The organism is Arthrobacter sp. CC3, assembly GCF_039907775.1.
Lineage (GTDB): Bacteria > Actinomycetota > Actinomycetes > Actinomycetales > Micrococcaceae > Arthrobacter.
Map to the genome: position 1 here is coordinate 115,344 of NZ_JARCCY010000007.1, position 57,671 is coordinate 173,014.

46 protein-coding genes and 5 pseudogenes (1 of these 51 only partly in view) are annotated in these 57,671 nt (G+C 61.8%); 34 read left to right on the plus strand and 17 right to left on the minus strand.

What is annotated here, in order from left to right; genetic code table 11:
- Nucleotides 1–12: 12 nt before the first annotated feature.
- Together PV761_RS05995 and tcmP are read left to right on the plus strand one after the other, a co-directional pair.
- A pseudogene (locus PV761_RS05995) lies at nt 13–1,300 on the plus strand (IS3 family transposase).
- Between the two features lie 61 nt (nt 1,301–1,361).
- On the plus strand, nt 1,362–2,639 hold the full coding sequence (gene tcmP, locus PV761_RS06000; protein ID WP_347895134.1) for a three-Cys-motif partner protein TcmP: 1,278 nt from the start codon (nt 1,362–1,364) through the stop codon (nt 2,637–2,639).
- Here tcmP and PV761_RS06005 read toward each other — a convergent pair.
- Together PV761_RS06005 and PV761_RS06010 are read right to left on the minus strand one after the other, a co-directional pair.
- Nucleotides 2,627–3,379 carry a phage Gp37/Gp68 family protein gene (locus PV761_RS06005; protein WP_347895136.1) on the minus strand — a complete coding sequence of 251 codons (753 nt, stop codon included), beginning with the start codon at nt 3,377–3,379 and terminating at the stop codon, nt 2,627–2,629. The genes tcmP and PV761_RS06005 overlap by 13 nt on opposite strands.
- Before the next feature lie 438 nt (nt 3,380–3,817).
- Nucleotides 3,818–4,102 carry a hypothetical protein gene (locus PV761_RS06010; RefSeq protein ID WP_347895138.1) on the minus strand — a complete coding sequence of 95 codons (285 nt, stop codon included), beginning with the start codon at nt 4,100–4,102 and terminating at the stop codon, nt 3,818–3,820.
- A 266-nt stretch (nt 4,103–4,368) separates the two neighbouring features.
- On the opposite strand from PV761_RS06010, the gene PV761_RS06015 reads away from it, so the two are divergent.
- The 9 genes from PV761_RS06015 to PV761_RS06055 all read left to right on the plus strand — a co-directional run bounded on the left by PV761_RS06015 (nt 4,369) and on the right by PV761_RS06055 (nt 14,313).
- Nucleotides 4,369–4,656, plus strand: a complete 288-nt coding sequence (locus PV761_RS06015; protein WP_043480665.1) for a hypothetical protein — start codon at nt 4,369–4,371, stop codon at nt 4,654–4,656.
- A gap of 12 nt (nt 4,657–4,668) precedes the next feature.
- Nucleotides 4,669–6,063: a type IV secretion system protein gene (locus PV761_RS06020; RefSeq protein WP_347895141.1), complete on the plus strand. Its 1,395-nt coding sequence runs from the start codon at nt 4,669–4,671 to the stop codon at nt 6,061–6,063.
- A complete protein-coding gene (locus PV761_RS06025; protein WP_347895143.1) occupies nt 6,056–7,540 on the plus strand; it encodes an SCO6880 family protein in 1,485 nt (494 codons plus the stop codon). The genes PV761_RS06020 and PV761_RS06025 overlap by 8 nt, the downstream gene beginning before the upstream one ends.
- Before the next feature lie 128 nt (nt 7,541–7,668).
- Nucleotides 7,669–8,997 (plus strand): ATP-binding protein, encoded by a 1,329-nt coding sequence (locus tag PV761_RS06030; protein ID WP_347895145.1) that lies wholly within the window; start codon nt 7,669–7,671, stop codon nt 8,995–8,997.
- 9 nt (nt 8,998–9,006) lie between these two features.
- The gene (locus PV761_RS06035; protein ID WP_347895147.1) at nt 9,007–10,818 is read left to right on the plus strand and encodes a TraM recognition domain-containing protein; all 1,812 of its coding nucleotides are present in this window, start codon (nt 9,007–9,009) and stop codon (nt 10,816–10,818) included.
- Nucleotides 10,805–11,314: a hypothetical protein gene (locus tag PV761_RS06040; protein ID WP_347895149.1), complete on the plus strand. Its 510-nt coding sequence runs from the start codon at nt 10,805–10,807 to the stop codon at nt 11,312–11,314. The genes PV761_RS06035 and PV761_RS06040 overlap by 14 nt, the downstream gene beginning before the upstream one ends.
- A gap of 169 nt (nt 11,315–11,483) precedes the next feature.
- Nucleotides 11,484–12,566, plus strand: coding sequence for an ImmA/IrrE family metallo-endopeptidase (locus PV761_RS06045; protein ID WP_347895151.1), 1,083 nt, complete (start codon nt 11,484–11,486; stop codon nt 12,564–12,566).
- 63 nt (nt 12,567–12,629) lie between these two features.
- Nucleotides 12,630–13,142 (plus strand): single-stranded DNA-binding protein, encoded by a 513-nt coding sequence (locus tag PV761_RS06050; RefSeq protein ID WP_347895153.1) that lies wholly within the window; start codon nt 12,630–12,632, stop codon nt 13,140–13,142.
- A gap of 475 nt (nt 13,143–13,617) precedes the next feature.
- Nucleotides 13,618–14,313, plus strand: coding sequence for a hypothetical protein (locus tag PV761_RS06055; protein ID WP_347895155.1), 696 nt, complete (start codon nt 13,618–13,620; stop codon nt 14,311–14,313).
- Between the two features lie 17 nt (nt 14,314–14,330).
- Here the strand turns inward: PV761_RS06055 and PV761_RS06060 are convergent, their stop codons facing one another.
- Nucleotides 14,331–14,498 (minus strand): hypothetical protein, encoded by a 168-nt coding sequence (locus tag PV761_RS06060; RefSeq protein WP_347895157.1) that lies wholly within the window; start codon nt 14,496–14,498, stop codon nt 14,331–14,333.
- Between the two features lie 581 nt (nt 14,499–15,079).
- On the opposite strand from PV761_RS06060, the gene PV761_RS06065 reads away from it, so the two are divergent.
- From PV761_RS06065 to PV761_RS06085, 5 genes and pseudogenes are all read left to right on the plus strand, one after another.
- Complete coding sequence (locus PV761_RS06065; protein ID WP_347895159.1) at nt 15,080–16,231, plus strand: DUF4365 domain-containing protein; 1,152 nt, start codon at nt 15,080–15,082, stop codon at nt 16,229–16,231.
- 201 nt (nt 16,232–16,432) lie between these two features.
- Nucleotides 16,433–17,875, plus strand: a complete 1,443-nt coding sequence (locus tag PV761_RS06070) for a hypothetical protein (protein WP_347895161.1) — start codon at nt 16,433–16,435, stop codon at nt 17,873–17,875.
- Between the two features lie 213 nt (nt 17,876–18,088).
- Nucleotides 18,089–18,205, plus strand: a pseudogene (locus PV761_RS06075) (CpaF family protein); the annotation flags it as partial.
- Between the two features lie 29 nt (nt 18,206–18,234).
- Nucleotides 18,235–18,348, plus strand: a pseudogene (locus PV761_RS06080) (type II secretion system protein F); the annotation flags it as partial.
- Between the two features lie 313 nt (nt 18,349–18,661).
- Nucleotides 18,662–18,790, plus strand: coding sequence for a hypothetical protein (locus PV761_RS06085; RefSeq protein ID WP_347895163.1), 129 nt, complete (start codon nt 18,662–18,664; stop codon nt 18,788–18,790).
- A 75-nt stretch (nt 18,791–18,865) separates the two neighbouring features.
- Here the strand turns inward: PV761_RS06085 and PV761_RS06090 are convergent, their stop codons facing one another.
- Nucleotides 18,866–19,630: a hypothetical protein gene (locus PV761_RS06090; protein ID WP_347895165.1), complete on the minus strand. Its 765-nt coding sequence runs from the start codon at nt 19,628–19,630 to the stop codon at nt 18,866–18,868.
- Between the two features lie 242 nt (nt 19,631–19,872).
- Between PV761_RS06090 and PV761_RS06095 the strand changes: the two genes are divergently transcribed.
- A complete protein-coding gene (locus PV761_RS06095; RefSeq protein ID WP_347895167.1) occupies nt 19,873–20,520 on the plus strand; it encodes an HIRAN domain-containing protein in 648 nt (215 codons plus the stop codon).
- A gap of 904 nt (nt 20,521–21,424) precedes the next feature.
- Here the strand turns inward: PV761_RS06095 and PV761_RS06100 are convergent.
- The 4 genes from PV761_RS06100 to PV761_RS06115 form a co-directional block, all read right to left on the minus strand.
- Nucleotides 21,425–21,946, minus strand: a complete 522-nt coding sequence (locus PV761_RS06100; RefSeq protein ID WP_347895173.1) for a hypothetical protein — start codon at nt 21,944–21,946, stop codon at nt 21,425–21,427.
- Nucleotides 21,947–21,966: 20 nt separating this feature from the next.
- A complete protein-coding gene (gene mobF, locus PV761_RS06105; RefSeq protein WP_347895175.1) occupies nt 21,967–25,539 on the minus strand; it encodes a MobF family relaxase in 3,573 nt (1,190 codons plus the stop codon).
- Between the two features lie 875 nt (nt 25,540–26,414).
- A complete protein-coding gene (locus tag PV761_RS06110) occupies nt 26,415–26,732 on the minus strand; it encodes a hypothetical protein (RefSeq protein ID WP_347895177.1) in 318 nt (105 codons plus the stop codon).
- A 37-nt stretch (nt 26,733–26,769) separates the two neighbouring features.
- On the minus strand, nt 26,770–26,913 hold the full coding sequence (locus PV761_RS06115) for a recombinase family protein (protein ID WP_347895179.1): 144 nt from the start codon (nt 26,911–26,913) through the stop codon (nt 26,770–26,772).
- A gap of 204 nt (nt 26,914–27,117) precedes the next feature.
- On the opposite strand from PV761_RS06115, the gene PV761_RS06120 reads away from it, so the two are divergent.
- Nucleotides 27,118–28,059, plus strand: coding sequence for a hypothetical protein (locus tag PV761_RS06120; protein WP_347895181.1), 942 nt, complete (start codon nt 27,118–27,120; stop codon nt 28,057–28,059).
- 391 nt (nt 28,060–28,450) lie between these two features.
- Here PV761_RS06120 and PV761_RS06125 read toward each other — a convergent pair whose 3' ends face one another.
- Nucleotides 28,451–30,586 carry a hypothetical protein gene (locus PV761_RS06125; RefSeq protein WP_347895183.1) on the minus strand — a complete coding sequence of 712 codons (2,136 nt, stop codon included), beginning with the start codon at nt 30,584–30,586 and terminating at the stop codon, nt 28,451–28,453.
- A gap of 888 nt (nt 30,587–31,474) precedes the next feature.
- On the opposite strand from PV761_RS06125, the gene PV761_RS06130 reads away from it, so the two are divergent.
- From PV761_RS06130 to PV761_RS06145, 4 genes are read left to right on the plus strand one after another with little or no spacing between them, the layout of a single operon-like run.
- Nucleotides 31,475–31,963: a hypothetical protein gene (locus PV761_RS06130; RefSeq protein WP_347895185.1), complete on the plus strand. Its 489-nt coding sequence runs from the start codon at nt 31,475–31,477 to the stop codon at nt 31,961–31,963.
- A complete protein-coding gene (locus PV761_RS06135) occupies nt 31,960–32,988 on the plus strand; it encodes a hypothetical protein (protein ID WP_347895187.1) in 1,029 nt (342 codons plus the stop codon). The genes PV761_RS06130 and PV761_RS06135 overlap by 4 nt, the downstream gene beginning before the upstream one ends.
- Complete coding sequence (locus PV761_RS06140) at nt 32,985–33,434, plus strand: hypothetical protein (protein ID WP_347895189.1); 450 nt, start codon at nt 32,985–32,987, stop codon at nt 33,432–33,434. Before PV761_RS06135 ends, PV761_RS06140 begins: the two co-directional genes overlap by 4 nt.
- The gene (locus tag PV761_RS06145; protein ID WP_347895191.1) at nt 33,427–34,611 is read left to right on the plus strand and encodes an alpha/beta fold hydrolase; all 1,185 of its coding nucleotides are present in this window, start codon (nt 33,427–33,429) and stop codon (nt 34,609–34,611) included. The genes PV761_RS06140 and PV761_RS06145 overlap by 8 nt, the downstream gene beginning before the upstream one ends.
- Nucleotides 34,612–34,619: 8 nt before the next feature.
- Here the strand turns inward: PV761_RS06145 and PV761_RS06150 are convergent, their stop codons facing one another.
- Complete coding sequence (locus tag PV761_RS06150) at nt 34,620–35,651, minus strand: DUF4192 domain-containing protein (protein WP_347895193.1); 1,032 nt, start codon at nt 35,649–35,651, stop codon at nt 34,620–34,622.
- Nucleotides 35,652–36,138: 487 nt separating this feature from the next.
- On the opposite strand from PV761_RS06150, the pseudogene PV761_RS06155 reads away from it, so the two are divergent.
- Nucleotides 36,139–36,285: pseudogene (locus PV761_RS06155) on the plus strand (histidine phosphatase family protein); the annotation flags it as partial.
- 592 nt (nt 36,286–36,877) lie between these two features.
- On the opposite strand, the pseudogene PV761_RS06160 reads toward PV761_RS06155, so the two are convergent.
- The 4 genes and pseudogenes from PV761_RS06160 to PV761_RS06175 all read right to left on the minus strand — a co-directional run.
- Nucleotides 36,878–37,462, minus strand: a pseudogene (locus tag PV761_RS06160) (transposase); the annotation flags it as partial.
- A gap of 268 nt (nt 37,463–37,730) precedes the next feature.
- A complete protein-coding gene (locus PV761_RS06165; RefSeq protein ID WP_347895195.1) occupies nt 37,731–38,255 on the minus strand; it encodes a gluconokinase in 525 nt (174 codons plus the stop codon).
- The gene (locus PV761_RS06170) at nt 38,255–38,566 is read right to left on the minus strand and encodes an antibiotic biosynthesis monooxygenase (RefSeq protein WP_347895197.1); all 312 of its coding nucleotides are present in this window, start codon (nt 38,564–38,566) and stop codon (nt 38,255–38,257) included. The genes PV761_RS06165 and PV761_RS06170 overlap by 1 nt, the downstream gene beginning before the upstream one ends.
- A gap of 261 nt (nt 38,567–38,827) precedes the next feature.
- A complete protein-coding gene (locus PV761_RS06175) occupies nt 38,828–39,817 on the minus strand; it encodes a sugar-binding transcriptional regulator (protein WP_347895198.1) in 990 nt (329 codons plus the stop codon).
- Between the two features lie 316 nt (nt 39,818–40,133).
- On the opposite strand from PV761_RS06175, the gene PV761_RS06180 reads away from it, so the two are divergent.
- The 11 genes from PV761_RS06180 to PV761_RS06230 all read left to right on the plus strand — a co-directional run bounded on the left by PV761_RS06180 (nt 40,134) and on the right by PV761_RS06230 (nt 54,349).
- Nucleotides 40,134–41,096 (plus strand): sugar phosphate isomerase/epimerase family protein, encoded by a 963-nt coding sequence (locus PV761_RS06180; RefSeq protein WP_347895199.1) that lies wholly within the window; start codon nt 40,134–40,136, stop codon nt 41,094–41,096.
- Complete coding sequence (locus PV761_RS06185) at nt 41,097–42,065, plus strand: PfkB family carbohydrate kinase (protein ID WP_347895200.1); 969 nt, start codon at nt 41,097–41,099, stop codon at nt 42,063–42,065.
- Nucleotides 42,066–42,381: 316 nt separating this feature from the next.
- Entirely contained in the window at nt 42,382–43,440 is a 1,059-nt protein-coding gene (locus PV761_RS06190; RefSeq protein WP_347895202.1) for a substrate-binding domain-containing protein, read from the plus strand.
- A 14-nt stretch (nt 43,441–43,454) separates the two neighbouring features.
- Nucleotides 43,455–44,960 (plus strand): sugar ABC transporter ATP-binding protein, encoded by a 1,506-nt coding sequence (locus tag PV761_RS06195; RefSeq protein ID WP_347895204.1) that lies wholly within the window; start codon nt 43,455–43,457, stop codon nt 44,958–44,960.
- A complete protein-coding gene (locus PV761_RS06200) occupies nt 44,957–46,027 on the plus strand; it encodes an ABC transporter permease (RefSeq protein ID WP_347895206.1) in 1,071 nt (356 codons plus the stop codon). Before PV761_RS06195 ends, PV761_RS06200 begins: the two co-directional genes overlap by 4 nt.
- 199 nt (nt 46,028–46,226) lie before the next feature.
- Nucleotides 46,227–47,159, plus strand: coding sequence for an amidohydrolase family protein (locus tag PV761_RS06205; RefSeq protein WP_347895208.1), 933 nt, complete (start codon nt 46,227–46,229; stop codon nt 47,157–47,159).
- Between the two features lie 257 nt (nt 47,160–47,416).
- Nucleotides 47,417–48,442, plus strand: coding sequence for a substrate-binding domain-containing protein (locus PV761_RS06210; protein WP_347895210.1), 1,026 nt, complete (start codon nt 47,417–47,419; stop codon nt 48,440–48,442).
- 488 nt (nt 48,443–48,930) lie between these two features.
- Entirely contained in the window at nt 48,931–50,283 is a 1,353-nt protein-coding gene (locus PV761_RS06215; protein ID WP_347895212.1) for a Gfo/Idh/MocA family oxidoreductase, read from the plus strand.
- Nucleotides 50,284–50,378: 95 nt separating this feature from the next.
- On the plus strand, nt 50,379–51,416 hold the full coding sequence (locus PV761_RS06220; RefSeq protein WP_347895214.1) for a DctP family TRAP transporter solute-binding subunit: 1,038 nt from the start codon (nt 50,379–50,381) through the stop codon (nt 51,414–51,416).
- Nucleotides 51,417–51,520: 104 nt separating this feature from the next.
- On the plus strand, nt 51,521–53,440 hold the full coding sequence (locus tag PV761_RS06225) for a TRAP transporter large permease subunit (RefSeq protein WP_347895216.1): 1,920 nt from the start codon (nt 51,521–51,523) through the stop codon (nt 53,438–53,440).
- A gap of 18 nt (nt 53,441–53,458) precedes the next feature.
- Nucleotides 53,459–54,349, plus strand: a complete 891-nt coding sequence (locus PV761_RS06230; protein WP_347895218.1) for an NAD(P)-dependent oxidoreductase — start codon at nt 53,459–53,461, stop codon at nt 54,347–54,349.
- Nucleotides 54,350–54,489: 140 nt separating this feature from the next.
- Here the strand turns inward: PV761_RS06230 and PV761_RS06235 are convergent, their stop codons facing one another.
- The 3 genes from PV761_RS06235 to PV761_RS06245 form a co-directional block, all read right to left on the minus strand.
- Entirely contained in the window at nt 54,490–55,350 is an 861-nt protein-coding gene (locus tag PV761_RS06235; RefSeq protein WP_347895220.1) for a helix-turn-helix transcriptional regulator, read from the minus strand.
- 82 nt (nt 55,351–55,432) lie between these two features.
- Nucleotides 55,433–56,800, minus strand: coding sequence for an MFS transporter (locus PV761_RS06240; protein ID WP_347895222.1), 1,368 nt, complete (start codon nt 56,798–56,800; stop codon nt 55,433–55,435).
- A gap of 43 nt (nt 56,801–56,843) precedes the next feature.
- A protein-coding gene (locus PV761_RS06245; protein ID WP_347895224.1) for an aldo/keto reductase crosses the window boundary here: on the minus strand, nt 56,844–57,671 show its 3' portion. 144 nt of this gene lie beyond the right edge of the window; only the last 828 of its 972 coding nucleotides appear in the window; its start codon lies beyond the right edge, outside the window; the stop codon is at nt 56,844–56,846.

A 57,671-nucleotide genomic window follows, 5' to 3' on the forward strand; every position in this document is an offset into this window, starting at 1 on the left:
AAGATAGTGATTATGCCCAAGCAGTTCCCGCCCGAAGTCCGTGACCGTGCAGTGCGCATGACCTTGGATCGGTTGTCCGAATACCCGTCGGTCTATGCTGCCTGCAAGGCACTGGCGCCAAAGTTCGGCGTCGGCCCTGAATCACTGCGGCGCTGGGTTGTCCAGGCCCAGGTCGATGCCGGTGAGAAGACCGGTCCGAGCAGTGACGAGCTGGAGGAGATCAAGCGGCTCCGGGCTGAGGTGCGGGACTTGAAAGAGTCCAACGAGATCCTGAAGCAGGCTTCGATTTTCTTCGCGAGGGAGCTCGACCCTCGCCGCCGCTGATCTGCCGGTTCATCGATGAAATGCGCGCTGTGGGTTATGCGGTCGAGTCGATCTGTGCCGTCCTGCGGGAGCAGGGCGTGCAGGTCGCCGCACGAACCTACCGGGCGTGGAAGAAGCGCCTGCCGGCCCTGCGCACCATCGAAGACGCGCGCATCACCGACGCACTCCGCAGTCTGAAGGTCCCGGATGCGAAGGGACGGCCCCGGCCGGAGATCATGTACGGGCGGCGGAAAATGACGCAGTGGCTGCGGCGTAACGGCTTCCCGGAAGCTTCCAAACACACCGTGGACCGGCTCATGCGCCAAGAGCGCATGAACGGGCTCATCCGGGGCCGCCGGACCCGCACCACCATCCCGGCCAAGGACGGCCGCCGTGCCGGTGACCTGCTGAACCGGGACTTCACGGCCGAGGCTCCGAACCGGATCTGGGTCACTGACTTCACCTACGTCCCGGTCTACTCCGGATTCGTCTACGTCGCCCTGGTTATCGACCTGTACTCCCGGGCGATCGTCGGCTGGGAGACCTCCACGATCAAGGACACCGCGTTCGTCGAACATTGCCTGCGGATGGCCTTGTGGCGGCGCGAACACACCGGCCGCCCGGCGCCGGCGGGACTGATTCATCACAGTGACGCCGGAAGCCAGTACACCTCGATCCGGTACACCGACACACTGGCCTTGGAGGGCCTGCAGCCCTCCATCGGCAGCGTCGGCGACGCCTATGACAATGCAGCCGCCGAGACCGTGATGGGGCTGTTCAAGAACGAGGCCGTCGCGAAGGATTCACCGTTCCGCGCAGGGCGTTGAAAACCGAAACCGACGTGATGGAAATCGTCTTCGAGTGGGTCCACTGGTACAACAACGAACGCCTGCATTCCGCCCTGGACCACCAGACACCAGAGGAATATGAGCAGACATACTACGATCTACTAACCGGCTCGTTGCCCGACGCCGCCGCCAACAAACAGGCGGCATGATTCCCGGGACGGTTCAAACACGTTCTTCCGGTGACAAAGACCGTCGGCAGGTCTGGCAAGATTGTTTGTAAGTCAATGTCCGTCGTTACAAAAGGCGGCTGCAAAGGATGACGACGCCATCGGCTCAGAGTTGATCGTGGCACCAACGGACGGGGCAGTAATGGGGAACAGCCGAGAGTTTTTTAGGGAGAAAAAACCCGCTGCGATTTTCAAGCACAAATTGCTTGAGGATTACCTCACTCCTTGGGCTGCGAAACTCGGTTCATTCAACCCACAGGGCGTCGCCTTTGTCGATGGATATGCCGGTAGTGGCCGCTACGACGGGAGCGAAGAAGGTTCGCCCGTTATTGCCATGCATGCGGCCCTGAAAGTACCAACGTCCAACCTCCGTTGCGTTTTCGTTGAAAAACTGGCTGCGAATGCAAGCCGTCTCTCTGAAGTAATTTCCACGGAAGGTGGCGGTGTAGACATTGTAGGACCCCTACACGGCACACTCGAAGAACGGATGGATACGGTGCTGAACGCCATTGACGGGCGACCGGCATTGATTTTTTTGGACCCTTTTGGGACCGCGCTGTCTGCGGACCTCTTGGTTGATAAGATCCTGTGTCGCCCCGGGAGAGCTTCCACGGAAGTCCTGCTCAATTTCAATATTGAGGCCGTGTGGCGCTTCGGAGGCTTTCTCAACTCTTCCAGGGCGATGAATGGCGTCAACGGTAAGCCCACCCTAGAAACAGCCGACCGCTTCCTTGGCGGCGACTGGTGGCACGAAAGCTTTCGGACGGCACGAAAAGCAATGGACGACCAAGGCGAATACCGATCGGCTGCAGAAGCAGCAATGGAAGTTGCAGCGCGATATGCACAAATGATTTCGTCAAGAGCAGGAGTGAATGCTTTATCGGTGCCTGTGCGTCGCGAACGTACCACTCAGCCGTTCTTTTCCCTGATGCTATTTCACACGCATGATGCCGCGAAGCTCCCATTCATTGACGCAGCTGCAAGGGCCCATAGGAACTGGAGGCACGCGCATTGGGAGCGATATGCCGACAAGCACAGCGACCCCATGGCTTTGTTTGACCTCGACGTGCTGCCAGACCGTGAGTCAGAGGACAATCGGTTGTCCTCTGAAGCCGTGCCAACGATCGAAACGAACCTGCGATCGCTGTTGTCAGATCGCTCTAGTATCTCGTTGGGGGAGCATATGGAAGCGGCGTTCGGCCGCACGCTTGGCACCGCGGGCGCACGGGAATTACGGAAGGCTGTGGCAAATCTCCACAGCGGAGGCTTGATCCGAAAGCCTCCAACGCGCTTGGATAGAGCTTGGCTTCACAAGGCCTGAGAGATGGTAGAGGGCATGGCGTCCCATGTGCGTCCCGCTAGAGTCCTCCCATTCTTCTTAGGTGTTCTTCCCCCCCATTGCTTGAAGAAGAACGGCACCTCTGCGTCGAGGCACTGGTCCCGGATACTCTCCACCCAGCGGGGGTCCATTGGGCGGTGATTTGGCCCCGATTCGCCGCCCGCGATGACCCAGTGAATTTCATCGAGGTTCAGTCCTTCAATCGGTCCGATGAGAGGTTCGCAGGAAAGAAAGCGAACAGAGGCCGGTACTTGCCTCAGATGGTCAATCCGATCTACCACGTCTTGATTTTCAACCGAAACACCCATCCAGAGGTTTTGCGGCCAATCTAATCGGCTAGCTACCCGAGCCATCCTGTGTGACCGCTTTGTCAGCACTTGGTATGTGTGCTGGGGAGTGGCAGCAATGACATCAAAAATGTCCTGCACAAAGGAGACTGGAACCTTGGCGTGGAACAAGTCGCTCATCGAGTTCACAAACACGACCTTCGGCGCCTTCCAGGAGTAGGGCTGTCGGAGAGCTTGCGGATGAATAGTGACACCAAAGCCGGGACCGCTGGTAATGGGGGACCCGTCGTTCTGGTACTTCTCAGCGCCCATTGCCTTTAGCCGCTTCGACAGTGCGAGCGCATAGCAGTTATCGCAGCCTGCCGCTACGCGGTCGCAGCCCGTGACCGGATTCCATGTTGCCTCCGTCCACTCAATTTGGGACTTTGCGCTCATTACCGTTCCTTCGGTTCTGCGGCCGATTTTTGCCAACATCCAACAATACAGTTCGAATGTATCTTCGATTGAGCAGTTGTGATCGGATACCCAGGGGTGTGTTTGAATCCACGGGATGAAAAATTGCGTGACAGCAGTCTTCCGAATTCACTTTCAACCTGCAGGCACACAAGAGAGAATGCCACCTTGAGCCACTTGCGGTTGCTTTGAGGAAGTGGGCGCGAGCCAATAGGAAGGGCGATCCAGCGTCAGAAAGCGGATCGATTCCACTGCGTCTGGACAAGTTCGATCAGGTCTGTGCAGACTGGCGACGCCCCTTCCCCCTTGGGCGGAGCCGAAGGGTTGAGTCCTTCTTGTACCGACTCTCGGACGATTTCGACAATTGTCGGGCGAAGCCCGTCAGTGACCTGGTTCTCCCCAGGGGCTCAGGTGGTACTACTACAGTCCGCTTGCGCCCTTCCACTCTTCCCGTGTCACCCGCGTGATGCTCGACGAGTGCGCCCAGCCCAGATGGTACTTTCCTGAAGAGTCCAACCATTCAATCAGGCCGTAGGTGTGCGTCCACGCCACGGCCTTCCCGTAGATTCCGCTCACGTAGACCAGGGGCCGGCCATACTTCGGGAAGTCTCGGATGGGAGCTGGGTCATCAATTGGTCGGTTCTCTTCGGCGTGAATCCGGGCAAACATGCGCTCGGAGTCGTCGGGAGTACCACGTTTGATCACGACAAAACTATAGAACATATATTCGAATGCTTCCCCTCCCATGGCCTGTCACCGCCTTACAGGGATCTCGAAGGGTCAGAGCCGCTCGGCCGCAAATCGCATCCTTTTCGGAGGGGTTGTAGCTACGTCACGCAGCGAATCCGTGCGCATGTTGCGCGGGTACCTCAGGAAAGCATGCACAAGGTCATGTAGCCCCGCCCCACCACCTCCATGAAGTCGTGAGCCCAAACCCCTCATTCCCTCGATTTCAACAGATGGAGCGCGCGATGTTTTTGGCAGCTGTGGATCCTGGTATCACCCCAAACACGAACTTCCCCTTTCTCGAATCGCTCAAGCAGATCGGCGGAGGCATCCTGGTCGGGGCCTTTATCGTGATCGCGATTGTGGCGATCGTAGGGGCTGCCATGCTCCTCGCCGGCAAGCTGAGTCAGTCATCGAGGCTCGCTTCGGGCGGCGGCATGATCCTGCTTTGGACTGGGCCCGTGGCCGCGATATTAGGCGGGATCAATGGCTACATCCTCTGGTCTCAGTCGGCTTTCAATCTCGGGTTCTAGGTCCAGCCCGTCATGCCGGTTCAGTGCGACCTGGGCGGATGGTGGCCGCCCGGTTGCGGTCTTGTCTCGCAAGCGAACGACGGCGTTCAAGGTTCCATCACGTCATTCTTCGCCAACATTCTCCAGAGCACCGCGTCGTGGATCTGGTCCTTCATCACAGGCGCATTTAGTGTCTCGGACGTCGATGACTCTCAATGGATGGCCGTCGAAGGACTGACGAACTGGTGGGTTGTCATCATGATGACGCCGCTCGTCGTGGCCATGATCCTCCAACTACTGTCCGGTCTGATCAGCCAACAGCCCCGGAGTTTAGTGCGCGCTCTGGTGGGCGGTGCGGCCGCCATTCCTCTGGTGGCCGGTGCCGTGTACCTTGTCCGCCAGCTCACCAAGGTGGGCGATTCCGCAGCTACGGCACTGCTCGACTCCATGGGGACGGATCCCTATCTGGTGTTCATGCGGCTCTTCGGCTTCGAGCGCGCCCCGGAAGATTCCGGCAGGGAGTGGAACGTCGTGTCGCTGGCCCCCGGAACCGCCGGCGGCGCAGGCGGGGCGGTCGTCGTCACCGTGATGGCAGTTATCGTCGTCTGGATCCTGGCCTTCATCCTGATGTGTTCCATGATCTTTCGTTCCTTTGCGCTCATCGTCCTCGCCGCCGTTGCTCCGGTGGCTCTCATGCTGATGCCGTGGGAGAAAACGAAAACCTGGGCCAGACGGTGGTGCGAGATCGTGGTTGCCTTGCTGCTCGCCAAACCGCTTGCCGCGACTGTGCTGGCCGTGGCCATCAAGCTCTTTGCCGACTCGAAGTCATTCGCCGGGCTGGCCGCTGGTGGTGTGGGCATGGCGCTGGCCTGCGGTGCGCCTCTTATGGCATTGCGGCTCGTGAGTTTCGCCGGAGGCGAGCTGGCGGCGGCCGCGCAAACTGCCGGTGGTGGACACGTCCTCACTCGAACCTCCAGCTTCACCGCCCGGCAGATCAGCCGCCAGATCGGTGGCCGTTTCACTCTGGCAGCGATGGCTGGCCGTTCGTCGATGACCCGCCCAATCCAGTCGGGTCGTCATCAATTTCCCACCCGCACGCTGCCGGCCGGCGCCCCTTTTCCGGGAAGGCCCACGGGTATGACGCCGTCGTCGGCACCAGGTGGGAATGCCAGTGCGTTGATGCTCGACGCCGGCGCCTCGGCCGGCAGCCCAGCCTCGCCTCAGGGAAGCGGCGCACAGCCGCGCCCGGCCCCGGGCTTGTCGGCACCGGGAGGAAGAATTGGGGGAACGGCCCCCAGTCAGCCACCAAAGCCGTCGTCGTCGTCGAAGCTACCGAACGGCGAGCCGCCGATCGCCCCGACGGCCCAGCCACCCATCCATCGGCCAGGAGTAATCCAGCCCCCAACCGACGGTGATTTCCATGTCTGAAACTTCACGCACCCTCGAGGCAGTCAAATTTCCCCGCTACGAGCGCCGCGGCCTGTTCATGGGACTGAAGTGGTATCAATTGCTGCTTCTCGCGGCCGGCGTTGTCGTGGCAAGCCTGGCATCGGCGTCTCAAGGACCGATCGGCTTGTTCGCGTCGGGACCGTTGTGGCTGGGGCTGATTCTCCTCGGCCTGCTGCAGTATTCACAGATTCCCTACCCGGTGTGGGCTAGCCATGCCGTCCTGTTCTTCTACCGATCCATGGCCAGACAAACACGGTTCCTCGCCAGGCCCGAACGAGCAGTCCTGGCCGGACGGCTGGCACTTCCGGGAGGACTGGGGAACCCGGAATTGCGTCGGACTTCGCGAGGGGAGTGTTTCATTGTGGACGCCCGTGGCCGAGAGGCGATAGCCGTCCTTCGCTGCAGCACCCGGTCATTCGCACTGTTGGACAGCGACGACAAAGCGTGGGCCGTTCAGGCATGGTCCCGCGTACAGGCGGGCATGGCCCAGCGGACAAGTCTCGCGAGAATCGCCGTGCAGGACTTTACGGTTCCGTATCCGTCCACCGCCCTGCGGGACTTCTACGAAATGGCGTCCCCGCAGCCGGCGGGCGACACCAGCGAGCGCACTTGGGGTCAGCGCGCGTACGAGGATCTGATTTCGGCGGCGGGATCCACGATGAGCCACGATCTCCTGATCGCACTTGTGGTTGATACGGCCAAGGCCCGACGCCGGATCAGAGAATCAGGCGGGGGACTGGTCGGCGTCGAACGGGTGCTTCGTCTGGAGGTCGAGGCCATGACCACCGCGCTGGGGACGCACAGCGTCAAGGTGGAGGAATGGCTGCCGGAGGGCGGGATCCTCGAGGTCGTTCGGGGCGCCTTCGATCCTGCCGCCGTCGCGAGCGGGGCAGGGAAACAGAAGGAGTCACAACCTCGAGATTCCATGCCGCCCCACGTGCATGCGGGGCCCATGGCCGTGGAAGAGCACTGGACATACCTACGAACCGATTCAGGCTTTCATCAAACGTTCTGGATCGCTGAGTGGCCTCGGCAGAAGGTATTTCCGGGTTTCCTCCATCCGCTGATTTATGTGGGCGACTTCCGGCACACGGTGACGGAGGTGATTCGGGCCGTGCCCACAACCGAGGCGCTGCGGGACATCCGCTCCGCCCAGGAGGCCCATGAAACCAGGCGCCGTATCAATACCCGCTTCGACAGGCCGCTGACCCGCGAGCAACGGGCTGAGGAAGAAGAGGTCGCCCAGCGCGAGGAGGAGATCGTTGCAGGACACGGAGACGTCAGGCCCGCTGCCTACGTGACCATTACGGCAGGGACCCTAGAGGACCTGGCCCGTCACCGGCAGGAACTGGAGTCGGCGGCCGCGGGAGCCTTCGTCGAATTGCGCCTACTGGCCGGGCAGCAATGGGCTGCATTCGTCGCCGGTGCGCTCCCGTTCGGGCGGGGGCTGCGATGACACGGACAAACCAGGCGGTTGAATACGTTCCGTCAGGCGCGAACAGCAAAGAGCGGAGGGAACGACGGCGGCGGGCGGCCGCCGCTGACAGCCGTCCGTGGGCGGCCGCTCTGGACTGGACTGGCGAGATGGTCGACACTCGGTTGGACAGTGCCGAGCACGGCGGCGACTGGGGGAGCCGTGAGCCCGCCTCGCTGCGTGGTCCGCACCGCCTGCGCCCGGCACCACACCGCGCGTCGACCCTGACCTTCGCCGCGGCGTATCCGTTCATCACAGAATCCGGGCTCGGCCACGAAGGCACATATATCGGCACAGACGTCTTCGGCTCCGGAGCATTCTCATACGATCCATGGATTCTCTATGACAAGGGCGTCATCAGCGGCCCCTCGATCGTTGTCATCGGCACCGTGGGGACCGGGAAATCCATGTGCGGGAAGTCCCTGGTGGCCAGGTCAATAACGCTGGGGCGGAAGGCCGCGGTCGCCTCCGACCCCAAAGGCGAATGGGTTGCCGTCGCCAATGCGGTTGGCGGCAAGGTCATTTCCGTGGGCCCCGGCCGCTCTGCCCGCGTCAATCCGCTCGACGCGGGGCCGCGTTCCAGCGCCCTGAGTGAGGCGCAGTGGCAGGCCGTGGTGCGCCAGCGCCGTCGCTACCTGTTGGTCGCATTGGTTTCCCTCATGCGGCAGGGCATGCCCCTCCGTCCGGTGGAACACACAGCCCTGGACATGGCTCTCATGGAGACGGTGGCCGAGAACTCGAATCCGACACTGCCGATGGTTCTGGACCATCTCTTGAACCCGTCAAAGGAAACGATCGGGCTGGTGGGCAAGGACGGGGGACTGGCGGTCAGCCACTCCCTGAGGCGGACGGTCTCCGGTGACCTGGAAGGCATGTTTGACGCCCCGTCTACGGTCGCTTTCGACGCCGATGCGCCCATGATGGTGATGGACACGTCTGCGCTCATCGGCGCCTCGGAGCAAGCACTGTCCTTGGCCGCCGCGTGTGGTGCCACGTGGCTGGAGGCCGCCGTCACCAATCCCGACGGCGGCAAACGGCTTGTGGTGTACGACGAAGGCTGGCGCATGCTCGCCGACCCGTACATGCTCGCGAAAATGAGCGAGCAGTGGCGGCTTGCCCGTACCTATGGCATTGCGAATCTGCTCATCATGCATAAAGTCGCGGACCTCAACGAGGTCGGCGACAGCTCCAGCGGGCATCGGCAGAAAGCGCTCGGCCTGCTGACCGAGGCAGACACCAGGATCATCTACCGGCAAAAGCACGACGCCATGCGACTGACGAAAGAAGCCCTGGGCCTGTCGGAGGCCGAATGCGAGCACGTAGAGAACCTCCCCAAGGGCGTCGGCCTTTGGAAGGTCGGAAACCGTTCCTTCATCGTGGCGAACCGGGTCACAACCGATGAGCTTAAAGTTTTCGGCACCGACGACCGGATGATCTGAATGCCACAGATGAGTTCGCGGCGAGGAACCGACAGCCCGTTGGTCACGGCCGGGCTCATGGCCGTGGCCGGTTATGTCTGTCTGTGTTTCCTGGTCCAGGGGGCGGCTAACCTCGTGGTCACCTGGCGCTGTGGCGGCAGTCGGCCGTCGCCGTTCAACCCGGCCGCCGCCGTCGGACTTTTCATCGGCCGGATCGACTGGATTGTCCGTGTCCCACAGGGATGCGACGTCGGAACCGGCAGTATCTGGTGGATCGTTGGCCCCGTCCTCATTCTGGCCGCTGCGCTCGCCGTGGGCTCTGTGTTGGCTTGGCGGAGGTGGAAGCAATCGGGCTCATGGCTGCGCCAGGACATCCTGAGCCGTGAGGGCATCGCGCGTCGTACCGAGATTCTCCAGGATTTCGGGGCGAGGGCCGTTCTGAAGCGCGGCAAGTTCACGCGGCCGGGCCTCGCCAAACCGCGGATCCAGGATGTGGCGTGGACACTGGGGCGTTCCCGCGGTGTCACGATTCATGTCTCCACGGAGGAATCGATGGTCATCCAGGGTGCTCCGCGATCCGGTAAGGGACTCTATGTGGTCATCAATGCCATCCTCGATGCTCCGGGCGCTGTGGTCACGACGTCCACCCGCGCCGACAACCTGGTGGTCACGATGAAGGCCCGGGCTTCACGAGGCAGGCCGGTCACGGTGTTCGACCCGCAAGGCATGTCGGGACTGCCCTCGACACTTCGCTGGTCTCCCGTTCGTGGCTGCGCGGACCCGGATATCGCCACGCGCCGCGCTCTGGTTATCACTGCGGACACGGAGATGAAGGGAGAGAACGCTGCATGGCAAAAGCGCTCGCTGATCATCCTGCAATGCCTCCTTCACGCTGCGGCCCTGTCCGGCGAGGGCGTCCGCGCGTTTCGGCGCTGGTCTTCGAGCCCGGTCTTGGCACGTGAGGCGTTGGAGGTCCTGAGTCAACCGGCGGCGGCGCTGGGATGGCAGGCCGATCTGATGGGCATCCTCGAGGATGACCCGCGGAACACGTCCAACTCCTGGATTGGTGTGTCGGCTGCTGTCGCACCGCTGTCGTCACCGAAAGTGCTCGCCGCGCTGGATCCCCGGGACGAGTCTGAGGAATTTGACCCAAAGACGTTCATCCGGGACTGCGGGACCCTGTATCTGATCGGCACCCGTGCGGGAGCAGCTGCGGCAGGACCGTATCTGTCGGCTCTGATCGACGACATCGACAACGCCGCACGCGAACTGGCCTTTGTCGCCAAGGGGGGAAGACTGGATCCGCCGCTGTCCCTCGTCCTGGACGAGATTGCCAACCTGGCCCCATGGCCGGGCCTGCCCATCGCGCTCTCCGACGGCGGCGGCATCGGAATATCAACACTCGTGGTCCTCCAATCCCTGTCCCAGGCCCGTACCGGCTGGTCCATCGACGAGGCAGCCACCATCTGGGACTCTGCCATCATCAAAGTGATCTTCGGCGGCGGCTCCGACGAACGTGACCTGCGCTCGCTGGCGGGGCTGCTGGGGGAGCGGAGCCTGACCCTGAACACTCGTTCCTGGTCTGCACAGGGCCGGCAGGACGGCGAACAGATCAGGGAGAGTCCGGTCCTGCCGCTTCACGAGATCAGGCGCTTGCCCGTCGGCACGGCTCTGATGCTGGGACGTCGAACCCGGCCCATTCTCCTAGACCTGCGCGAATGGCATAAACGAAAAGACGCTGCCGAGCTCGGTCGGTCAAAGCTGGAGCTTGAACGGACCTTGGCCGATGGGCACCGGCTGAGACAGGCAGCAACTGAGGACCCGGCTGATGGCCAGCCATGACGACGTCGAACGCTTTGAGATCCCGGCAGCCGGAGCGGACGACGATGAGCTGACGGCGGAGCTCTTCCGCTCTGCATTCCGGCCACCGGGGCGGGCATCCGGCGTGACCTACCGTTGGCGCGAACTGACGGCTGAGCAGGCCGGTAGTGTGTGGCGTTCTTTGGCGACTTGGGTCCGCTGGCTTGTTGCCACCTACCAGCTGACGACGTCGGTGGTTCCGGATTGCTGGTGGCGGCACACCGAAATCGTGGCCGAACTCTATGCCCTGCAGCGGGCGGAAGTGGCCTCGTACGCCAGCGACGACCCCGGGTTCGGGCCGCTGGCCTTTCACGAACGGCTGCCGCACGCCGTCGAGCGGTTGAGGATCCACACCCGTACTGCCGGGTGTGTCGGGCTGCAGGCGCACAAGGAGTCCGCGGTGAGAACCCTCCGGCTCGACGCTTCCGAGTTCGTTGAGTGGCAGGCGGCTTCCCACCAGATCGGAGACGAATTCTGAAGTCATGTTGTTGTCCCGCCTCGGGACATGAACAACTATCCGCGGGGTGGTCCCGGCTGGATTCCAGGAAGCATGAAGGGCGGCTGTCGTGGCCCCTGAATCTGAAGACGTATCGAGTGCGGTGGCGGCAGATGCTGCGCCTGACCGGAGTGAATCGGGCAATTCCCGCATGATGCCCGAGGAGCGCATCTCTGCCTTGACGGATGGCCTCCACAAGATCCTGGAAAAGGCAGTTGAATCTCCGTCGCAGTGGCAAGTGCTGTTGGACGCTTCGGCAACGTTGTGGCGCTATTCGGGCGGCAATGTTGCCCTGCTCATGATGCAGATGGCCCAGCGAGGAACCGAAGAGCCCTCGCTGGTGGCCGGGTACAAGGAATGGGCTCGCCACGGCCGTACGGTGCTGCGGGGTGAGCATGCGCTCTGGGTGATAGCTCCCCGCACAGCCCGACTCCAGCAGGTCACGCTTCCTGACGGGACCCGGCAGCGCATCCCAGCGGGTGAGCATGTGCCCGATGGCGCCGTCGACGATGGACAGAAGACGGTCATCACAGGCTGGCGCGGCCAAGCGGTCTTTGACGTCTCACAAACGCAGGGCACACCGCTGCTCGTTCCCCGCGGCGGTGCCGAGCCTGAAGTGGACGTGGCTGAACTCTGCGGATCTCTTGCCATGGTGGCGGGCAGCCATGGCTTCAATGTCGATGTGACAGACGCCCAGTATGGGCTTACGAGCGGCTTTACGGATTTCACCCACCGGCGGGTACAGGTCGGCGCCTGGCTCAGCCCAGAAGAACGTGCGGCCGTCCTTGCGCACGAACTTGGACATGTGCTGCTTCATGGTCCCGACGATGCGGTCGGCCGGCTGTATGGGAGCAGCGCAGATCATCGCGGACTGGCTGAGGTGGAGGCCGAATCCGTGGCTTATACGGTCCTGAAGGCCCACGGGATCGACCGCGGACCTCAGTCCGCGACGTATCTCGCCGGTTGGGCCGACGCCGTCATCGATGCGGAGAAAGACGCGATGGCTCACGACGCCGGCAGTCGGCTCCCGGCGTCCCGCGCGGATATTGCGAAGTCAGTACTCGGACGGGTCACTGCTGCCAGCAAAGGAATTCTCGAAATTACACACCCGCCTGGATTCGGCGGCAAGATCACCGCTTTCGACGCGGACCCACGGTTGAGGCCGGCGGCGTCCTATGCGGGCGTGGATGCGCCTTTGCGCTCAGTCGACGGACCATCAATGGCCGGGCCGTAAGCAAAGCCGGAAGACAAGTTGTCCGGCGGGAGAGTCCCGCCGGCTTTGGAAAGGACAAAAACCATGGGCACCAAAATCCCGATCACCATCGCCGGCAACCTGGTTGCGGATCCCGAACTCAGCATCGGCGAAAGCGGAGTGGCTCACGCTAAGCTCCGGGTCGCCGTCAACCAGCGAATCCAGGGCGCGGACGGCACTTGGCAGGACGGAGAACCCGTCTTCCACAATGTATCTGCATTCCGTGTGCTGGCCGAGAACTCGGCGAGTTCACTGCGAAAGGGCGACCCGATAACCGTGGCGGGCGAGCTCGAATTCCGCTCATACGAGAAGGACGGCGAACGCCGCGAAGCCCGGCGCATTGTCGCCGACACCATCGGACCGGATCTCCGCTTCGGCACCGCGGTGTACCAGCGCATGTCGCATGCGCCGGTGGCAGCGTCGGATGCTGACGTGCATGCAGGTGTCGAGGCGCCCGTCGCGGCAGAGGCGGCTATTCCGGCGTACAACGTCAGTTCGAAGAGCCCAGTGGTGGTGCCCCCTTTCGGGGCCAAGCTTGGGAATGAAATGAGTTTTTGAGAGCCGTAGGGACCGTCCGCGTGGCGGGCGTGAGGCGTTGCCTAAGCGGGTTGGCGAGCAAGCCAGCTCGCTTTCCCGTGTGGTTGGCGCCGGACTGCTTGCCACTTCGCTTGGGAAGTTCAGGCTAGCAGCACGACTGTCGTCGTCGCTGGGGTACGTGCACGCAAACTCCACCGAGGAGGGGATGTGTTCTAAAAAGCGTGCGCTTCAACGCCGAGGGGTACTTGATCTGTCGCCAACGATTGCCGAGGCGCCAAACTAGGCGTTCGCATGAGTCCGTGTGAGTTCTGTGAGTTTGCCTCCCAAGCGTCGGGGCGCCTCTCCCTGAGCGAATCGGGTGCGCCGCGACTTCGGCTGCTCGGTGCCCATAGTGCAAGGTGAATTTGGTGAATCTGGGATGAGACTGTCCGTTGAAATTTAGTTGATGTAGGCACGTTCAGCGGGACATAACGACGCATTCGCGTCGGCGTCGGAGATGATGGACAGCAACAGCAGCAATCGGGGCGCAGAAACGGGGACAGTTGTGGCAACGTACGAGGTCGGAGAATTCTCTTTCAACAAAAAGGGTGAGGTCCGTGAGCTCTTTAAGTCCGTTCTGGAGGAGCTGGATGCTGGCGAAAAGGTCACAGACTCGTTTGTGTCTGCTCTGCTCACTGCCATGGCCAGGGAGCATCCAGCGGCAGCCGACAAAATCGGCGAGGGGATTGAGTGCTGGGTTGTTGCCTCGAATAAAGATCTCGGATACACGTCGAAGGGTTTCCGCGCCAAGCAACGGGGGCGGGAGGAGCTGGTCGTTTTTAGCTACAACGACGTCCTAAGCCCGCCGAAGCGACTGACGTTGGTAGCAGAGGCCCTGACTCAGGAGGCACTGGAGATCACCCGCCAATTCCGCACGGATGCCTTCGCGACCGGTCCAGTGCAGTGTGCGTTGACCGGCAAGGAAATCCCAGAGAAGACCATGGCCGATGCGGTCCACCTGAATCCGCCGAGAGCGCAGCTGCACCGGGCGTTCCTTGCGTCCGAAGGACTCACATACGATGCAGTGGGACTGACGAAGCATCCAACTCAATCCGGATACCGACTGGCGGATCGTGACCTTGCCAACAGGTGGAAGAAGTTCCAGACTGAACACCTGGATGGGTTGGCGATTGTGCTGCGTCGCGAGCGTTAGCACTAGCTAAAGCTCGTTCATTCCGCCAGTTGCCTGTCGTCGAAGGGTTCCGCTGCGGCCAAAGCGAAATCCGCACTGCCAAGCGCCGCCGCGATCCCGCTTTCGAGCGGCTCGTAGCTCCCCACGGAAAGCGTCCTGGGCGCCGAAGAGTCGAGGACGAACACCAGCGGCACCGTGAACGGCATATGGAGGATTCTCGGCCGGCCGAGGGCCCGGGCCAACTGCCCAACATCGGCGGCTCGTCGGTACTGATCCGGACGAGGCCAGTAAGAGGAACAATTTCGACGACTTCCGAGGTACCTCGCGCAGTCGCAACTCCACCTCCGGCGATGTCCAGCAGCAAGAGGCCCCGCTGACCGACGGTGAGATTGACGGCCACCAGGAAGCGGCCGTCGGCAGGGACCTCTGCGTCGTCCAGGGCCAGCATGCACTTGCGCACAGCCGCCTGGCCTTGGTGCCGTGGGAGACCGTGATAGGCGCGGAGCCGATGACGTTCTCGGAGGTGCACTCTTCGACGAGCCTGGCGATGATGTACTGCTCGGCCGCCTTCGCGAGGGCCTTGCCCTTGCCGTCCGTGTACGGGGTGAGCGGGCCGGCAGCCTTGGGGCTAGTCGATGTTGTCGATGCGCTGGGCGACGGACTTTTCCTGATTGATCAGGACCTTCACCGTGGTGGAGGCGAGCTCTTCCGGAGTCAACCGGCGGCTGGCGGCGTAATCATTCTGTAGCCTTAGCAGGAGCCAAGTGACCGATGATCTGGGGAAAAAATGCGCGCGGGAGAAACAGAAGACATCGGGACTGCCGGACAGTCAGCAGTCAAGTCTCAATTCGAGAAGCTCCGCTGGGGTGCCAACCCTAACCCTGATCACGATCTCGGGACGGACCTTTGGCTTCAGCCACGCGACGAACGACGGTTTGACCTCAACACAGTCGCAGGGGCTCAGGTCAAGACCAGCAAAACTAAAGGTCTTGATACCAAATACTTCACGAGACCAAGCAAAGACGATGACGGGAATCTCAATGGCTGGTGGTACTACGAGGCCGCGAATGACCACTTCGACTACTGGACGAAACACACCGCTCCCCATTTCCTGATTCTTCATGATCTTGAGACGGGGGAATCGTACTGGGTGCATTTGACCCAAGAGAGGTTGCAACGTACCGGTGTCGGCACGAAAATCCTGGTCCCCGTTCATCAGCTTGTTGACGGAGCTCACAACCGGGAACTGATCGAAGCCGCTACCAGCGGAAGGCCACCTATCCCATGGGAGGGGAGCGCGTGGAGTGGCGCGAAAGCCCTTGCTGCCGGGGATCGTCTCAGACACGCACTCATAGTGCCGAGGCTAGTGGCGCCACACCGTAATGACCGCCCGGAAGTCTTCGAGCCGGAGCAGGCGGTGGCTGCCCTTGTGCTCCTCAGACAGGCAGATCTTGAGGACAGGGTGCTTGACGCCGAGGGGAGGGGCAAATCAAAGCTGTGGAGCTGGAGGTTCGTCACCGCCCTCGAAACATACTTGGAGACCAGCGACCCTGACGCGTTCAAAGATGTGTTGGAGTCGGCGAAAAAGGCTTCTGACAAGGTAGCCGTCATCTGCACCTGGGCCGCCGCTCACCTGGAACGCGCAGAAGCCTCCAATGCCCTCGCCTTGCTGGACAGTGCTATCGATGAAGACGACGCCTCACCGGAAGACCATGTGTGGCTGCTGGTCCAACGTGCAAGGTGCTTGAACGAACTGGGCCGGCGAGACGAAGCCAAAAAGGTTGCGCTGGAAGCACTCTCGGAGCGCACTTCTGCGCCCGATGACCCCACCATAACGGCTCTGTGCGGAGCAGCTTCCTGGATCGTCTTCTCGTCCTCGCCTTTTGGCGATAGGAGCATTGCGGATTTCATATCAGGAAGCGACAACATCGCTTCCTGATGGAGGACACAGGTCACGGCATGGGGGCTATCCGCAAACTTCGAGGAGCACTTTCAAATCTGGTCCCGAGACTCAACTCGCAGGATTGGGTTCGAGGACTCGGCTCGGAATAACTTGCGTGCCAGTTCGCTCATCGCTGGTCTGATAGGCGACCAGGGAAGCTGGACCCAGTCATATGCCAAGCTCGCGAAGCTTCAGCTGATGCGCACGAGCGATGAAACCGACGTATCTGAAGTCGCCCAATCGCTGACGATGCTTTGCTGGGCAGGGGACAAGGAAGCCATCAAGGATGCAGTAGATCGGGTCGTCCTTGAAGGGCCTGCGGAAGCGGCCCGGTCAGCCAGTGAGGCTGTGAATCTGGAGCAATCGACCAGGACGACCTTGGGGTCCAACATGGCTTTGCTCAAAGCAGCCGGAGACGTCCTGACGCCTGAGACCGCGGATTCGACCGCCCGTTGGTGCATAAAGCTTCTTTCGGATTTGCCGACCTTCTATGAGTTGTACTCACCCGGATTCCATGCCCCCATCGAGCTCCTTAGACTCCTGACTCCAATGGTGCCGGCGCTTAGTGATGACGGAACGACTGAACTCCTGGAGTGGCTTCAGGCATTGCCGGAGCAGCCGGATCAATTCATTGCCCAGACTTACGGCTCAGTTTTCCGCGCTGTTGTCGACAGGGTCTGGGGGAAAGTAGACATCGAAAAGCTGGTTTTGCGGCCAGCTGGCGACCACTCAGCCCTCACCCAGACCATAGACAGATTTCGTGCACGGTCGGATGTTAACTACCGCACAAGCCTCCTGGAGGACATCGCGAAGGGTGATCACGCCGCTCTGCTCAAGTTCGGAGACGTCGAGTCACTCACCGAGCCTGCAGTCCGGGGCATGCTCGATACTCTGTCCGAGGAGGTCCGCAACATCACTGCTCTGGCCGGCAGGCTGTCATACAACGATGGTGGAGCCTCCGTCCGCACTTTGGTTCTACTCAACGTCTGGCACGCCGATTATGCCCGATGGGAACCATTCTTGGAGTTCCTCGAAGAGCCCCGGGCCTCCAAGGACGATCTCGTGGGCTGTTTGTCCGTGCTAGGGCGTACACCACTCAAGATCACGGCTGACAGCGAACGGCTCGCCGCGTCCCTCCGTCGCCTCATGACGGAAAAAGGCGGGGACGGCAAATGGCTCTTCGGAGAGTGGGCGGACGTTCGTGGTTTGGCCGCCGAAGCCCTGCTTGCGGTTGATCCAGCTTCAGTGACTGAAGAGGACGTATGGGCTCTCATGCGCGGCAGCTCCGGGCAGCAGCACTCCGCCGCGCGCATCGTCGCTCGCCGAGAAAGGGCCGAGGAATTTGGGCTGCTTGTAGCGCTATCCGCATCTGACGATACGAGCGTCCGGGCTATTGTGGCGAACAGACTTGCCGGCTGGGTGTCCCGTGGCATCGCCGGTGCCCGGGCCTCCGCATTGCTGAGCACTATGCTCGACAACCGCGGGACCGAGCTGCCGCGAGCCGTGGTCGCGCATGCTCAAGAGGCCCAGGAGGATGACGGCATGGTACAGATCATTGAGCGATACAAGAGCCACGTCTCGGCAACGGTGCGGAATGCGATTCGCGCTATCCAGGAGCGGTCCGAACGGGAAATGAGCTAGCGCTGGCGGCCCTATTTGGGTACAAATCCTGGCGGGCGTTTGCCCCAGCGAACACGCCTGAGCGCTTCCGGCGTCTGGTGGTAGTTGAAGTGTCCCTTTAGGAACGTCATGCGGCGCATGCCAATCTTGATACAAGTTACCGCGGAGACCCTGACTGTCCACAGGACGATCCTTTAGCCTTGGCCACCCGGTGCACGCTTTTTAGAATGCGTCCACGACGCCGTCACAAGACTGTGCACGCTGCCGCTCCTGGCCCGTGACACCATTTCAAGTGCGTTTGTCGTGAGAACGGTGGCCTCCTGCATAGACGTGGTGGTCCACTGCAGCCGCCAGAAGAGGCCATGGATTTGAGCTGGTGCCTCAGTGAAACCCGGGCCGGAAAGCCGCTCGTCGTAGGGTTGCAGGGTTTCTACTCACGCACCGACCTGGGACCACTGGTGCGGTTCTTTGACGGGCTCATCGTTGAGGTGGAGCGGGTGCAATGGTCACCATTACAGGACCGGGCCCGAGGCGGCTTCGCCTGTGGATAACCCTGTGGATTAGACGTGTGGTATGGGGCCTTTGGCCCTCAAATTACAAACCTGTCATTTAGCGGCTAGGGAAACGACCTCAGCGGCGTTAGAGTCTTTAAATGTAAGTAGCCGCCCCGAAGCTTGGACACGGAGGGGCGGCCACTGACGACGTAACTAACCTTCTAGGGCTAGGTGTCGTCTGGGCCTTATCGTATGCACTCGCCGCGGCGGGCGCAATACGACAGGCTCAGAGGGCGCCGGAGAGCAGCAAAAAATGGCAAAAAAATATCGCCGTAACAACCGCAACCGTCAGAACGAGAACGCCTCAGCCGCGTCGGTCGTCGTCACCATGGCACCGCTCGTGTACCTCGTTACCTACGCGATCCTTTACAGTCTGAGGTAAGCCAGAGAAACGGAAGGACCCTCCTCCAGGGCGCCGGAGAGGGTCCTTCTCGCTGTACCGCTGAGAGCGCGTCGCTCAGCCCACAAAGGGCTTGGAAAGCACGTTCACCAGAATTCCGAGGGCGATGGTCCCCAGGGAGCCCCCCAGTACCGTTATGACGGCTCGCCCTGGGTGCTGCTTACCCAGGGGCACTATTTGGAACGCAGGTATGGCCTTTTGTGTAAAGTGCATGGCCCAGTAGGCGAGGCCGGGGAGTCCTATAAGGAAGACCAAGCCGACATTTGTCGATCCTGCGGACGTAAACTTCCCGCCTTCACTTGGATAAAATCCGAGCCCATCGCCCAGGAACCACAGTGCGATCCCGCCACTCAGAAGGTACAAGGGGTAGAGAAAGTAGCCGGAACGGATAAACCGCCAACGCGGCATTTGCTTGGCCACCTCGTCCGCGATCTCTGAAAACCCTGCGATGCACCACTTCGCGTCGTTGGATGACAGACGGGCATACAGACCGTTGGAACGTCCGGCGCGGAGAGTAATGGAATGGTTCCGTATACGACCGCTGGGCGCTACGAATTCCGCTGACTCCAGGTGGCGTCCGTCGAGGTAGTCAGTGAGTTCCGCTGAAGTGCCGATCACCGTTCGCCGTTCGTTCTCATTTCCCGTAAGGGAGAGTTCTACGCGGCCTGCCTGAGAGGCCTCAGCCTCCGCCTCTTCCACCTTCTTCTTCTCGTCCTCAATGTCTGAGTCCAATGTGTCAATGCGTGCTGCCTGGTGCGCGGCGGCCTCGGGGTAATTCAGAAGCGGGGTTGCAATCACTTCGCGCTTGCTTGCTTCGCTCATGGCGAGCATAGTGCGGGCGTGCTTGGTTTCCGCTACAACATGCTCCGGGATGAGGGGCTCATACTGTTTTTCGACGAGCCGAAGCAAACGCTGAAAATCAGCCGGGGAACCAACCCACATGGGCCACTGCTTGCTTTTCATAACGGATTCGGGGAGAGAGACCATAGATGACAGAATATCCGGCGCAGAGGAGGCCTGGGGGTCCGCCACGGTGGCAATGGAGGCGCTGCTAGGCTTCGGCCATGGGGATCATTCAGAAAATACTCGACCGACTCCGTGGCGATGCAACGGCCCAGGTGGAGGCGTCGACCCGAGTCGAAGTTGCCGAACATGACCCGACGCCGCGGGTAGTTGTAGCGGCTCAGTTTGCTCCCGACGATCGAGGGGGCGCCGAGGCACCAGTGGCGGAGGAGGTTCCGGCGCATGACAGCGGCGAACGCTTCAGCGCTTTGCCGGCGCAGGAGGTTCCGGCGCAGGACAGCAGCGAACGCTCCAGCGGTGTCAAGAGGGTGGTGCTAGCGGAGGAAGGTTTGTCCGTTCTCGACTTGCGAGAGGTGCCGTCGATTCGTGTGCGAATAGTCGGAACGGGCTACTGGGTGACGACGTCGGGCCTGAACAAGCATGGCGGACACGAGTACCTGCTCGTGCGGGAACCGAAGAACAAATGGGATGCTAACGCGGTGGCCGTTTACGGGAAGGGCCGAAAGGTGGGTTATGTGTCGGCGGGGAAGGCGGCCGCCTTGGCGCTGATCCTGGACCCGCTCGGATTCGACGCCTACAGGATTGGTGGAGCGCCGGTCACGGACAACTCCAGCCGCATCTGGGCAGACGTGCCGACAATTCCGAAGCTTAGGTCATTCGCCTTGAGCCTGGACGAGGGACGCGGCTAGTGTACGCGGAGCAAGTGATCTGCAAAGGATGTGGGACGCAGTTTGAGGCCCACCTGAAGAGCAGAGTTTACTGCTCTAATGCTTGCCGCTTCTTGTGGCAGTTAGCGGCGTGGGCAGCCGGCAAGTGTCTTCTCTGCAAGAGCGTCTACTGGGATGATCCCTACGAGCCGGGGACGCAGTCGGAGTTCGTCAAAGGGCACGAGGCGTGCAGAAAGGCAGTGCTAGACCGCGACGGGCGACCTGATGACTGCCTGTGCCGGGGATGCAAGATGCGTAAGGGAATTACGACGGCACGCCCGGTCCCGCCGTCGGTACGCCGACGCGGGCTGAGAACTTATTCCAGGCATAGGGAGCATGTTCTCGATCGGGACAAATACATTTGCCAGATTTGCTGGCTTCCGACTGATCCCAGCGCCAAACAAACCGACGACCGATACCCAACCATCGACCACATTTTGTCCGTTGCCTATGGTGGAGATGATGAGCCTGACAACCTGAGAACTGCTCACTTGTGGTGCAACGTTATGGTCGGCAATGCAGGCCTTGTTAATGACGAACTCGTCCGGACCGGCGCCCGAAAGAGGTTCAGCTAGCGTCTCTCTATTAATTTTGGCAGTCCGGGACTCCCCTCGTTGCATGAAAGATTGGTCGACCAAGGAACTCTTCGAGGGTGAGGATTTCTTCCTCGTCCCAGAGGATGCAGCCGTTTTGCCGTCATACCGGAGCCGGACGGCGCGGGAGGAACTACCGTGTTCGCCGACGGCTCGTTTGTTAAAGACTGGACGCCATATCCTGCCCATGTATCCAGTGTGCTTTACTAACTGGGGCCTCACCCCTGAGCGCGAGGAAAACAAATGACGGCTCAGGCCATTCGCGCGCTCTGAGGGTCGGGCTCCAGCCTTGATCAAGCCTCGCTGCCAGGTGCCCAGGCCAAGGAATTTGAAGCCCGTATGTAATAAGTCGCCGGCCATGGTGCCCCAGGCATCACTTGTGCCGGGTCCGGTGAGATAAGTAGAACCGATCCGGGCCAGATTGGCTCCGACAGGGCTTCGATCCAGGCGCGCTGAACGTGGTCGAAGCGGTTCCACCTGATGGTGATCCATGACCCTGTGGGTTCAAGGGCATCGACGCTCACGACTGTGAGTTCTGCCGTCGTGCCACTGCTCCGCTTCATGTCATTGAAGCGATCCCACTGTTCGATAGCGCCAGCCAGCCATGAGCGCCGCCGGCGAGCTCGGACCAGCCAGACCGCCCCGGCGGCTGCGGCCGCGAGGAGCGCCATGGAAGCGGTTAGCAGCAATGACAAGTTGGCTGGCCCACTGGCGGCCGCCCAGACGAGATAAACGAAACACATAGCGATCGCCACGCTGCTCAGAATCAAAGCAGGCGTTGCAAGCTTCGGCTTCAGGACTGGGTTCGTATCCATGGATTACCTTCCCGACCAGTCTAGAGTTGCCAGCCGACATTGATAAGGCGGTCTTCCCAAGTCTTCGGGTCATCAGTCCACGTCGGAGAGTCCACAGGGCCGGGGGAGGAGACACCTGCTTGCTCAACGAGTCGATCGATATTTACACGCTGCTCCCTTTGCTCCCACTCGTAGTCTGCAGGAACTGGCCCAAGAGCCAGAGGCGAATCGCCAGTGCCCCACCGGTCCCTGTAGATGGCAATTCGGCGAAGCACACTAGTTGCCTCCTCTTGGGTGACGAACGGCCCCAAGAGCTCAAGGAGGTTCCGTTTCCATTCGGTGTCGCTCACCATCGCGGCCACGGTGACGTGGTCCGTCCTGCGCTGCATCTGCTCCCGCACCTGGGTGATCATGTTGGCAAGGTCGGGACGAACGGTGCGGAGTTCCTCGGTCAAGGGATCAATTCCGCCCGCGGGCATCGCGGACAGGAACTGCCGGAGCCGGGAGTGGACGACTGCCGCAGTGTCTCGAATGGATGCGCTTGGTTCCAGGGCGGTAGAGACAACACGCAGAGTGCTCGGGCGGCTGACTCCAACCGATCTGCGCCACGCAGCGACAGCTGCACCCCACGATGGCGATTGCTGAAGCTCCGAGGCCTTGCTTGGTGAGTGCGCCTCAAGGAACTCCCTCAGATCCTCCGCCGCCGCCAGTTGTGCGAGGTAATCGTACTCAGCACTGAGGCGCTCCAAGCTGTCCGCTTTCGACCGCTCGGCATCACGGACTTCGTGAGCCGTCCGCTCGGCGCCTTCGGCGGCAAGGACCTCGCCCAGGATCTGGCGCCACGAGGCCTGCATGGAGGGATCCATGGGCTCGTCATCCAAGGGATCATTCTCGCTAACATACGCGTGGTTCCCTGCGCGTCCCCGCGTCATGCTCACATACAACAGCTCACGCGTCAGCCTCCCTTGTGTCACGACGCTGTGGCCGGTGTCCACGGTGATGCCCTGCGAGCGGTGGGCCGTCGTCGCATAACCTAGCTCAACGGAAGCCTCAACGTAGTCACGGCTCAAACTAATCGTTGCGCCGGTGTCCCGGCGAACCGCGGTCAGCGCGCCGTTGCGCCTGCCAGTACGGACGACGTCGAGCATGGTTCCGTTCCGGATGAAGTCACCACTGCTGTCGGTTATGGCCCGGTCATTCCGGCGGGCAATGACAGTGTCGCCAGTGCCGGCATGGACTCCGTCGCTGAGCGGTACCGAGTCTTCTGTATCCACGGCGCCCTGGACCACGCGATCGGCTTGGGCGCGCTGGTTGAGCATGCCAACCGTGTCATTGTCCGCTGCGATGAGAATGGACGATTTGCCGGCGAGTATGTCGGTCTGCCATCTGAGGTACGCCTGGTCGACCATGTCGAGGTGCACCCCGTGTTGAATACGCCCGTGGCTGTCGTAGTCAGCAATGGCATCGAAGTCCCCGGCGCGAAGCTTCAACGAGGCGTCTTGCTCCCAAGCCTCCTTGAACCGCCAAATCGTGCTCAGCCGCACCGTCTTGCCTTGCCGGTCCAGCCAACCGAGGACACCGCCGGCGTCGATGGCGTCCAACTGCCCAGGGTCTCCCACCAGGAGCACCTTTGCCCCGGCATCCCGCGCCTGCTGTATCAGTGCCGACAGTTGCAGGGTGGACACCATGGAGGCCTCGTCGACGATGACCAGCTGGTTGGGGTGAAAACGCCACCTGTCCTGTTCGGCGGCAAGCCAGGTGGCTTTCTGGGCGAGGAGAGTGGCGTACGGTCCCATGGCGGCCCACTGGTTGGTGAGCCGTTGCTCGGTTTCGAAGAACTGGGCAGCCCGGTTGCCGGCGCCCTGACCGACAGATTCGTACAGCCACTTGGCGACATTCTCCGTGGTCAGTGCAAGCTCCCGCCCAAGGACCTCGGCGCTCGCCGCCGCGGGCGCCAATCCAACCACGGTACCGGCGCCAAAAGCTGCTTCCCAGGCAGCCTTGACCACGCCGAGGGTGGTCGTCTTGCCGGTTCCGGCAGGACCGACGACGGCGTCGAGCCGGTTGCCGCTGAGTAGGACGTTGGCTGCCGCCGCGCGTTGATCGCTGTGCAGATCGAGCCGACCACCGTGTTTGTAGCTCGCCAGTGACTCCATGGCGACGGCGGCGCTCACCGCTGGGCCGCCGTCGTCGTTCCTTGCTCCCAAAACGACGTCCTCATTGGCGAGGGTGGCAGCGTCCGTGTAGAGGCGGGCGCCATGGAAGTCGAAGATGCTGTGGTCTGCGAAGCGGAGATCGGCTTGGGCGTCCGCAGGGAGCGTGTACCGGTACTCATTGAGTTGGACGGACTGGGCTTCGGCAGCGGTGGCTACGATGTCAATCATGGTGTGACGATCCGCCGATGTGTGGCAGCGGATTTCTGCGCAGACACGTTCGGCTTCCGCGATGAGGTTCCACCGGTTCCAGGTGGCGCGCTTCGTGGCGACGCGCTCGCGGGTCAGGGACCCTACGGCGTCCACCCAGTCTGGGGTGAAGTCAGCGGTGCGGAGGGGCGCTGTCCGGGAGCGCCGGATTGCGTTGGCTAGCACATCTCGGGGCTCGAAGCCCTTGGCGGATGCCCGTGCGCGCCACTGGGCGGAAAGCTGATGGAGAGGGATGGCTGTCTCTGGTTTGGCAGTCCGGGTGGAAAGTGTGGCTTGCTGTCGGAGCTTGATGGTGGTCGTCGCCGTTGGGGGAGTGCCGTGACTGGCGGTCCATTCGGCCACGAGCCGATCTGTTTCGAGATCGATCAGACGCGAGCGGTTGGAGAATTCGCGGATCAGCGCATCGTCGACGCCGGTCAGTTGCTGGCTGGGGTTGTGCGTGTTCGCGGCCGGCATGCGGATGTCCGTGTCGGTGCCGAGGTTCCGGTGGAGGGAGTCGAAGAGGAGACCGTTGTAGTGCTCACTGGCAGCCACCGCCGCCTTGTACAGAGTCCGCGAGTCGAGCGTGACCCATGCGCCGTCCGTGATGCGCTGGACGCGGTTGGCGATGACCATGTGCGTATGGAGCTGCGGATCCCCGGCCCGCGACTCCCAGTGGTCGAAGGCAGCAGCGATAGCTCCGCGTGTGCCGAGGTGGGCGACACCGTTGCGGCCGGCCCTCGTGTGGATGACGCAAGTTTCGAGCCATTGCAGGGTGGCGTTGACCGCCTGGTGGTGGGTCTCGAGGATTTGGTCTTGGAGCGTGCGGGGGCTCAGCGCCCAGAGGACGGAGACGGATTTGGGGACGCTGAAAGTCAGGTCAAATCCGACGACGGCGTGCCGCGTCTCTGCGCGGCCCTGGCTGTTCTGGACAACGGTGGGTTGTCCGTGGGGACGTCCCAGGAGAGCGCCGGTGTCCGGGTGGGTGGCGTGGTCGAAGATGGCCTTGGCGTCCCGTTCCGTGACGACGTCTCCGGCAGTCCGGTTGATGCCTTGCAGACCGGAGCCGAGCCAACGGCCCTGCGGCGTACCGGCTTTCCTGTAATAGCTGGTGGCATCCGCGGGCGTGATTGTTATGTCATCCATCATGGTGGTCTTGAACAGATACTTCAGGCCGGACTGGGCGGAGAGCCTGGCGATCGACATCGTCATTGGCTGTCGGCTCCTGTGTTCCGTTTGGTGGCCGTCCAGCCACGGCGGCGGAAGAGTGCCTTTGTGCTGTCGTGGAGCTCGACCCCGGTGGCCTGGGAGACGGCCAGGAGCCTGCCCGCGAGGTGGACCAGATCACGGGTATCCGTCTGCTGAATGGATTGGAGTCGTGCCAAGTCGGCACGGAGGTTCCGGATTGACTCTTGCTGCTCGGCGTTCTCGGCTTCCAGCCGGTCGATGTCTACAGCTTGAGCCCGGAGTTGGTTGCAGAGGGAATCTTGGCCAGTTCGGCTGGTGGCCAGATCAGCAGCTAGCTGTATCGACGCCTTGCGGCGGGTCTCCAGTGCGCCGAGCTTTGTATCGAACCCCCGGCGACGAACTGGGGCGGCGGGAGTCTGGCTCGCTACGGCACCTGCGTGCCGCCGTCGTCGATCGCGTTGTCTGTTGGCGCAGCGCGTGGAACAGAATCGCTGCGACGTGCGCGACGGCGCGAAGCTCTCGCCACATTCCCCGCAAATCTTCCCGCTCACGCTGGTTCATCCTTGAGCGCTCCGGTTACGACATGACTTGCCGTGAGTCCGCACTCACGGCGGATGCCTTGGATGCCAGAGGTGTGAGGAGGTGAAGTTGGAGGGGTGACGTTAGCGGCGGGGAGACGAACGGCCGTCGCCGACGGACGTTCGAGAGTCATCGATGGAGAGCCATGCTTGCGTGGCTGCGATCGGCGTGATCCGAGCCACGTGAAGAAGACTTTTCGGGCCTGACACCAAGCCCGGAACGTTGAGCTTGGGCGTGTTAGCGCGCAGGCGCCGACCTACCAGATCTGTATGCCCGGAGTGTTAATGCGATGGCCTCATCGATGGGGGTTGCTGTGAGGCCTAGCCTGTCCGTGATTTTGCTGCGATGAATGGCTCCTCCAATTGATATTGCATTTCGAGGAGTCCACGGATGGTGGGGTTGAAGAGGCTGAGGCCGCGAAGGAGCGGCGGCGACATCGTTCGGAGCGTAGGTGCGTTCCATCTACCCGAACAGGGCCAGCATGACGAATGCCCGCCGGGCCATAGGCGAGTCATGTTCGGCGGTGTCGATGGCGAGGGGTCAGCCAGGGTCCGGGCACCCACGCCGCGCTCTTTGAGGTCGTGGACCATATTTAGGGTGTCCCGGCCTGTGCGGCCAAGCCGGTCTAGGGTGTGCACGATCAGGACGTCACCCCCGCGCGTGGGTCAGTGCTTCCTAGAGTCCGGGGCGGGCCGTGGCGGGCTCCGCATTCTTGTCCACGAAGATGTGTTCGCTCTCGGTGCCGGAGGCCGCCAGGGCGTCCAGCTGCCGAGCCAGATATTGTTTCGCAGTCCATACCCTGGCATAACCAATGTCCATCCTAGAACCGTACCGAATGTTGTAGCCGTGACGGGTGATTGTGGCGTGAGTTTTGGGACAACTTACGGGACAGTCAGGTTACGCGGCAATCCGCGGCTCCCGAGCAGTGGGGGAGTCTCCCATCGAGGCTGGCCCGCAACCAAGGAAGTGGAACATCTAGTGTGTTGGTGAGCCAGTCCAAGTGGCACCCGGTAAATTTTGGGGATGCCTACCGAAATATCTGAAATTGCTGCGCGCCTGGGAATCGACCTTGGTACTGAACAGGCTAAAGATCGACTGCTAACGGCTATCGATAGTGAACTCAAGGACCTGCAAGTGCCCCAGCCCACCGAAGTCCAGCACGAACGGCAAGTTGCTCTGATGAAGGCACGTGCCGAACTTAGAGGCGCAGGGAACAGCCATACCGATCCGTCTACGGATCTAGTTCCCCTATCGCTTGTCAGTCAGCTGGTGGCAACCATTCAGACGGGCGCGGCGAAGGAGCCGATGGGCACGGCGCCCCGGCCGGACCCAACCCTGACTATGAGGACAAACGTCAAAGCCGCAGCGACCCAGGCCTCGGCTGATTTTTCAAAGGCTCGCTCATGGCCGTTTGCCACGGCAGGTGCACTATTGGTCTCGGTCTACGGGCTCAGGACGTACTTCAACGTCGGTGATTTGCAGCTCCCCTCGGAACTCTTCTACCCGTTTCTGGGCGTAGCAGCGTTCGCGATTGTTGTTGGCTTTGGCTTGTCCACAGCGGCCCAGCGGCGAGCCACCCTTTTCTTGCGGAGGCTCTACGACCCAGATGTCCAGGAAGAGGCATTGAACCGTCTGAGCGAAGAATCGGGAGACTTCTTCGGCAGCCATGGGGAGCGGGAGTTTGTTGGCCGCGACCGCCATGGAAGGTCACCCCGGGCTGTGGACGATGGCGGTGGCGTAATCATCAACCGGCCCATGTACCGGGATGCTCTGCAGGGTACCGCTCACGGTGGACGCTCGGACCTCATAAGCCTTCTGTCCACGGTAGACCTAGAGGCGGCGGCTGATGACGCCGCGGGATTGGCCTTGGACCGTCTTAGCGATCTGAAGATAGTAGAGCCAGTCGTTTACCAGCGCCGCCAAGCGTTTCGGCTCGTACCAGAGCGGCCCGTGGAACGAAGGTGACTAGAACGACGGCCGGGGGAGGATATTGGCGCGCAGGACCGGCAGCAGAAGCGCTGATGAACGGCAACCTAGACGACGCATCCATCCATTGGCTGCAAACCAACTTCCTCAAAACCGAACTCGAACTCGGCCACTGCCTCCGGCTGCCAGCGGAAGGACCATGCGAATGCGAACTCATGCTCTCCTGCCCAAAATTCCTCACAACCACGGAGTATGCTCCGAGGCCGCTCACGGCTTGAGCGTGAAGATGAACTCATAACTGACGCCCAGCTTCGGGGATGGCCCGGGAAGCTGAACGTCACCAAGCTACACAGCCGAATTAGGCAACTGCTTGATGACCTTGGTGGGAATTCCGGCACTCGTGGATAGGCACGCCACAACTCGGTAATACCTAGCTCCCAGGCTCGGACGGGCGCAGGTCGCTTTGCTCAAGAACAATTAGCTCCAATTGGGCTTCCTTGCATAAGCCTTCCGCGAGGCGCCGGGTTTCGTCAGATATCTGATCCGTAGCCGCCATGAGATAGACGTCAGCGTTGAGCCTCCGAGCGACACCCACATCCTTTTCAAGCTGCTGAGCTGTGAATTCAGATGCGGAAGTCTTCACTTCGCCGACGACGTATCGCCCGCCATAGAGGCCGATAACGTCAGCTTCGTTCTTTGATCCGTCCTCAAAAACCACATCAACTCCAGGTAAGAAATAGGAGTGGGCTTCTCGTTGAGTCAGTGCCGCAATCGTGAGCAGGTGGGGAAATACGCCTTGATCGCTGGCACGGTCAACCAGGCCGTCAAGTCGATAGAAAACAGTTGGTCCGGTACCCGTGCCTGTGTAGCGCTGGGTGTCGTCGCAGGCAGGGCACGTTGCCCCTGACTTCGTAAGCACTGAGTCGAGCTCCAAGAAGCTCGAGGAGTGGCAGGTCGTGCACTTGATCTCCAGCCCGCGCTCGGCCCATCCAAGCTCACAAAGACGCTCTAGCGCCGTGGCTGCGACAGCACCCCTGAGACCGGAAATTCCGGACACGTTCTTGTAGGTCCTTTTCCCTTGGACCGCCCAACCTTGGGCTACTTCCATAATCTGCGGGGTCAGTTCTCCCTCACCTATTATCTGAGTTAGCTCGCGAATGAGACTCTTGGAGCGCGGCGTTGTCATTGCCCGGATTGTCTCGAATAAGTCTGGCTCAAGGAGGGCCTGTACTTCCCCCTCGCGCCGATGGAATGCCGCCGCGAGGCTCCCCTTGTCAGACATTGAATAGCTGACCTTGTCTCTAAGAAGTGATTTCAAGACCTCGGGAAGCCGCGGAACATTCAACTCCAACCGGTACTTGTCATTGGTGTAAACACCTACTTGGAGAGAGTTGTCACGCCACCTTGCATCCGGCGCGATGAGCGAAGCCACTTGCTGGCGTCGCGGTAACCCATCGAACATTTGGCTTTCTAGCCGGATCAGCGTCGTCCCTGCGGTGTTAAAGGCAACTGGGGAATCGAAGGTCACTGAACTGGGACGTCCGGTGAAAAAGTGCGCGTCCCCCCTGGAAACAACACCGTAGCGCCGGTCGAAGTTGGTATATCTGCTGAGGCGAAAGTTGACGCAATAGGAGTAGGGAGCCTTGCGTCGCTCAGTCGTAACAGGGAATCTCATCGACCCCTTGATGTCAGTATCCTCGGACAGCTGAAGCTGAAGCCCCTGAGCCAGTTCGTGCAGTTTTGCCTCGGGAGTACTCCGGCTGGTGATGATCACATCAATTGAAAACTCGTTCGGCCGCTCTAGACTCGCCAGTAGTTGTTTGTCGAAGCTCTCCCAGTAGAGGACATCTTCGAACGGCAGCAAGATGATCGGCATCCTTGCAAACGTCCGAGGCCCTAGGGCGCGGGTGTTCCAAAAATGCCAGCTGTCCTCTAAATCATCGCCGGTAGTGACCCACAGGATCGTTGGGGCACTAAACGGCCCTGGACTTGCGTAGGTCCCGTCCAACGAGACCATGGTCCTGTCTAACCAGGTGCTTCCGCGCAATTGGGCCCGCCCAATACCATCAGCCGTCTCGGTCATGGACAAGCCTGGGCCCAGATCGGGCATCGATGCCAAGTGCTCGTCGGACAGTTCACCAGCGGCAACTGCCTGCCACAGCTCCCCAGAAGGTCGGCTAGCAGCCCATAAGGTTGGGTGGACGGGGGCGTCCACCCAACTCGGATGACAAGACATACTGGTTGTCCCGTAACGATCAATATGGGCTATGGGGACACATGGCAGGCCGAGCTGCGAGGAGGCAGCTTGGGCCTCATCCTCGGTCAAATCAATGTTTACGAGCCCGTCTACGCCTGAGATCGATGCAACATCGTTGACCCAGTCCTCCAGCTGACCGTCATCGCCTACCGGAAGAATGGGTTCGGTGGCTCCACCCCATCTGGTACAGGCTTCCTGAACGGCTCGGCGGAAACCATCGCGGCTGCCAGCTCGCACGAGGTACGCTGCCCGGGCAGGAGCAACGATTGCTACTACGGGCATCAGGCCTTGATATTCGACATCCTTCACAGGCACAGTGTTGCATCCCAAACGGTGAGTCACGTCATCGGGGTGGCAGGAAAGGATCAGGGCAGCGCCTGGTCATTGCATCAGGCGCTGACCAGACACGGATGTCCACATAATTGAAGGCGACGAGGACGCCATCGAGGAACTCGAGTCCGTCATCAGGGACGACCCCGACTACTTCGACCACATCGCGCAGAAGCTCCGAGACGACCGGGAATCCAAAGCCCAGCTCGCCACACTGATCGAAGAGCTCATCGCCCAGGGCAAGGCCATCGTCGAAGACGCCGGACACTAAGCGGAAGAGGAAAACCTGTTCGTGTCTGCGGCCCAAGCGGGAAGACGGTGAACCGGCCACTGACGAGGACGCCAACGCCTACCTGATCAGCACCGACTACCGGGGCAATCACAACGCCACGCCTGTCATCAGCGAATGGAAGGAACTGGGCTTCACCCCGAAGTACGAACGCTACGACGGCAGCACCCAAGCGCAGACGGGACCGATGACCGAGGAACAGAAGGCCGAGAGGAAGACCCTGATCGCCAACAACAAGGCCATGGAATCCGCCACGAAGGTCCGCCGTGAAGGGTCAAGAACCTACTGGCCCGCAAAACCCTGCCCAAGCGTAGGCAGTCGTACGGAGCCTGTGCACAGCCACCGCGGATCCATGGCGACGTGTGCGAGGTGGTGTGTGCTGGCGGTCCGGTGGGTTCCGTCGTCCATCTCTGTGCGGGAAAAGCCCATAAGGCCCAGGACTTTGGCCTGCTCTGGACATGTCCAGAGCATAAGCGTTCAATGGAATTGTGGCGCCTCTTGATGGTCCAGGAGGAGCGGACCGATAAATCAGATGACGACCGTACGGCACAAGTCGGCGGCCGCAGGATGGGGTTCCGATGGACGGCACAGCTTCTGCCAAGAATTCGCCGGCGCGATGCGCTGCAGTGGGTTTCCTCGCACTCAATCTGCCGAGCCGTCTTTCGTTGGAACGGCTGATAGCGATTGTTGAGAACCTCCGGAATCGGCGGATCGAGGTCGACGTTTCCGAGTCCCTAAACGGAGGATCGGTCTGCGGGCTGTGGCTGTCCACGGACAACACGGAGATAATCCTGCACGCACCGACGCCGTCGGCACTTCATCGCCAGCAGTTCATCCTTCACGAACTGGGCCATATGGTACTCCGCCATGACGAGCTGGTGGTGTCCTCGAACTATGCGGAGACGCTGTTTCCGAACCTGTCCGGCGAGAAGGTGTCGAGGATCCTGGGGCGAAGTGACTTCCTGGACCATATCGAGGCAGCTGCCGAAACCTTGGCGGATCTCTTTGCCGCTGCAATCCGGGACAGCAGCCTCGAGCCGCGGTCATTTGAACGGATCTTCGGATGATCCAGGAAATTTCCGCAGTCGTGATCTGGTGTTTGGCGCTATGCCTCCTGCCGGATCTGAAGCGGCGCAAAGACAAGAGCATCCTGGTGGCAGCCGTAACCATCGCCACTGCACTCACGCTCAACGTTGACCGAATCTACATTGCGGGGGACCAGGTACTCGGGAACCGCAACCTGCTTGACCTTCTTGCCAACATCTTCATGGTTGTCGGTATCTATTTCCTGTCCCGTGCGATCCTGCGCGCCACCGACGTCAGGGAGACCGTGGGCATCCACAACAGGGCCGGGCAATCGGTTCTCGGGATTGTGATTATGGCCCTGATTGTCAGCTTCAGCCTGGTTGATGCTCCGGGAACTTCCACCGCCTTCATGAGGGACTTCGGCGGTCAGTGGCCGGCGGCCGTTTACTCGAGTGTTCAGTTCCTCTACATCGGCGTTGTCGTGGCCATCACCGGCTTTACCTGTTTCAGGTTCCGCAGCGAGATGGCAAGACCGTACTTCCGCGTCGCTTTTGTATTCATCGGCGTGGGCTGCGCTCTGGCTGTGGTGCTGGTCCTGGCCGTGCTGGGAATGGACGTTCTTCATCTCATGGGGCAGCTTGATGCGATGACGCGTCTCTCCTACGTCTATGACGCCGCATTGGTGGGCGCCATGGTTTTCCTCTGCGTGGGCCTGGCCTTGCCGCCCGTAGCACGTAGGCTGGAGCGGAGATCTGATGCCCGGGCGGCAGCTCTTCTCGTTGAGCGACTATTTGGGGTCTGGGACAGAATCACATCGGAGCGATCCGAGATCCGCTTAGATTTGACTCAAACTGCGATGGACCGCCACGATGCACCCAAGCGGCGGCTGCATCGCATGTTGGTGGAGATCCAGGACGCACTGTTCGTCGATCCGCACCTTGCCCAATTTCTGAGTCAGAATGATTTGGTTGTGCTCCGAGAAGCGGAGCAGCACCTCGGGGCCCGGTTGGCAGCATCCGGACATCGACCACTGCGGCTGTCACGGAAAGGGGACACGACTCCGTGACCGACAGCGACGCTGGGATCCCGGAACAGCCGCAGGCGAAACTCGCGCGGAAGCTGAATCTCCTCTTGGATCTTTTTGAGGCACAGGGTTCAGCGCCCCTGACATATCCGCAAATAAGCAAGCACATGTCGGACCGCGGAACGCCGTTGTCCCGCTCCCGCTGGGCCTACATGCGTGCCGGCGACAGTTCCCTGGCGGCGGACCCAAAGCTCTTGCAGAACCTCGCCGAATTCTTCGGCGTTGATCCCAAATATCTTTTAGACGACGACGGCGATGTACCCGACTTGGTGGAGGCACAGCTCGAACTACTCCGCACCCTGCGGGAAAACCGCGTGAGAAACTTTGCGGCGAGACAACTGCAGGGGATTTCGCCGGAGACATTACTGCGCCTACGCAAGGTCATAGACGAACGCTTGAAAGCTCCCGAGGACGACGCCGATGCGTAGGGCCGCCATAGCCGTGGCCATAGGCTGTGGCATTGCCGGCGCTGCTGCCCTCCTCGCCGCAACCTACTTTGCCCGGCAAGTTGTGGTGCCTAAGAGGCAGAGGAAGGAAGATCTGCAAATCCGTCGGGTGTTCCGCGCCGCCGACGCAACGCTGATGGTGGAGTTGCCGGCGTCGGCACGGACGACGGCTCCGGGCCGCTACAGCATCTGGTTTGCCAACGGCACAGGACATGCCTGCATTGGAGAGGTCGTGTCCTCTGACGATGCTGCGGAGACGGTAACCCGCCGCGTTGAACGTGTTGACTCCGGCGATCTCGGGTCCGCCAAGGTCGGCATTTGGAGCGGATACGTCTATGCGACGCCGGAACCGTTGGGGCTGCCATACTCCGACGTTCAGATTCCTGTAGAGAACGGCATGGCGCCCGCCTGGAACTTCACACCGACAGACGCCTCGCGGGATGCTTCCACGTGGGCCATCCATATCCATGGCCTGGGCGGATCGAAAGCCGGCGCGCTCCGCGGCGTGCCCGTTGCGGACCGACTGGGATACACATCCTTGGTTGTCTCACTCCGGAACGACAGGGATTCGCCTGGTTCTTCGGACGGCAGATATCACCTGGGGCTGACCGAATGGCACGACGTTGAAGCTGCGGTTTCTTATGCCGTCGGGCAAGGTGCACGCCAGATAGTGCTTTTCGGCTGGTCCCTCGGTGCCTCGATCGCTCTGCAGCTGGCGGCATCTTCGGAGTTTCGGGACCTCATCGCCCGGCTCGTCCTCAACGCTCCCGTTGTTGACTGGAGCGGCACGCTGGTGGCCAACGCCCGGTCCAGTGGGCTTCCCAGCTGGGTTGCCCGGCTCGGACTGCAGATGCTGGGTTTAGCCGGAGCGCGCTGGGTCACGGGCTTGGACGCTCCCTTGGACTTTCTTGCCCTGGACTTCTTGGCACGAGCGGACGAACTCAGTGTCCCCATTCTTGTTATCCACAATGAAGGGGACCGCTCGACCCCGTTTGCCATTTCCCGCGAATTCGTCAGCCGGCGCCCCGAGTTGGCAACGCTGCTCACGTTCCCCCACGCGGAGCATACGCAGGAATGGAATTCCGACCCGGACGGCTGGGACGCGGCGGTGGAGAACTGGCTCCGGAACGTCCCGCCGTCGTCGTCCGTGTCCCTATGACTGCGGGCCTACGAGGCTTCGAGGCCCCAGGGCCGGAAGGCCCGGTCTTTGTCCATGTTCCAGCCGGCGACCATTCCGGAGCCGATCATTAGGTCACTGAGCCTGGCCAGACGGTAGGCGGGGTCGGCTTCGAGGGCGAGTTGCAGGAACTGGTGGGCTTTGCTGCCGCGGCCTTCCCACCAGTTGACGAAGGCAATGGCGGTGAGGATAGGCGCGGAGTGTCTGGTGCTGCTGTGCGTGTACGCGTGGAGCAGCAGCTGCTGTGCCCATTCGACCCGGGACCATTGCGGCCCGCCGGCTGTTTGGGCCAGGAGAACCCGGTCCATCGGTTCGTCGATTCCCGGGATGTCGGCCATGAGCTGGTCGCGGATGGCGGGGGCCTGGAAGTTGGCGATCAGTTTGATGGTCTGGTCGTCGTTGGGATAACTAATCGCGTCGAGCATGCCGTCCCAGAGTGTCCTGGCTTGTTCGAGGGCTTCGGCCGGGTTCATCGTGTGGATTGCTTTGACGCGGTTCTCGACGGCGTCTGCTGTGCGGTTTTCTTTTGTGGAGGCTGGCAGGGTGATGTGGTTGGTTGGTGCGATGGTGCTGCCGCGGTAGACGAATTCGGCGTTGATCTGGCTGGACTGGGTCGCCTTCAGCGGCAGTGTGAGTCCGTCGTGGGGAGCGCCGTCGTACGGGGAGACGGTGTTGTCTCCGACGAGGAGGCCGTCGCGGATGGTCATTCCGCGTTCGGCCAGTGCGCACGTTAGTGCTGCGATGGTTGCTGCGTGCGGTTTGGGTTGCCCGGGCTTTTGGGGTTCGGAGGTGTAGACGGCGAAGAGCACGCTGGCGGCGCTGGTGTCGTGGGCGAGGTAGTCGGCCACGGTGCGGGCGTATCTGAGTCCGCCCTCGCGTGCCGGGAGGTCTACCCTGAGGGTTGCGCCGACGCGGTTGTTGTCCAGGGTGATGCACACGAGGCTCTCCTGCGGCCAGAACCCGAGGGTGTGCCCGACGAAACTGAGGACGTCGGCTGGGGTTTTGATGGTCAGCGGTTCCATGGTCCTTCTCCTTCAGCGACTGGCGGGCACCGGATGTGTCTGTCAGATTCAGTGCGTCGTTCTGATACACGGAGTCGCCGCTGGCTTTGAGGGTCCGGAGTGCAACTTGGGGAACCGGGAACGATCCAAAGTTCCGCGAGGAAATAAGCGACGGGGGAGCGCCGAACGAAACTTTGGATCGTGACCGGCGCGTAGCGCCCTGGTTGCGTGGAGGACCCGCCCAGCGATGATGGGGATCAGAATGACAAACAGCGAAGTTGCTTCTGGTGGTTCATGGAGGTGGGGGAGCGGGGCGGCATGACGCCTCCGTCCAGTTAGCGGAACCCAGAAGGTGGGATGCAAATTTCCAATGGAGACAGTCGGTCGGAACTCGGGTGAAATCGACGCCAGTGTCAGCAGAGAAATGGATATGCGGGCGGGTCAACCCGCGAAGCAGCGTCCGGTTGTGCTCTCGCCGGCTCCGTTTGCGCCCTTGATCCCGTGATCACACGTGCTGACTAACACCGGGATCGTCTCCCTAGAAGGTGATCCTGCGAGTGGCTGGAAGGTTCTTCACTGGGACGGCAGCCCCGCGGGTGGCCCTGCCGCAGCCGATCTGACAGCTGAGGACCTCCCCGGCCATGACGTGTCATAGACGCCTACTTGTTTAGTATTCCCATGTTCGACCAAAAGTCCGCGAATCTTACTCGTGACAGTGATCCTGTTCGCGACCATCGCCCTCGTCCGAGCAGCGGTCGCGAACCTGGAGTTCATGACTATTTCCCACCGAGATCCGTGCCTCCGGACTGTGAATCATCGCCGCCGGCAGCCGCATTGGCTCAGCCACCAACAAATTCCTACTGCTACTGAATTTGGTTCTGCCTCTAGTTCCTCTGTCAAGCGACGAGGATGGGCGTGCTGGCTGCGGAGGTTTTGTGGTCGTCGATCAGGGGCCAGGTATACGACGTCGGATAGTCGGCGTTTGAGGATACGCAGTGCTTCCATGCCGCCGTCTCCGCCTGCTTTGCGGCGGGCCAGGCGCTCTCGCGCGCCGGAATGCAGCGGGCCTGGTGACCGCGATCCGGTGTAGCGCCGCGTACAGCTGTCTGTTCCCGGTTCGGGAGAGTCGGTGCCGGGCCTTGTTCGAAGACCACGCCGGCATCGGGGCAGTGCCGTTATGGCGCGCGTAGGCGTCCTTCAAGCGGAACCGCGTAAAGCCGGGGGTCTAGCCAGGATCTTCGCCGCCGTCAAGGACCCGCCGCCGACGATCGCCAGCAGTGCCGGAGCGATGACTGGGATCCGGCGGCTGAGTTCGGCTTTGAGTTCAGCGATCTCCTAGGTTGGGCGGTGAGATGGGTGAGGAGCCGTTGAGCGAGGTCGGCGACGATCCCCGAGAAGTCGTCCAGGTGGATTTTGATGCGTGCAAACGCGCTGGCCCGGTCGAAGTTGGCCGGGGCTGCCCATACAGGATCGAGCTCGTGCAGGTGCCGGCGGAGCCGGCTGATCACGCGGGTTCGTTCAGTGACGAGGTCCTCGCGGTGGACGACCAGGAGGCGGCTCACGCGTTCGGCGCCGTCGGGACGGGCGTCGGGCAGATCGAGTTCTCGCGGGGCGGCACGTGCGATCGAGAGAGCGTCGATCGGGTCGGACTTGCCGAGCCTGCGGGCGCTGTCCCGAACATGGGACATCAGCTTCGGAGGCACCCGCACGACTTGTTCGCCCGCCGCGAGGAGGTTTCTTTCCAATCGTCGGCTCAGATACCGGCGGTCGTCGATCGCCCTGAGCCGTTCCTGATCATCATGCTTGTTCGCCCATGCCAACAGGGCGAGATGTTCGTTGCTGGTCTGCCGATCGTCTTGGCTGCGATCTGCCTGCCAACCGTGTCCGCGATCACGGCCGTGTGGGAGCGCTTGTGCGCATCGATTCCGATGATCGCCATGTTCTTGTCTCCGTTCCTTCTACGGGTCGGGGTGCATGACCGGTCGGTCGGCATATCCCAGTCAGGGGCGATGCCACGATCCTCTCAAGCCAGACCCGCCGGTCCCTCCGTGCCAGCCGGCCGCCCTGCAGTCATTAGGTGGGCGTTCGCTGTCCTTGCTGCTAGGCGCTTTTTGCAGCCGGTTTGTGGTGCAGGCTGCCTAGTTGGCCGCAGATCCGCTCTGCGGCGTCTTCGATCCCACGATCCGAGTTCAGCACGAGCCCGACTTCATCTGCTTCGAGCGGTTCGAGTGTTTCGAGTTGCGAGGTGAGGAGGGATACCGGCATGAAGTGCCCAGGGCGCAAGGTCATGCGGTCTCGCAACACCGGCGTCGCGACATTCAGCAGGACAAATGCCGTTGATGGGGCCATGGCGCGGATCGCATCCCGGTACACGCGTTTGAGGGCGGAGCAAGCCACGACAGTGCCGTTCGAGGACTCGGCGGCAAGAGCGGCCCCCACGAGTTGAAGCCAGGGCCACCTGTCTTCATCCATTAGAGGAGTGCCTGCCGTCATTTTCTTCACATTGGCAGGCGGATGTAGGGAGTCGGAGTCTATGAAGTCTGCACCGATGCGTGCTGCCAGTGCAGCGCCGACGGTGGACTTGCCAGCACCAGAGACGCCCATGACGACAATTGCCCGGGTCACTAAAGCTTCCCTTGACTCTCGGTTCCCGCGGGGATGGCTCCCAAGCGGGTGACCTCCACCGGGGTTTCAAGCAGTCCTTCAAGTGAAGCATTGAGTCGTTTAACGGCCTCCCCTTCGCCGTGAGCATCGAGCAGTTCGGTGGATTCCCACTTTTCAATCATGACAATCTGGCCGTTTGGTGCTTCGTGGATGGCGTAGAGCAGGCAGCCCGGCTCCTGGTGGACTTCGGCGATGGCGGGGGAGAGTGCCTCGACGACCTTGCCGAAAGCGCCGCCTATTGGAGTGAAAATTGCGGTGACGATGATGGACATCAGTGTCCTGCTCTTTCTGCGTGTCATAGGACGAATGGAATGGAATACACGATCAGCGTGCTCGCAACACGCCAAGGGACTACGCCCGTGGCTTTATTTGTGGTCGCAATGGATCGTGGTACAAAAGTGTAACCGATACCACTTTGGGTTCAAAGCTCCTGGGAGGGATAGAGCCGCGAGGCACGTCCGAACATTTGGGGCCCACTTTGCCTGCGTCCGCTGCGAAAGGCCGCAGGGGTGACCACCCCGCGCTGCCGGAGTTTAGAGTTGCGGCGGCTCTAAGAGTTGTCTTGCGACATCCGCGTCCGTTATGAGCACATTGATCCACCCGCCGGTGACGGCGCCACGGATGGCGTCCAGTTTCCGCATGCCCCCGGCGACCCCTACGCGCCGCGGCACTCTCATCATGGCTTCCGCACCAATGGAGATCACCCTGTCTTCCATCGCGGGCTTCATGGGTTGACCATTTATGTCGAAGAAGCGCAAACATATCTCTCCGACGACGCCGGCCCGCGACAGTTCGCCTTCTTCCGCTCTGCTCAGCGCATTTCCACTGGCCTGCCACAGGGGGGAGGCCGGGAATGTTCCGACTCCAACCAGCAAGGTGGTCAGGCGGTCCCAGGCGTCCATGGAGGCCGCTACGGCAGGATCCCCCGTGAACGCTTCACGGATCTGCTGGTTTGCCACAAGGCCCGGGCAGCCCATGTAATAGGGCCTGGCTGATGTCAGTTCCGCGAGATGGGAGACAAGCCGCGTCGCTTGTATCTGGGCCTGCGGGCTCCCCACGCCTCCGATGAGTTGGATGACTTCGTTGGCGATCTTTCGTGGCCGTGAGCGCATTGCTTCAACGGTGTGCAGGAGCGTTGTGCTCCAGGAGGAGATCCCCACGTAATCGTCAGCATCGATGGTTGTTTCCAGGTAGGTGGCCGCGGATGAGCCCAATCGCATGCCCAGCGAAGCGCCGTCCATGACGTCTACGACGACAACCTCACGGAGCCCGTATTTCTCTTCCAAGGCCTTCTCAAGTCCCACGTAGATTCCCGCCGGCTGAACTATAGAGGTCCGCACGATACCCAGGTCAACAGCGTTCTTGAGGTAGCGCGAAACCCGAGCTTGGGAGAGTTTGAGTCGCTCGGATATCTCGCCCTGCGACAAGCCCTCCTCGTGGTAGAGCACGGCGATTTTGGTGAACAGCCGGAGCTGCTCAGTGCTCACCGACAAGAAAGACGAGGGTCCTGTGAGCTGTGTCATATTTCGTCACTTTCGTCGATTCATGAATATTTATGCAGCTGCGAATATGCATCCGATTGGCCGCGCTTATCACACCTTGGTCCGCGCCCAGCCGATCGGGACGATGGCGGTCGTCCGGGAGCCGCAAAACCCCTCACTGAATGAATATTCAGCACTGAAAAATTCTAGCCCTTAGACCGCTCTTTTCCTCTCAGTTGGAGCGGAAGGGCTCATAGACTTCCAACACCAGCCCAACTTCAGAGTCGAAGTTCCATCAGGAATTTCGATCGGCGTCCAAGGTTGGCCAAGTGCCTTCACGATCGAAAGCGAAACGAAGATGACAGATACTAAGTTCTCGACCCGCCTCAATTCCTTTGGGCTGGGTAAGGGCAAGAAGTACCCCAGCGGTGAAGATTCCGTGATCGACCTGATAGCCCTTGCCGGAAGTGTGAAGGGGCTGACGTCACTCGAGCTGAACTACCCGGAGCATTTTGGCCGGAATTCAGTCGACGAGATCAAGGCGGCCTTAGCCGAGGCAGGGCTTGATGTCCGCGGTATCCAGCTCCGGTGGCCGGCACCCGAGTTTTCCAACGGAGGGTTTACCAATCCCGATCCCGCACTGCGGGAAGCGGCCGTCGCAATGGTCAAGGAAGCCATCGGCCTGTGCCGGGAATTCGGCACCGACCATGTACTGCTCTGGCCGGCCCATGACGGCTACGAGTACCCCCTGCAGATGGACTACATGAAGTCTTGGAACTGGATGGTTGAAAGCCTCCAGGCTGTTGCCGACGTCGACCAGGAAATCCGTATCTCGATCGAGTACAAGCCCGCCGAGCCCCGTGGACGCACTATCCTCAATACCACTGGCGCCGTCATGAACCTCATCAAGGATTGCGATCGTCCGAACCTCGGCGTCACCTTGGACTTCGGACACCTGCTGATGGCCCGGGAGAACCCGGCGCAGTCTGCTGCCATGTGCCTGCGGGAGCAGAAACTATTCGGACTTCAGCTCAACGACTCCCATGGCGTGGCCGATGACGGCCTCGTGGTAGCGTCGATTCACTTCGCCGAGACACTCGAACTCGTGTACTACTTGCTCCGCGAGGGCTACCAGGGAACGTACTACTTCGATACCGATCCGGTTCGCGAGAACCCGGTCGCCGAATGCGAAATGAACATCGAGAGGATGGGGACCATCATCGATAAGGCCCGCGAGATGGTCCGGGACTACCCGGACCTCCCCAGCGGTGACGCGCTGCATTCGTCGTCCGTTTTGTGGTCGAAAGTCGTAGGTGTCTAGGTGCGGCCCACCGGTATCTGTGTCGTCGGGTCACTGAATGCGGATCTCATTGCCTACCTTGGCGGAGACGGGAGCGCCGCGAGCTATGTGACCGGGAAGAGCTTCGAAATGGCCGCGGGGGGAAAGAGCTTGAATGCCGCGATGAGCATTGCTTCGATGGATCCGACCGTGACGCTCGTGGGACGTGTCGGCGCTGACGATCTGGGCAACTTCATCACGGGCGCTCTCCGGGCGAGAGGCATCACAACCGACGGCGTCGTTCGCGACGACCGGATTCACACCGGCGTGGGGCATGTAAGAATCAATCCCGAGGGCGAATACGACACGGTCGTTGTTCCGGGAGCCAATGGGAATCTCTCACCGGCTGACATTGATGTCTTCCTCGAGGCCCATGCACCGCCGGCGTTTGTGGTGCTAAATCTTGAGGTGCCCCTTTCGACTGTGCGGCACGCAGCCATCAGGTTCCGTGAGCTTGGTTCAACCGTGGTGCTGAACCTCTCCCCAGTGCACGCGGAGGCGAGATCGCTCCTCCCGCTTGCAGACATCGTGGTCATGAATTTGAGCGAGGCCTGCCACGTCTTGGGCGCCCCCCAAAACACAGACGTATCGCTGCTCCTCACGGCTCTTCGGGAGGCAGGCGCCAAAACTCCCGTTCTGACACTCGGCGGAGGCGGGGTGGCCGCACTGTACGGCACTGAGTTCGTGGAGGCGGACGTCGAGCCGATCCCTGTTGTCAACTCAGTAGGGGCCGGCGACAGCTTCCTGGGGACAATGGTTCTGGCGATGGCCAATGACCACCCGTTCCCTGTGTGCCTCAGGGCTGCCAACGAGGCGGGCCGGCTGGTCTGCGGCCGTTCCGAATCGTTCCTCACACCCGCTGACGTCCAGCTCCTCGAGGAGGCGGTCGGCGTTACCTTGGCCAAAGCCCCCGCCGGATCGCCGGTCCGGTCGGAGAAAATCCGTGGCTGAAAGGCCGCCGGAGTGTGCGGCGTACGCCGCCCTCTAACAGTCACTCCGGTCTCCTGCGGGCCCCGGGACGCGCCCCGCGCCTCCGCCCTGTTTTAGCCCGGAATCAGGCCCTTCACCAGACTGTTTACAAGGCCAAAAAAATTGTGGTACAAAAGTGTAACCGATACCACATTTGATGGTCAGTATCAAAAATTTCTCGCCGCCACCGGGCGGCCAGTGAGCTCGGGCGATGTTCCTTCCCTGGACCGGACGCCCGTTAATCACAGCAAGAGTGCCGCCTGTTGCGGGCCTTCCAATGATGAAAGGAACTATCACAATGACAAGAATTCCTCGCACGGCCACCCAGCTCCTCGCCGCCACGGCAGCGGTGGCGTTGCTCGCGGCTTGCAGTGCCACTCCCGAGGGGCCCAGCGGTAAGTCGTCCCAGTCGGGAGACATCGCCAGCCTGGTTGATGCGTCTGCAAAGACGCCGATCAAGGATCTGACGACAAGCCTCGGCGCTCCGACCGGTTCGGCGGACACCAAGCTTTGCTACATCACCCGGACGCTGTCCAACGAATTCTGGGGATTTGAGCGCGACGGCTTCGAATCCGAGGCGAAGAAGCTGGGCGTCAAGTACCAGACATTTGATGTGACCGACGAGTCCTCCATCACTGAGCAGCTGGACAAGGCAAAGAGCGCCGCCAACCAGGGCTGCACCGCCCTGCTTGCCTCGCCCATCTCGGCGACGGGTCTGGACACGGTCTTCACCGATGCCCTCGCAAAGGGCACTCCTGTCGTCGTCCTGAACGATGCCAAGGGTACCGTGCCCGGCAGTGTCTATGTCGGTCCCGATGCGCTCACAATCGGTCAGACGGCTGCCGATTACATTGCAACGAAGCTCCCCGAAGGCGGCAAAGTCGCCATGATCGAAGGTGACCCGGGATCATCTAACGCCCTGAACCGCGGCGAGGGCTTCAAGACCGGACTTGCCAAGCATTCGAACCTGAAGTTGGTCGCCTCTCAGACGGCCAAGTGGGATCAGACCAAGGCCCAGGAAATCGCTTCGGCCATGCTTACGGCCAACCCGGACATCAAGGCGTTCTACTCCCAGAATGACGGTATGGCCCTAGGGGTCGCCGCCGCCATCGCGGCCAAGAACCTCACGGGCAAGGTCCTGCTGGTCGGAACCGACGGCATTCCTCAGGCTAAGAAAGAAATCCAGGCGGGCAACATGACCGCCACGGTGAGCGAGCAACCTGTCACCGAAGGCGCAAGCGGCGTGGATGCCGCACTGTGGCTCCTGGCCGGCAAGAAAGTACCCGGCTGGGTCGATGTTCCTGCCTTTATCATCGATTCCGCCAATGTCGGTCAGTACCCGACCGGAATGCCGTAAGGAAGGTACGGACCATGGTTGCTCCGCTGCTAGAGCTGCAGAACATCGCGAAATCATTCCCCGGTGTCCGGGCCCTGAACGACGTCAGCTTCACCTTGGAAAGGGGCGAAATCTGCACGCTGGCGGGGGAAAACGGCGCCGGCAAAAGCACGCTGCTCGCCATCCTCGGCGGATCTCTTGTCCCCGATCACGGCTCAGTGATCATCGACGGCACGCGACGGGCGCATTTCTCACCACGGCAGGCACTGGCTGACGGGGTGAGAATCGCCCATCAGGAGCCGGCCATCGTGCCGCAGCTGTCGGTGGAGCAGAATCTAGTTCTCGGGCGGACAGCACGCCAACGCAGGGACGCCGGCAAGGACATCGACCAGGCACTGGCCGACGTCGCCCAAATGGGATTCCCGCTCAAGGCGAAAGCCTCGGTGCGGGGGCTTAGCCCGGCCCAACGCCACGCCCTTACCATCGCCAGGGCGTTGGCCTTCGGCGCAAAAATCGTTGCCCTCGACGAACCCACAACCAGCATGCTGGAACACAACGTCGAAGGCGTCCTGACCAGGGTTCGGGAGATCGCCCACACCCGCGGGGTGGGCATCATCTACGTTTCACACAAGATGCCCGAGGTCATGAGCGTCTCGGACAAGGTCGTGGTCCTGCGTGACGGCACCGTCAATTACACCCGGCCGATTGTGGAGACATCCGAACGGGACATAGTACGAAACATGGTGGGCCGGGAGTTGCTGTCGTTCAAACGGCAGCACCCGGTTCCACCGGGCGCTCCGGTCCTATTTTCCGCGTCGGAGGTCAGCCACCCGAGCGGTGGGGGCCCCCTTGCCTTGGACGTGCGGGCCGGTGAAGTCTTGGGGATCGCCGGGCTGGTCGGTTCAGGCCGCACCGAATTCTTGCGTGCAATCATCCGAGCCGACAAAGGCAGCACCGGCACGATAAGCGTTGACGGCAAGGAACGCCGGATCCGATCGCCAAGGGACAGCAGAAACGCTGGCATCGCATTCATCCCCGAAGAACGCAAACACCAGGGTCTGGTCCTGCAGGTTCCCGCCTACTTCAACATCGCCCTGACCGCGGACAGGCAGTTCAACGGTTTTGGGCCGATGATTAGCCTCCGAAAGCAGATTGCGGCCGCGGAAGAAGCTGCGGCCCGGATGTCACTCAGGCCCGCAAATGTTCGCCTCAACGCCCGCCAGTTCTCTGGCGGCAATCAACAAAAGATCGTGATCGCCAAGTGGACCTGGCGCAACACCAAAGTATTCCTCTTCGATGAACCCACCAAGGGCGTGGACGTCGGCGGCAAGGTCGAAATCTACGAACTCATCGACGCCTTGGCCAACGCCGGAAGCGCAGTGATCGTAGTCTCTTCCGACCTGCCGGAGATTATCTCCCTCAGCGATCGGGTCAAAGTAATGCGGCAGGGTCAGTTCGTCTCCGAACACACCGGCGACGACATCAATGAACACAGCCTCGTGGCCAACGCCATGGGCATCGCAGAAAGAACAACGACATGAGCCAGCCAACCCTGCCCAAGAATGACCCGGGTAATGACAGCCAGAAGACCGTTGTGAAGGAACGGTCCGAGCCCGCAGCCGATAAACGCCGCCGGCCGACGCTCAACCTTCAGGCGTTGGGGATTTACATCGCCGCTGTGGTCATCTTCCTCATCTTCGGGCTGCTGAACCAGAACTTCCTCACTTCCGGCAACCTTCGGGACATCGCTGTCTCAGCCAGTGTCAATGCCATCATCGGGCTTGGCATCACGTTCGTCATCATCACAGGCGGCATCGACCTCTCTGTCGGTTCAATCGCGAGTTTCGTCGGGATCGCGACCGCGACCCTCATGGTCAACGCCGGGACCTCGCCCATCTTCTCTTTGTTCGCCGGCATTGCCCTTGGCCTGGTCTGCGGCGCCATCAACGGCCTCCTCATAACCAAACTCAAGCTGCCCCCGTTCATCGCGACCCTCGGAACGATGAGCATCTACCAAGGGTTCGCTTACGTTGTCACCGACGGGAAGCCGGTCTACAACATCCCCAAGGACTTCGTCTTCATGCTCAACAGCTACGTCGCCGGCATCCCGGTCGCGGTCATCCTCGTGGCGGTTCTGGCCGTTCTCTGCTGGCTGCTGCTGCGCCGCACCGTGTTTGGGCAGAACGTCATCGCCACCGGCGGCAGCGAAGAAACGGCCTGGCTCTCCGGTGTCCGCGTCGACAGGGTGAAAATCGCCGTCTATGCTCTCTCCGGCGTACTCGCGGGAATCGGCGGACTGGTCATCGTAGCCCGCATCAACGCGGCTCAAACCGACGCCGGTAGCCCGTACCTGCTTACAGCCATCGCCTCCGCGGTGATCGGCGGAGCCAACCTCATGGGCGGCGAGGGACGAATCGCCGGGACCCTGGTGGGGGCCCTGATCCTGGGTGCGCTCACCAATGGGCTGGTCCTGCTCAACGTACCGAGCTTCTACGAACAAATCGTCACCGGCCTCGTGGTCGTCATCGCCGTCGCCCTCGATCAAACCAGCAAAGGCTGGCCATTGTTTAAGAAGAAATCACCTCAAAAGAAGGAAGCGGCAGCCTAACCGAACCCCAACCGGTGAAGGTGCCCGGGAGGATGCCCCCGCGCCTGCGTGGGCGGGGACGGGCGGCCGCGGAGAAGTCCGTGGCCGCCTGTCGCAGCTTCACGTACTGCGGGGTCCCGGCTCGTCAACGGTCAAATCCGCAGGGCGCAGGCTACATGGTCAAGCCGAGGGAACGCCGCCCGGAAATTAGGAGATCTCAGTGCTCGATTTCGATATCGTCGACGCCCATCACCACCTGTGCAACTACGCCCGGTCATACCCGTGGCTCCAAGGCCCGGCGGAACCGTTCCGCTACCACGGGGATGATCGGCCGCTCCGGCGAAACTACCTCATCGGGGATTACCTCGCTGACGCCAAGGGATTGCGACTGGCCGGGTCAGTCCATGTTGAGAACGGGGCTGCCGATCCTATCTGGGAAGCAGAGTGGATCCAGGACGTCCACGCTGACAGCGGCTTGCCGTCCGTTCAAGTAGCCAAAGCCTCCTTGGTCGAGCCGGGAGTACTATCCCGCTTGGAACGCCTTGCGGCAATCCCTTCAGTACGCGGCATCCGAGACATCCTCAACTGGCACCCGGACCCCCGATACACCCACACGTCCCGCCGCGATCTGATCACGGACCCCTGCTGGCTGGAAGGCTTCTCGCATCTTTCGACGCTAGGCCTGTCCTTCGACCTCCAGGTGTTCCCCGAGCAACTGGACCAGGCCGCGCAGCTGGCCGCGAATCACCCCGATACTACAATCATTTTGGACCACGCGGGCATGCCCATTCACCGCGATCCCGCGTCCCTCCGGGAGTGGAAAGCCGGTCTGAAAAAATTGGCAAAGCAGCCAAACGTGGTCACAAAGATTTCCGCCCTCGGAACGAACGACCACTCCTGGACGACAGCATCGATCCGACCGGTCATCCTGGACACCATCGACGTCTTCGGTCCCCACCGCACCATGTTCGGAAGCAACTTCCCGGTTGACAGCCTCTACTCCAGCTTCGCCGCGCTCTATGCCGCCTTCGACGAGATAACCGCCGCACTGACCTCCGACGAACGCCGACAACTCTTCGCCGACACGGCCAGGAAAACATACCGCGTCGGAACCACGGCAGCGACTCCTCCCAGGGCGCACACCCGGCAGTGATAGCCGGCCCCGACCTCACGCCGGGCGGGGGTGCTCCATGCCACCAGCGGATGAACAAAGTGCCCAGCATGTCGCGACCAGAGGACCATCGCTTCCCATGAAGCGGGTAAGTATGGGAGAAGGTTCAGAGAACCTGAAGTTCTGGATCATGGAACCGGTTACACTTTGTGTCATACCTTATCCTCAGAGTCAGTACCTTGATCTGAAAAAGTCGCCTTAAGGCACGGGGAGAGGCCAGAAAAGAACCAGGAGCAAGCGTGCAAAAGCAACCTACGATCCGAGATGTTGCCCAGGCCGCAGGCGTGTCCGTCGCCGTCGTGTCCCGGGTCCTCAATCCCGGCTCGGGTCCCGTTGCGGCCCTGACCCGACGCAAGGTCAACGACGTGATGGAAACCCTCGGGTACCATCCCCGAACAGCCGCTAGGGAACTGAAGCACGGCCCTCCCACAACCCTCGGACTCCTGCTCGCAGACGTCTCCAATCCCTTCTTTGCCCGCTTGGCCGACCACGTGGTGCAAGAAGCCCATGCCCGCGGCATTCAGGTCCTTCTGATGACAACACAGGAGGATGACCGGCTCGAGTCCGAACGGCTCGCCACGCTCATCGAGCGAAGGGTCAGCGGCATCATAGCGACGCCGACCGGCAACAACCTCGAAATCTGGAAGAAGCTCCAGGGCCTGGGCACGGGTGTGGTCTTCGTCGACCGCTCAATCCCCGAGATGCCGGAAGTTGATGTCGTAAGCATCAACAATATCGAGTCGGCGCGGTCGGCAACTGCCCTGCTGGCTGCGCACGGGCACCGTCGCATTGCCATTATCTCCGGACCCGCCACCTCAACCACAGGGCGGGACCGGGTGGCGGGCTACCGGGAGGCACTGAGGGAAGCAGGTCTGAGCGAGGACAGCGCACTGATCCGATCCGCGGCGTTCCGAGGAACTGCGGGTGGCGACGCCGTCACGGCCCTGCTCAATCTCCAGGACCCGCCCACTGCCCTCGTGGTGGCCAATACCGCCCAGGTCACCACAGTGCTGCGCCGGCTCGTACACGCCGGGGTCTCCATTCCGGACGAGCTTTCCGTTGTCGTGTTCGAGGATTCCCCGTGGACAGAATTGATGACTCCGCCGCTGACGATCATTCGCCAGCCAATCGATATGCTGGCCAGACATTCCGTGCAACTGGCGCTCTCCAACGCTAACGGCACTACTACCGGAAAACCAACAATTGTCCGCGTCGACGCCGAGCTCGTCGAACGGTCCAGTGTCGTAGCGCCCAAGGCATACTAGAAGCGTCGCGCCGGCGGATCCCGGGCAGGGAAACGGCCCCGGCCGCCCTGGTCCCGAACCACTCAACTGCCGGCGCGCCTCGTGGTTTCCTTGCCCGCCCGAGTTGTGCCCCCCCAGGGCCGTCTCCCGGCGACCTGAGCGGGTACCGGCAGGCGGGGAGATAGCCGTTGCCGGCGTTCTGGCGCCTTGCACCGCGTGCAAGGCCCTGGCTCCGGGCCCGAACATCACCTCCGTGGAGAGATGGCGCCCAGCTACCGGCCCGACTTCATGCCCCGTGATTCCCTCATACCGCCACTGGTGCCATAGTTTCCGTTCGGCGATTTTCTCCTTTCAGGACCGGCACTGTTGACATGGCCTGAACCCGACTGGTACAAAAGTGGAACCGGTTCCACTCCGGTCCCACAAACTCCAGTTTGCGACGAAGAAGTTGCTCCGCCGGTCAGGCGGAGGGTCCTACTCGCCGTGGAACGTCAATCAGAGAGATCCCCATGAACCTCCACAAGCTTCTTAGCGACCGCGAGCAGGAAGGCCGCCCGGTCCGGGTCGGGCTCATCGGAGCCGGCCGCTACGGCACGATGTACCTCGCCCAGGCAAACAACATCCCGGGCATCCACGTGGTGGCGATCGCCGACATCAACGTCAAGCGTGCTGAGGGTGCCTTCGAACTGGTCGGGTGGCCCAAGAGCCAGATCGCACCGGATATCGCGACCGCCCTCAAGGACCGCTCCACAACGATCGTTGCCAACGCGGACGAGCTCTTCAATGTAGACATCGACGTCATTGTCGAGGCCACCGGAAACCCGATCGTCGGCGTGAAACACGCACTGCGTGCCATCGAGACGAAGAAGCACATCATCATGGTCACGGTGGAGGCAGACGCCCTCGCCGGTCCGGCCCTGGCCAAGCGCGCGGAAGCCGCCGGCGTGGTTTACTCCATGGCCTATGGCGATCAGCCAGCCCTCATCATGGAACTTGTCGACTGGGCGCGGACCAGCGGATTCGATGTCGTCTGCGCGGGCAAGGGCGCGAAGTTCCTCGAGCACTATCACGAGATGAACCCGGACAACGTCTGGGAGAACTGGGAGTTCTCCAAGGAACTCACCGATTCCGGGCAACTGAACCCGAACATGCACACCTCCTTCCGCGACGGCACAAAGGCCTCCATCGAGATGGCCGCCGTGGCCAACGGCGCCGGACTGGTACCGTCTGACACCGGGCTAACATTCACGCCGGGCGACGTCGAAGAGATCGCCACCATCTGCCGTCCCGCCGACGTCGGGGGAGTCCTCGCCCACGAAGGCACCGTTGACGTAATGTCCAGCGTCAAGCGCGACGGTACCTGGATCCCGCACAACACCCAGGAAGGCGTGTTCGTCGTCGTCAAGGCCACGAACGAATACGTGTCCGGCTGCTTCACCGAGTACCCCTGGCACCCGGACCCCACCGGCCAGTACGCGGCGCTGTACCGCCCTTACCACTACGTCGGCCTGGAACTGAACATGTCCATCGCCAACGCAGCCCTCCGCGGGATCTCCACAGGTTCCCCGGTCGGGTTCTTCGGCGATGTTGTCGCCACAGCAAAGAAGGACCTCAGAGCCGGTGAATTCCTCGACGGCGAAGGCGGGTACACGGTCTGGGGCCAGCTGGTTTCAGCCAGGCACTCCGTCGCAACCGGTGCCCTGCCCGTTGCGTTGGCCCACCACGTGGAACTGCGGAACGACATCCCCAAGGGCGGAATCGTCGGCTGGAACGACGTCATCATGGACGACTCCCTGGCCCAGGCACTGGAGGTCCGCCGGGAAACCGAAGCCCTCGTCGCACAGTCCGCGATCAACGCCTGACCCTCCCAGTAGCAAACCGGGCGCGGCAAATGAACGTCAACCGATATCGTTCACGCCTCCGGACTAAGACTCCTTCCAATGAAGAAAGGCATCACATGAAATCCATAACCCGCGCCCTCACCGGAGTGCTGGCATGCACCCTCGCCGCTTCAGTCCTCGCCGGATGTGCCTCCGGAGCCCCCGGCGGGGCGGGCGCTGGAGCACCACCGGCCAAAATCCAGCTCTCGATCCCCGACCCGCTCACGTCCTCCGTCGGGGTCTCAGCCCAGCACTTCGCCGACCAGGTCAAGAAAACGTCCAACGGGTCCGTTACAGTCACCGTGGTTCCCAACGGAACGAGCTTCAGCGGAGACCAGAACGCGGCCGTGACACGGCTGCAGGGCGGGTCCCTTGACGCGCTCATCCTCTCGACGTCCGTGTACGCCGCCGTCGTTCCGGAAATGAACGCCATCAGCATTCCGTACCTTTTCAAGGACACCACGGAGGAAGCGGCATTCCTGGCGGGCAAGCCCGGCCAGGCGCTGAAGGAAAAGCTCGCCGCCAAAGACACCGTCGCGCTTTCCTTCCTCACCCGTACCGGCCGGGAAATCACGAATTCCGTTCGCCCGATCGAACAGCCCTCGGATCTCAAGGGACTGAAGATCCGGGTCCCCGGCAACCCGTTGTGGACCGACTACTTCAGCAAGCTCGGCGCCAGCCCCACCACCATGGCGTTCTCCGAGGTGTTCACCGGCTTGCAGACGGGAACGATCAACGGCCAGGAAAACCCCATTGAGGTGCCCTGGACCAACAAGTTCTCCGAAGTCCAGAAGTTCGTCTCACTGACGAACCACATCAACGACGCATGGGTGCTCGCCCTCTCCTCGAAAAAGTGGGACACCCTGACCGATGACCAGAAGAAGGCCCTCACGGACGCCTCGGCGGAAACCGCCACCTTCAAGACAGGCTATGACGCCGAGCAGTCCAAGAAGCAGCTTGAGGAACTCGCCGCCAAGGGCATGAAATCTAACGAGCTCAGCGCTTCCGGGCTGGAGGAATTCAAAGCGGTCTCCAAGAGCCTCTACCCGACGTTCTCCCAGCTGATCGGCAAGGACTTCTTCGACCAGGCCGTCGCTTTCACCACCACCAAGTAGCCCCGCACGGGAGGGCCGGGTGCAAGGCGGCGCCCCGGCCCTCCCACCAATATCGGCTTCGCCTCCACTAACATCCGCTCTCAACGTCGACAGTCTGGAAGAACATGAAACACACCCTGGCACCCGAGGAACTCGAGGAGGTCCTTCCGTCCGACGCGGAAGAGATCCTGCACCACGGTCACGTCCCCCCAGGCTGGAGCGGCGCTGTCTGGCTCGACAAGGTCCTGGAATGGACCGTCGGCGCAGCCATCCTGGCGGAGCTCGTCGTCATCCTGCTGAACATTACGGTCAGGCTCGTCACCGGCGATTCGGTGCTCTGGACCCAGGAAGTGTCTGAAATCGCGCTGCTGACCATCGCGTTCATCGGCGGTGCCATCGCCTACCCCAAGGGCGCGCACATGTCCGTCCAGGCCCTCATCATGCGCCTCCCCGCTTCGTGGAAGCCTTACCTGGCCGCCCTGGTCGACTGCTTGGTCTTCGTCATGAGCGCTGGGGCATTTGCCCTGTTCGTTCCTACCCTTGCCCAGCAGATCGAGGAAAAAACCCCGGTCCTGCAGCTGCCCGTTTTCTGGGTGTCCCTGCCGTTCTCTTGCGGCATGGTGCTGATTGCGTGGTTCGCGCTGATCAAGCTATGGCGCCAGGACCGCCGGGCAGTCCTGGCCGCCGCCGGGATCGCAGCGGGGATGGTCGCCGTCGTCATGCTGGCCCCGCCACTCTTCTACTACGCCCCGCCGAATGTCCTCCTCGGCGTTGTACTCGCGGTCTTGTTCCTGTTGCTCTTCCTTGGCCTCCCGATCGCTTTCGTCCTGGCCCTCGCCTCCGGAATCTATCTCTACCTCGGCGGCATCTCAGACGTCAGCGCGATCCCGATCGGAATGGCCTCCGGCGCAAAGGGTTTCGTGCTGCTGGCCATCCCGTTCTTCATCCTCGCCGGCACGATTATGAACTCCGCCGGGCTGACCCTTCCCCTGGCCAAGCTCGTCGACGCGCTCATCGGGCACCTGCGCGGAGGCCTGCTGCAGGTGGTCGTGGTGACCATGTACATTTTCTCCGGCATCTCCGGGTCCAAGGTGGCCGACGTCGCGGCAGTAGGCACCACCATGCGCGGCATGCTCGAAGAACGCAAATACCCCCGCGGCGAAGTCGTCGCCGTCCTGTCCGCCTCGGCCATCATGGGCGAAACCATCCCGCCGAGCATCGTGCTCCTGATCCTCGGATCCATCACCACCATTTCCACCACCACGCTGTTCCTGGCCGGCTTCGTCCCGGCGGCGTTCCTTGCTCTCGTCGTCATGGCCCTCGTCTTTCTGCGGGCACGCAAGCAGGGCGGCGTCGCCAGCCCCAAGGCCAGCTGGCGCGCCCGCGGTTCAGCCACATTCTTCGCCCTGCCCACCCTTCTCCTGCCGGTCGGCATGGTGGTGGGCATCCTCAGCGGCTTTGCCACTCCCACCGAAGTGTCGTCCGTGGCCGTCGCTTATGCCTTCGTCCTCGCCGCCGCCTACCGGCGGGGCAGCAAGAAACTCCTCGGGGACACTTTGCGCGAAACGACGACGACGGCGGGCATGGTGCTCTTCATCATCGCCGCCGCCTCGCCCCTGGCCCAGACCCTCGCCCTGGCGGGCGTCTCCCAGCAAATCCACGACTTGATGTCCGGGCTCGGCGATTCCCCGCTCCTGTTCATGCTATTCACGATCATCCTGCTGATCATCATGGGCCAACTGCTTGAGGGCCTTCCGGCCGTGCTTATCTTCGCCCCGCTGTTGCTGCCCATCGCCATCGACTTTGGCGTCAACCCGGTGCAGTATGCCATGGTGCTGATCATCTCCATGGGGATCGGCTCCTTCGCACCACCGGCCGGCGTCGGCTTCTATGTCGCCTGCGCCACCGCCCGCGAAACAGTCGAAAACAGCCTCAAGCACTTCTGGCCGTATCTCGCGGCAGTCTTCGTCGGACTCCTCGTTCTGGCCGCCGTTCCCTGGTTCAGCACCTTCCTCCCCGCACTTGCCGGGCTCATCCCCTTCTAACCCAGGAGAGAGTCAACAATGGATGCTTCTTCCATCGGGCTGCCCGCAGCCGTGGCCCTGCTGGGAACAGGGCCCATGGGCGCGCCGATCGCCCGCAACCTCATCGCAGCGGGGGTGCCCCTGACGCTGTGGAACCGCACACCGGAAAAAGCCAACGCGATTGGCGGGGGCACCGTCGTGACCCGTCCGGCTGACGCGGCCTGTGAGATCGTGCTGACTGTATTGCCCGACCTGCCCCAGGTTGCAGCCCTGCTTCACGGTGAGGAAGGACTGCTGGCAGGATGGAAGACGGCCGGCACAGAGCATCCAACCCTCGTGATCCACGGAACGGTGTCACCCGTGGCAGTCGCGAAATTCGCCGACGAGTGCCTGCACAACTGGGGCGTCACGGTCGTGGACGCCCCCCTCAGCGGAGGCACTATTGGCGCAGAGGAGGGCAGACTGAGCATCATGATTGGAGGTCCCGGCGACGCAGTGGAACGCCTTAAACCGCTGTTCGCCCTATACGGCTCGACAGTCACGTGGTTCGGCGAGACGGGTGCCGGGTCAACAGTGAAGGCATGCAACCAGATCGTCGTTGCCGCCACCGTTACAGCTCTGGCCGAGGCGATGGCCCTGGCGAGCACCGCCGGCCTGGACCTTGAGAAGGTACAAACTATCCTGGCCGGGGGTCTTGCCAACTCCGAAGTCCTGCGCCAAAAGGGACGGCGCTGGATCGACCAGGACTTCGAAGGCGGCGGATCTGCGAAAAACCAGCTCAAGGACCTCAGGTTCATCACCGAAACTGCAGGGTATGAAGGACTCAAACTCCCGTTAGCGGCCTGCCTCGAAAGCGCATTCGAAAACATGATCGCAGCCGGCCACGGGGACCTGGACCACTCAGGGATCTACCGGACCCTGCGGACCTAAACGGCCAACCTAAGGACCAGGCCGCTGACGTGGATAGGGCCTCTTCATCACGGTGCAATCCACGCACTGACAGACTGTAAGGAAGCACGAACATCTAAGAGATGTAGGGCCTCAGCGGAATCGTTCCCCCGAGATGAACGTCAACGTCCGTGGGCGTGGATGGTGGGGGCCGTCCAGCTGGCGAGTATCCGCATGGCGTCGGCGGTCGGGGATCCGGGCTCGACGGTGTAGACGAGCATGACAAGGCCAGGGTCGGTGGACAGTTCGAATGATTCGTAGCCGAATTCGAGATCGCCGACGGCGCAGTGCGTGAGCATCTTGGCCCCGGACCGGTACCGGAAGACGTCGTGGGAGGCCCAGAGCGCGCGGAACTCCTCGCTTTGGGTTGAGAGGGTGCCGATGATGTGGATGAGCTCTTTGTCGTAGGGGTCCCGGGCCGTCGCGGCGTGGAGGAGTGCGACGACGTTGTGTTTGGCTGTGTCGAAGTCGCGGTGGAATCGTGGCGCCCGTGCGTCCAGGAAGAGGTAGTGAGCGTAGTTGAAGCGGTCCCGTGATCCGTCCTCGGGCAGCGAGTACAGTGCGCGGCCGATCCGGTTGGAGGCGAGGCGGTCCAGGCGTGCGTTCTGCACGAAAGCCGGGGCTTCGATGGAGTCGAGGACGCGTTGGATGCCTGGCCTGACGGTGGTGCGGTTGGAGAGTTTGCGCCGCGGGGACCGGCGTTGGGTGAGCCTGGCGAGGTCCAGGAGGTGGTCGCGTTCGTCTTCGTCGAGCTGCAGTGCCCGGGCGATGGCTTCCATGACTTCGCGGGATGCGCCGGAGATCTTGCCGCGCTCGAGCCGGGCGTAGTAGTCCACGCTGACACCGGCGAGGTGCGCTACCTCTTCGCGTCGCAGGCCGGGGACGCGGCGGCTGCCGCTGTATAGCGGGACACCTGCCTGCTCCGGGGTGAGTTTGGCGCGGCGGGAGGTGAGAAAGCTGCTGATCTCAGACCGGGAATCCATATCTCCAAGGGTAGGCCCGGATCCTTGATGCCGGGCAGGACCTGCCGAACCAGGACCTGCCGGGCCCTCCCGGCGCCTGTTGTCAGTCATTGCGCGGGAGGCGGGTCGCAACGATTGCCATGGCGAGCGCCAGGCTGGCAGCGATCAGCAGGCTGGTGGAGAAGCCCTGCAGGAATGTTGTTGAGCGGGCCAGCAGGGATCCGAACACCGCGACGGCCAGGGCTCCGCCAATCTGGCGGCTGGTGTTGAAGATGCCGCTGACGGTGCCGGCGCGCTTCGCGTCGAAGCTGTTGAGCAGCACGGCGGTGATGGTCGGGATGACCAGCGGGCCGGCGAGGCCGACCAGGATCATCACGGCGGCGAGGACCCAGACCGGTATCGCGGCCGGGAGGAAGGCGATGGTTGCGAGTCCTGCGGCCATGACTGTCATTCCGCTGGCGATGAGCGTGCGGGCGCCGAAGTGCTCGGAGAGCCTGGCGATGAACGGTGTCAGAACCGCACCTCCGAGCATCATCGGAACGAAGACCGCTCCTGTCTCGACGGGTGAGAGGCCGCGCTCCTGTTGTGCATAGAGGCTCATGACGAAGGGCAGGCCGAAGTATCCGACCATGTACGAAAAACCGACGCCGATCGAGACGGCCATCGTGCGGTCGCGAAGGAGCGGGAGCGGAACCATCGGGTGCTGACCGCGGCGCTCCGCGGCGATGAAGCCTGCCCCGGCCACGACAGCAACAGCGAAGGCGATGAGCGTCTGCGGGGCCGCAATCCCGACCGCGCCAGCCTCGATGGCACCGTAGGTCAAGGCGCCCATGGCAGTGACAGCGGTGAGCTGGCCGGCCCAGTCGATCGGAACGGATCGGTGCGCCGACCGCGGAACCCGGCGAAGCGCGATCAGCGCCACGGCTCCGACCGGAAGGTTGACCAGGAAGATCAGCCGCCAGTCTACGAGAGAGAGCATCCCGCCGAGCACGGGCCCGGAGATCGACGCAAGCGCACCACCCATCGCCCACATGCCGACGGCGCGTGCGCGCTTCGCCGGGTCGGGGAACGCCTCACCGATCAGCGCCATGGATGCGGGCAGCATCACCGCGGCTGCCATTCCCTGCAGAATCCGGGCCAATATAAGCACAGCGACTGTGGGCGCCAGCCCGCACGCGAGCGACGTGATGACAAAGGCCGCCATGCCGAAGGCATAGGCGCGCCGCGCCCCGATCCGGTCAGAGAACGCTCCGGCAGATAGGAGGCAGGACGCAAACAGCAGCGTGTAACCGTCAACGATCCATTGCAGCCCGGTGAGGGTGGCGCCGAGGTCGAGGCTGATTTCGCGGAGGGCAACGTTGACTACAACGGCGTCGAGGGTGATCACGAAGAAGCCGGTTACGGCGGCGAAGAGTGCGGCCCGCGAATGGCGTAGTCCCGGCGCAGCAGCGACCGTGGTTGTGGAGTTCACAGAAGATTCCTTCTCAAGGGGCGGCGTGGGTAGCTGAGGTTCGTCAGTACCAGGCTGGTCCCTGGTTGACGTACGGGGCCTCCAACGTCTGGACTTCCTCATCGCTGAGTTCCAGGGACAGGGCGTCGACCGCTTCCTGGAGGTGGTGCGGCTTGGTCGCGCCGACGATGGGCGCCGAGACGATCGGGTTGCGCAGCACCCATGCCAGGGCGATTTGTGCCATGCTCACGCCACGGGCGCCGGCCAGGCTCTGTACTGCGTTGATGACGGGCTCGTCGTGTTCGCTGTCGAATGACTGGACCACCTTGTCAGTGATGGAGCGGGTGCTCTGTTCGCCCACTGGCCGTGCGAGGCGGCCTTTGCCGTTGGGTGAGTACGGCACCAGGCCGACGCCCATGTCTGCGCACATGGCCATGAGTTCGCGTTCGTCCTGGCGGCGGAGCAGGTTGTACTGGTTCTGCATGGACACGAACCTGGTCCAGCCGCCAAGGTCGGCCGCGTGTTGGAGCTTTGCGAACTGCCACGCGTACATCGAGGAGGCGCCGATGTATCGGACTTTGCCGGCCTTGATGACGTCGTGGAGGACCTCCATGGTTTCCTCGACCGGGGTGCCGTCGTCGAAACGGTGGATCTGGTACAGGTCGATATAGTCCGTGCCGAGGCGGGTGAGCGAGGCATCGAGCTGTTCAAGGATGGCTTTGCGGGACAGGCCCTCACCACCTGGCCCGTCGTGCATTTTGCCGCGCACTTTGGTGGCCAGAACGATGTCTTCGCGCCGCGAATACTCAGTGATTGCCCGCCCGACGAATTCCTCGGAGGTGCCGGCCTGGTACACGTTGGCAGTGTCCCAGAACGTGATACCCAGTTCGGC

Excerpts from the sequence above, each read along its gene's own strand:
- PV761_RS06070 (WP_347895161.1), top strand. The coding sequence starts at position 16,433 with ATGCGCACGAGCGATGAAACCGACGTATCTGAAGTCGCCCAATCGCTG.
- PV761_RS06145 (WP_347895191.1), top strand. The coding sequence starts at position 33,427 with ATGCGTAGGGCCGCCATAGCCGTGGCCATAGGCTGTGGCATTGCCGGC.
- PV761_RS06235 (WP_347895220.1), bottom strand. The coding sequence starts at position 55,350 with ATGGATTCCCGGTCTGAGATCAGCAGCTTTCTCACCTCCCGCCGCGCC.
- PV761_RS06030 (WP_347895145.1), top strand. The coding sequence starts at position 7,669 with ATGGTCGACACTCGGTTGGACAGTGCCGAGCACGGCGGCGACTGGGGG.
- PV761_RS06100 (WP_347895173.1), bottom strand. The coding sequence starts at position 21,946 with ATGGATACGAACCCAGTCCTGAAGCCGAAGCTTGCAACGCCTGCTTTG.
- PV761_RS06215 (WP_347895212.1), top strand. The coding sequence starts at position 48,931 with ATGAACCTCCACAAGCTTCTTAGCGACCGCGAGCAGGAAGGCCGCCCG.
- PV761_RS06085 (WP_347895163.1), top strand. The coding sequence starts at position 18,662 with ATGGCAAAAAAATATCGCCGTAACAACCGCAACCGTCAGAACGAGAAC.
- PV761_RS06040 (WP_347895149.1), top strand. The coding sequence starts at position 10,805 with ATGGCCAGCCATGACGACGTCGAACGCTTTGAGATCCCGGCAGCCGGA.
- PV761_RS06120 (WP_347895181.1), top strand. The coding sequence starts at position 27,118 with ATGCCTACCGAAATATCTGAAATTGCTGCGCGCCTGGGAATCGACCTT.
- PV761_RS06015 (WP_043480665.1), top strand. The coding sequence starts at position 4,369 with ATGTTTTTGGCAGCTGTGGATCCTGGTATCACCCCAAACACGAACTTC.
- PV761_RS06045 (WP_347895151.1), top strand. The coding sequence starts at position 11,484 with ATGATGCCCGAGGAGCGCATCTCTGCCTTGACGGATGGCCTCCACAAG.
- PV761_RS06090 (WP_347895165.1), bottom strand. The coding sequence starts at position 19,630 with ATGAGCGAAGCAAGCAAGCGCGAAGTGATTGCAACCCCGCTTCTGAAT.
- PV761_RS06170 (WP_347895197.1), bottom strand. The coding sequence starts at position 38,566 with ATGTCCATCATCGTCACCGCAATTTTCACTCCAATAGGCGGCGCTTTC.
- PV761_RS06005 (WP_347895136.1), bottom strand. The coding sequence starts at position 3,379 with ATGAGCGCAAAGTCCCAAATTGAGTGGACGGAGGCAACATGGAATCCG.
- PV761_RS06180 (WP_347895199.1), top strand. The coding sequence starts at position 40,134 with ATGACAGATACTAAGTTCTCGACCCGCCTCAATTCCTTTGGGCTGGGT.
- PV761_RS06200 (WP_347895206.1), top strand. The coding sequence starts at position 44,957 with ATGAGCCAGCCAACCCTGCCCAAGAATGACCCGGGTAATGACAGCCAG.
- PV761_RS06195 (WP_347895204.1), top strand. The coding sequence starts at position 43,455 with ATGGTTGCTCCGCTGCTAGAGCTGCAGAACATCGCGAAATCATTCCCC.
- PV761_RS06035 (WP_347895147.1), top strand. The coding sequence starts at position 9,007 with ATGAGTTCGCGGCGAGGAACCGACAGCCCGTTGGTCACGGCCGGGCTC.
- PV761_RS06060 (WP_347895157.1), bottom strand. The coding sequence starts at position 14,498 with ATGCCGTTCACGGTGCCGCTGGTGTTCGTCCTCGACTCTTCGGCGCCC.
- PV761_RS06025 (WP_347895143.1), top strand. The coding sequence starts at position 6,056 with ATGTCTGAAACTTCACGCACCCTCGAGGCAGTCAAATTTCCCCGCTAC.
- PV761_RS06130 (WP_347895185.1), top strand. The coding sequence starts at position 31,475 with ATGGACGGCACAGCTTCTGCCAAGAATTCGCCGGCGCGATGCGCTGCA.
- PV761_RS06230 (WP_347895218.1), top strand. The coding sequence starts at position 53,459 with ATGGATGCTTCTTCCATCGGGCTGCCCGCAGCCGTGGCCCTGCTGGGA.
- PV761_RS06150 (WP_347895193.1), bottom strand. The coding sequence starts at position 35,651 with ATGGAACCGCTGACCATCAAAACCCCAGCCGACGTCCTCAGTTTCGTC.
- PV761_RS06050 (WP_347895153.1), top strand. The coding sequence starts at position 12,630 with ATGGGCACCAAAATCCCGATCACCATCGCCGGCAACCTGGTTGCGGAT.
- PV761_RS06175 (WP_347895198.1), bottom strand. The coding sequence starts at position 39,817 with ATGACACAGCTCACAGGACCCTCGTCTTTCTTGTCGGTGAGCACTGAG.
- mobF (WP_347895175.1), bottom strand. The coding sequence starts at position 25,539 with ATGACGATGTCGATCGCCAGGCTCTCCGCCCAGTCCGGCCTGAAGTAT.
- PV761_RS06220 (WP_347895214.1), top strand. The coding sequence starts at position 50,379 with ATGAAATCCATAACCCGCGCCCTCACCGGAGTGCTGGCATGCACCCTC.
- PV761_RS06055 (WP_347895155.1), top strand. The coding sequence starts at position 13,618 with ATGATGGACAGCAACAGCAGCAATCGGGGCGCAGAAACGGGGACAGTT.
- PV761_RS06190 (WP_347895202.1), top strand. The coding sequence starts at position 42,382 with ATGACAAGAATTCCTCGCACGGCCACCCAGCTCCTCGCCGCCACGGCA.
- PV761_RS06135 (WP_347895187.1), top strand. The coding sequence starts at position 31,960 with ATGATCCAGGAAATTTCCGCAGTCGTGATCTGGTGTTTGGCGCTATGC.
- PV761_RS06225 (WP_347895216.1), top strand. The coding sequence starts at position 51,521 with ATGAAACACACCCTGGCACCCGAGGAACTCGAGGAGGTCCTTCCGTCC.
- PV761_RS06065 (WP_347895159.1), top strand. The coding sequence starts at position 15,080 with ATGCGCGCGGGAGAAACAGAAGACATCGGGACTGCCGGACAGTCAGCA.
- PV761_RS06020 (WP_347895141.1), top strand. The coding sequence starts at position 4,669 with ATGCCGGTTCAGTGCGACCTGGGCGGATGGTGGCCGCCCGGTTGCGGT.
- PV761_RS06095 (WP_347895167.1), top strand. The coding sequence starts at position 19,873 with ATGGGGATCATTCAGAAAATACTCGACCGACTCCGTGGCGATGCAACG.
- PV761_RS06115 (WP_347895179.1), bottom strand. The coding sequence starts at position 26,913 with ATGGACATTGGTTATGCCAGGGTATGGACTGCGAAACAATATCTGGCT.